We start from the raw sequence: 57411 nt of genomic DNA, 5'->3' as shown, positions 1-57411 counted from the left end.
GTGCAGCCGGTGGCGACCAGCATCAGGATGATCAGGGCCGCGGGGGCCCCGAGGCGCTTGTTCATGGGAAGGCCTCCAAGCCGGCGGGGTGGCCGGGCGGCCGCCTTTCGGATCGGTCAGGCCGGTTCCCATGGGGGCGGGGCACGGGCTCCTCGCATCTACCCACCAGTACGTGCACCGCTCTTCGTGTCACGACCGGGCTCCTCGTGTGGCTGACCTGGAGGTACGTCCCACCGTACGGCTGCAGCCCACGCTCGACCACCGCAGAGGCCGGTACGCCGGGCCGCTCGGACCGCAGCCCGGGGGGTCACGGTGGCAGACGGGCGACGACATCAGTCCTGCGACGAGTTCCTTGGTCCGTGGATGGGATGCGGTGCGGCTCGGCCGGGTGCTCCGTGTCTGTCGCGAGCGGCCTCCGGCTGGTCCGGCAAGATCGCGAGCCGCATCCGGTGCAGTGCCTCGAGGGTGGCCGGCCAGGCCGCGTCGATGTCGTCGAGGAGGTGTGCGGCCGAGGTGGGGGCACCGTGTGCCGCGAGGGTTTCCAGGGCCTGACACAGCCGTGCGATCTGTTCCAGGCCGAAGGTCTGGGTGGTGGATCCGAGGGTGTGCGCGGCTCGGCCGATCCGTTCGGGATCGTGTTCGTGCATGGCTCGGCGGAGTTCGCTGAGCACGTTGGGTGCCTCGTCGATGAACGCGTCGATCAGCCGCGCCGTGTCGCGCGCGCCGAGGGAGTCGATCAGCCCGTCTGCGGCGGTTGAGCCGGTCAGGCCGGTCGCGCCGGTGGCGGACGGGTCGGGGTGTGAGGGCGCGTCCCGCGAGCCGGAGGGGGCGCTGCCCGGCCCGCGTATCCAACGGGCCAGGGTGGTCTGTAGGGCTTTGATGGTGAGGGGTTTGGTGAGGTAGTCGTCCAGGCCGGCCGCGATACAGGCTTCGTGGTCTTCGCGGGTGGCACTGGCAGTCAGCGCGATGATCCGCGGGCGTTGGTCCTCCGGCCATCGGTCATGAATCGCTCGGGAGGCTTCGAGTCCGTTCATGGCAGGCATGGGGACGTCCATGAGGACCACGTCATAGGTTTTGTGGCGCAAGACTTCCAAGGCCTGGGCCCCGTCGCTGGCGAGGTCCACCGCCTCGTAGCCGATCTTTTCGAGCATGCGCAGAGCGAGCTGCTGGTTGACGCGGTTGTCCTCGGCCAGCAGGATCCGCAGCGGCGCCGTGTCGGGGGGCACCGACGGTGTGACCGACCTGATCTGCTCGCTGTGTTCGGCTGCCGCCTCGGGCTGCAGGGCCTGCGCCAAGCTCGTCTGCAGGTGTGTGGATTTGACGGGTTTGGACAGGCAGGCGTGGAACAGGACCCGCTGTTCGGCGGCGAGGTTGGGCCCTCCGAGGGAGGACAGGAGGATCATCGGCAGACTGGGGCGGTGGTGGCGGATCTGCTGGGCGAGAGTGACACCGTCCATGTCAGGCATGTGCATGTCCAGGACCGCGACGTCGAACGGCATTTCGTCGCGGATCCAGGCCAGTGCTTGCCGGTGTGATCCGGTGACGCGAGCGTCCATTCGGAGATTGCCGGCCTGGCGGGCCAGGATCTGGCGATTGGTGGGGTTGTCGTCCACTGCCAGCAGGCGCTTGCCCCGCAAGATCACGGGTGGTGGCGCGTGCGGGCGTCGCTGTGACGGCGGGACTTCCCTTGTTGGGACGGTGAAGTGGAAAGTCGAGCCGTGCCCGTGTGTGGATTTCACCCAGATGGTGCCGCCCATGAGGTCGACCAGCCGTCGGCTGATGGCCAGGCCCAGCCCGGTGCCGCCAAAGCGTCGGGTTGTGGAGGAGTCGGCCTGCTCGAAAGGTTGGAACAGCTGGGCGGTGCGCTCCGCGGGGATACCGGCGCCAGTGTCGCGGACCGCGAAGTGGATGGTGAGCGTCCCGGTGTCACCGGGTGACCGGTTGGCTGGGGATACGGCTTCGTCGTTGTGGGCGCCCTTCCCACGCACGGTCTGGAAGAGCATCTGGAGCAACAACCCGCAGGAACGGCTGAACAAGACATCCGCCGCCGCACCGACGTCGTCGGGATCTTCCCCGACCGGGCCTCCGTCGTCCGACTGGTTGGCGCGGTCCTGGCCGAGCAGAGCGACGAATGGGCCGAGCAACGGCGCTACATCGACTCCGAGATCCTCGGCCGCTGCCGCCTCCACCCGATCGAGGGAGAACCCACCGACGACACCAACCCGACCGCCCTCACCGCATAACCTGCAACCAGATCACCGACTGGCCGTCGATACCACGCCAGCGGACGTGACCGCGGCCCGACGCGGTCGCCAACCTGCTCGGCACACCCTGACGGCCTTTTCCGGCTTCCCGGCGCGACAATGCGAAGCGCTCTACACGACGGTCATTCCGTACTCACTCGGGTCGTCGGCGCGACCCGAGCTGTCGGCGACGGGTTTTCACCGTCGTCGAGAGCGGACGGTCACGCGGTTCAGGCGCCGCCGAGAGCAGCCCCATCCGCATGCCCGATCGCGGCCCTCCACCTCGACCAAGCCGTCCGGGCCAGGGCCGCCGCACGGCTCACCGAAGTCCGAGGACAATGACGGGTTGTGATCCACTCGTTTGCCCCGCGCGTCCGGCACGGCACCAGAAAGTACATCGTGCAGCCTGATGTCAGGCGCCCACGCGACACGAGCGCCCAGGGGTGTTCTTCCTCTCCCCCGATGCCGGGTCTACACCCCGGAGCTGTGCTCCCGGTCGGGCGGCCAGGGGCACATGTCGTGGGTGCGGTGGCCCAACACGCCGCACCCACCTCATAGCGTTTCGCGAGGCCATGAACTGCGATTCGGCTGAAGTATGCGAAGAAATCGGTCGAATCCCACCTTGGGCATGATCTTCCCCGCCTTTCGGCGGGGACGCTTGTCATCTACTCAGGAGTAGCTTTAATTCAGTGCCGCCACGGAAGCAGCGGCCTGACGCGGGCGCCCTGCTGCCCGGCCGGGCCGACGGCGCACGCGACGCGATCGCCACCCACACGAAGGGCGATCGGTCCCGACGAAGGACGGTCGCCGCGGTGGCGCCGGCGCTTGCCCGACCAGGAGGGGACTTCGTGCCACGTATCGCAGCCCGCGCGCCGCAAGAAGTCTTCGAGAGCCATGTCAGGGCACTTCTCGCCGAGGACCTGGACGCCATCGTGGCGAACTTCGCCGAGGACGCGGTGTCCGTCACCCGTACCAGCGTTCGCCACGGACACCGGGGCATTCGCCAGGCCTTCATCCGGCTCTTCCTGGACCTGCCCCACGCGAAATGGCACCTGAAGACCACCACCTTCGCCAAGGATGTGCTCTTCCTGGAGTGGTCCGCCCAATCCGAGGTCAGCCGGGCCCACCGCGGCGTCAACACTCTCGTCTTCGGTGAGGGTTTGATCCGGGCTCAGACGATCCGCTACACGCTCTTGCCGGCCCCTGCCCCGGGTTCACCCCCCATTCGCTCCTGGCCATCTTGATCGGCCGCCTGTTGGATGACAGGCCCGCCCACGCCGCCACCCCCAGACGTGCGCGGTCCGGGGAGGTCCACCCTGGGACTTGCCTGATCATCCTGACGTGGTGCCCGGTGCCGGGTCTGCGCGGGGGTACCGGCTTGTTCGCCGCCGCCGGGGGCTGAACCGCGGGCGTCCCAGGCCAGGACGGTTGAGCGAAGACGATAGGGCGCTCCGGGGTAGGGCTTGGAGGGGGCGGGAGTGGTGGAGAGGTTATTGATGTGGAAGGTCTGATCTGGAGCTGGTCCATGGCCAGCGGCCAGCCAGGCGTGCCAGGTCTCGTTGGCGGGCCGGCGGTTCTCGGGCAGAGCGTCGCGGGCGGCGTTGCCGTCGAGGAGGTCGAGCAGGTCCTCCACACTGGGCAGTGCGGGGACGGCTTGGCCGCAGAGATAAGCGGCGACTTGGTCCAGGTCCCACAGCCGGATGCGAGCGCCGGGCCGCGAGAGGGTGGGCGGCAGGACACCATAGAGCCTGCGGTGGCGGAACATGGTCAGGGAGAGGCCGAGCAGGTTCGCGGCGTCGGCGTCGCCGATCGCGGTACGACCGGCCGGGATGACACCGGGCCGGGAGTTGGCGGGGAAATCCACGATGCTGCTCCTCCTGCGGGTTCGGGGTGCCGCAGCCGCAGGCGGCACGGGTGCGAGGGGGTCGTGTTGAGCCGAAGTACTGACTGGTCGACAAGTTCCGCTACGTGCGGCCCGGCCCCCTCCCCGTGCTTTGGCCATGAGACGGGCGTTGCGTCCGGTATCAACTGTCCTCATGAGGGTGCTGCGACCGGCCTGGAGCTGAATCAGCCCGTCGTCCACGCTGGTGGGGTCCGGTTGACGTCGTATTCGGCAGGCCGCCCCAGGAAAAGCGTGTCGCCCGAGAAGTCGGTGATCCCGCTGAGCCGGATGAGAGCCTCTCGGACGCCCTGACTCGACGTGCTCGGCAAGGAGAGCGCTGAAGGAAAGCCCTCAATCTCGGTGGTGGGCCGTGCCGTCTGGCGGGGGATCCTTAGTGCGGAAGGGCGGGTCCGCGAAGCCTCCTTCGCCTGCGGCGCAGCCGCCTGCGCACATCTGAGTGGTCATTCACCCAGCGGGGATTCCCCCATTGGGTGATCATGGCATGCACAAGCTACTGCCAAGTACACGGCATGACATATCCGTCGAAGGAGGGGGACGCAGCCCCCCGACCGGAGGCTGACTCCTCCGCTGGGCATCAGCCCCGTCAGGACACCGCCGGGCGCTCCGAAGACCGATCGAGCTGCGCGGAGCGCGCCTTCGCGCCCACGGTGCAGGCGACCGAGGGACTGCGGGTCCGTAGGCGTCCGCACGTAGACGTCCGTAATCGACTCCTCCTCGAGGACGCTGTCCTCGTCGCCATAGGTGCCGACGCGTGCTGATCCGTCGACCAGCAGACAACCTCGGCGAACTCATCGATCCCCGGCGCGAGCTCGGGACAACGCAGCTCAGTGCCGGTCAATCGACGGCCGATGCCTGTAAGCACGGCCGTCCGGGCAACTGGCATGAGAACACGGCCGGATACCTTCCCTGCGTACAGTCGGCTTGGGCCCACGCGGCTCCTGAGGAGACCATGGCGATGTCGAAGACAGCGGCTCCGAGCCTGCCAGGACTTGGCCGGACCCTGCGGGGCCGCCCTTCCGACCGTGCGGCGGCCTTTGCGGCTTTGAGGACGCGCAACTTCCGGTGGTATCTCGCGGGACGGCTTGTGTCCGGCATCGGCGACTGGATCCAGCGGATCGCCCAGAGCTGGCTGGTGCTCACCCTCACCGGAAGCACCACGGACGTGGCAGTGACTCTCGCGCTGCAGTTCCTGCCCATCGTCCTGCTGGCAGTAGCCGGTGGAGGGCTGGCGGACCGGATCGACAAGCGCAGGCTACTGTTGGTCTGCGAAGTCTGCCTGGGCTTGCTGGCAGCAACCCTCGCCATGCTGACCCTCTATCGCGTAGTCCAGATCTGGGAAGTGTACGCCTTGGCATTCGGGCTCGGACTGGTGTGCGCTGTCGAGGCACCGGCCCGGAAGGCCTTCGTGCCGGAGCTGGTGGGTGAGGAGCAATTGGCCAGTGCGGTGGGCCTGACGCTGGCCACCTACCAGACGACGCGCCTCGTCGGCCCGGCCGTGGCGGGGCTGCTGACCACAACGGTGGGCATCGGCTGGGCCTTCGCCGCGAACGCTGCCTCCTTTGTCGCGGTGGTGGCCGCCCTGCTCGGCCTGCGTACCGCCGAGCTCCACCCGGCGCCTTCATCGGCAGACCGGCAACGAGCGGGATTTCGCGAGGGACTGCACGATGTCGCCGGCCGGCCTCGGCTGGTTCGGGTTCTGCTGCTGGCGGCGGCCGTGGGAACGTTCGGCTACAACTTCTCCGTCGTGCTCCCCGGTTTCGCCTACCACGTCTTTCATTCCGGCCTGCAGTGGTACGGCCTGATGAACACCGCTCTCGCCGCGGGGGCTCTCGCAGGCTCGGTGCTGATCGCACGACGCAGACACCGCACACTGGACCCTCCCGTTGCCGCTGTGGCCGTTTTCTGCATCCTGGAAATGACCACAGCGCTGGCTCCTTCCCCCTGGGTATTCGTGTGCCTCCTGGCGGCGCTGGGCCTTGCTGGAGGGACGATCTACCCCTCGTGCACCACGGCAGCGCTTACCCTCAGCGACCCGGCGATGCGCGGGCGCGTCATGGCTCTGCTCACGCTCGGCTGGGAAGGTACCTACCCCGCTTCTGCCCTGGTGACGGGCCTGGTCTGTGCACACATGGGTGCTCGGGCAGCGATGGTCCTGTGTGGGCTGATTCCCCTGCTCGTCGCGACCGCGATCATCACTCACCTCCGCCACGGGCGCGGCCGTGGGAGTAGGTTCCGGGCGGCCAAGGTCGCGCCGTGAACGTCACCCGGCTTCACTGCTGGGTGGGATCACCTTGATTCTCATCACCTGTGCCAGCACAGCCTGTGCGGCTCCTGACAGCAGGAGCATGATCTCGAGTCCGAGCACCAGATAGACCAGGGCGCTGGCAATCTTGACGTTCTGCGGACTGTCGGTGACGAAGGGTGTGAGCGCGACGAGGATCGCAACGAGAGCAGTGATCGATTCGAAGAACATCAGAGGCCGGGGCACTGCCTTCAGCAAGAGCGTCAGCACAGCAGCGGCGGCCACGGTGGCGAGAGCCAAGCACAGTGCCAGGTAGCCCCCGGTCACATGCGCCGAGGCTTGTTGCCGGCCGTCGAAGACGGGGATATGCAGCACGCCCCGAACAAAGAGCGTTGCTATCAGGGCTGTCAGGAACGTCACGACGGATGCAGACGCGCAGCCGGCCCACAGGTGTCCCCAGAGGATGGGGCCGTAGGGCAGATTTTTGTTGGGCGCGAGATATCCCGGCAGGCTCCACGAGCTGTACTGTCTGGCAGGCCGAACGTAGTGCTCATCCTGCACCGATACGACTCTCCGCCTCCCAGACGTGTGAGGGCGTGCGGTGACGGATTCATGACTCACCGCGCAGGGCGATTGGAATACCTGCATCGCGCCTACCCACCGGGCGCGCAATACGCCTGCACAGAGCGAAAGCCCATCCCAAAGGGGAGGAAATACTGCCCTGACGGGAAGAGCTCGTTACCTTCAGCGAGCGGCGCAAGGGCCGCTGTGGGCCGACTGTGGCCTCCGAGTTTCCTTCTATTCGTGAGCGAGCACGAGGCGGAACGGTGCTTTGCCGCTGCGCATGAGCTCGATCGCGTTGTTGATTTCCGCGATCGGCATGGTCTCCGTCTCGGCCCAGATGCGGTGACGTGAAGAGAACTCGAGCATCTCTGCCGAGACAGCCCGGCCCCCTGCGGCGCTGCCGACGAAGGCGTACTGACCCAGGATGAGCAGGCCGGCGGGTACATTGATGGGCCCCAGTGAAGCGCCGACGATGCAGATCTTGCCGTCCGGCCGCAGGAGGCTGAGGTAATCGAGCCAGTTCAGGTCCACGTCGACCGTGGAAAGGATGAAGTCGAGCGAACCAGCAGCCTTACGCATCTGCTCGGGATCCGAGCTGACGACGAAGTGATGTGCACCGAAGCGGCGCGCTGCGTCGTTCTTGCTGGCGCTGCTGGAGATCGCGGTGACCTCGCTGCCGCGCGCGGCGGCGAATTTAAGTGCCAGGTGTCCGAGTCCGCCGATACCGATGACGCCAACGTGCGAGTTCGCGCTGGTGTGTTGTCGGAGGGGCGCATACGACGTCACGCCGGCGCAAAGGAGCGGTGCGGCATTCTCGGGCGCCAGCGAGTCCGGGATCGGGAAGGCATAGGGGGCCGGCACCTGCACCACGCTGGCGAAACCGCCGCGACGTCCGCCGCCGATGGTGAACTCCATCTTCCGGCACAGGTTGTCCCGGCCGTCCGCGCAGTACTGGCAACTGAGACACGTGCTGCAGATTGGCCCGACTCCCACACGCTGTCCTGCTTGGAGATGCGTGATGGCTGAGCCGACCGCGCTGACCATGCCGATGATTTCATGTCCGGCAACGAGAGGATAGGGAACCGTGCCAGAGCGATTGTCGATCTGATCGAGGTCACTGCGGCAGAGGCCGCAATGGCTCACTTGGATCTGCACATCGTTGGGATGGAGCGGACCGAGTTCGTACTCCGTGGGCTGCAGCGGTTGCTTGGGGCCCACCGCGGCGTAGGCACGGACGTGGACAGTCATGCGCGGCCTCCTGGTGACGGTCGAGAGTCATGGAGCACCATCATGCACAGGAGGTTCGGGCAACATCGCCCTGAAACCGGCCGTGTTCCCGGAAACCTGTTCAACCGACTCCTGTGGCCGGTCGCACGGCCTGGAGCGGCACGGGGGAAGCCGGAGCCGGGGTCAGTGACCGCCAGGGCCGCACCGCCGGGGCTCTCCGCGACCGTGGCGCCCGCGCGGGCTTCTCAGAACTTTGAACCATCGGGCAAGAAACCCTTCCCGGACAATCGCCTGTCAGCTCCCGCGACATGGGGAGTGGTGCGACAAAATGGCCGTTTGGGTACTGCTTGCAGGCCCCACGTGATTCAACAAATAGGCGTGCAGAGTCTCTTCGATGCCCCACAGCCCAGCTGGACGGTGATGCATGGTGTTCCAGGACAGCCAACAGGAATCGATGATCATTAATCAGATCCGCGACGAGTGGCTAGATCTTGAACGTGACACAGAAGCTTTTCTTGCGACTTTCTCGAATTGCGGCAATACTCTGATTCCGGCGCCTGCGGCACTTTTGAGAATGAAGCCAGCAGAAACGTTGGCTGCGGCCGGGCCCGAGGCCTCCTACTTCTGGGCATATTTCGATGCGATGGAAAGGTATTTCTACGGCCTCGAGGTCGACGGCGATACGACCCTGAAAAAGTCCTCCCTTGCCTTCGAGGCCTATGTACTCGGCTTCTGGAAGGAGCTGGGCGCACTCAGGAGGGACGTCGAAGCTGCCAACAGTCAATTTTCCGACTATGTCACTTACATTCAAGACGGCCAGGAAGGCCCGTCGGAGATAAGTCCGTACGCGGAACCCTTCAGAGAAGGTATCAATGTTCTGCTGGAAAGGCTCACGGACATCTATAATCTCACTTTGCGGCTGAGCAAGTGGGTGTCGAAGGAGTACGAGCTGTATCTCACGGCGGCGAAGTCCCGTTCCGAATCTGCCATGGGGGCGGCCGGGGAAGCATCGGAAGAACTTGTGAGGCTGCGCAGTCAGGCCGAAGCCATGGGCTACGGGGACATCACTGTCCTTTCCGATCCGAATACGGGGCGTTATTTCTACGCTCAGGACGGAGCCGAGGGCGAGAGAGCTGTCTGGATAGCTTCTCAGAACGCGATGCTGGGCATGGGGCTCCTTTATCATGGAACGAACTACGCTGCGATTCGGAAGATTCAGGAGGAGGGCCTCAGGCCCTCTGGCGACAGCTCTGCATACGGGGCGGGTGTCTATTTGACTCCCAATGCGGAGATTGCAGCAAAATTTTCTTCCCGGACCGATGTTTTTACTTCCGCCTTGGATCGGGCGGGAGGCTCCGGTGGCGAGGGTCCGGTGGCGGTCAGCAAATGGAACAACGACCATGCCGTTCTCGTGCTCGGCCAGATTACCGGGCAAACATGGGAGCACCTCGTGGCCGATGTTCCGGCGGGGGCGAGTGGGATTCCCACGGACGTACATAATCCGGAATACTGGAATAGCTGGGCGCGCCAGAACGGCTACAGTGCGATGTATGTAAAAGAACCGAACTATCTCATTGTATTCAATGAAGAGGCGATAGAAACCTTCGGAATCCTTGACAAGAAGGATGAGCTCCACGCGGACAAATCCGGATGGACTGCCAAGGTCAAGGCCTTGAAGGAAGAGCCATTCAGTCCAATCCCGCCCACGGGGAACGTGTATCCGGCGCAAAACCCGTTCGGCTCGATTCCGGACGAACCCGCTGGATCCGGCAGGCTCACCATGAAGGACGCCTACAAGGGCGAGCAAAGAAGTTCAAAGACACCCAAGATACAGGAAATGACTGGCGACGAAAAGTCCAGGAACCGGGTCTCGACATACTATTGCGACGAATTGACCGCAGAGCTCCTCGAGGTCGAGCCCAATGAAGGAAGGATCGTCAGGAGCAAGGACCAGCCGAACAAGATACCTCATCCGGGGTCCTACATCTGGGTGATGTCCAGCGACGAGAAAGTCTACCTGATCAACAAGCGAAAAGTCATAATCACCACATACAAGGACGGCAAGAGATCTTCAGAGGAGCGAGAGCTGGCTTCGGACGGGAACGCCCTTCTTGACCTTGTAAATGAATTGAGAAACTCTGGGGTGGACTGGTACGTGCAAACGATGCACCACTCCTCGCCGGTAAGGGCCAGGAACGTCGAAGCGGGTGGACACATCAGTATCGGGGACGACGGAGTAATTCTCAGCCTCACACACACGACTGGGCACTTCCGGGCGACGAGTGAAGACCTGTACCGCGCTTCGGCCAAACTTCAGGACCGAGGCTACAAGATATCGGACGTGCCGAATATCCAGGTGACTCAGTACACCGGCCCCATGGGCGATGCAGCCAGGGAGCCCGTGAATCTGACTGGCGCTCAGTTCCTCTCCGCGGGTAGCTACGGGCACCCCTTGGGCGAGGCACCGGGCATGACGCCAAGCCCGGAAGCGGAAGGTGGCAGTTCCTTCGCAATCCATGCACACGAGAAATTGACAGACGATCTGGAGGTATGGCAGAAGGCAACTCCGGAGGAAAGGAAGAGGATCAGAAGCGGGAAGCGGATGCACTCCATCGACGACATCAGTCTGCCCTCCGATCCCGGCGCTGGCGACGAGGGGCACGGCAAGGACGACGAGCAGGAATACAGGAACGTCCACCTTGTCAGGAAGGCACATGACGAGATCGAGCTGACCGTGGCGGCGGAGGAAGATCCGAATAAAGTCTCTGCGATGCGAAAGGAATTTTGGGGGAAGTTCTTCGGCAGGTACGGCGATGCTTTCGTCGAAATCTCCACGGATTCCTATACCGGCCAGCTCTTCAGCTGCAGAGACAAAGCTACGAACATCGTAGTAAATCTCCTCGAGTAGACATGCAAGGGCTGATTCAAAGTCCTGGTGATCATGTGGTTCTGCAGGTCGGTGGGGTGGGTCCTGGGCTGGCAGGGCCGTGTCGGAAGCAGCGAAACTCCGGTTGGGCAGGTGACCGCCAAGTCGCCTGTGCCAACCTGAAGTTTCGATGTGCCGGCAGTTTGCCGCCCCCTGCTCTGCACCCGTGCGTCGACTCGCATGGGGCACTGGTCTGGTGGATCGACTCTCATCGCTGCCGGATCCGCGTGACCGGCGCGGCCAGCGTCACCCGCTGGTGAGCGTGCTGCTGGTCGCGGCCTCGGCGGTGCTCGCCGGGGCGCGTTCCTTCCGGGCGATCGGACAGGGGGCCGCCGCAGCCCCACAGCACACCCTGTCCCGGCTCGGCGCGGGCCGTCGGCGTTCTCGGCGTGTGCCTCGCGTCCAGTACCTCGACGATCCGCCGGGTCATCGGCACCGTCTGCCCAGGTGGCCCGGCAGACCTCACCCGGCGGCGACCCGCTCGCGGCGGACACCCTCGCGGTCGACGGCAACAGCAGCCGCGGCTCGCGGCACGGTGATCCGCCCGCCGCCCACCTGCTCGCCGCGATGACCGGCACCGAGCGAACCGTGACGCGGTTACGGATGCCGGACAAGACGAACAAGATCACCCGCTTCGCGGCTCTCCTCGTGCCGTTCGACCTGGAAGGGGGTCGTCGTGACCGCGGATACGCTGCACACCCAGCGCACGCACGCCCGGTTCCTGGTCGAGGAGAAAAAGGCCCATCACGTGCTCGTGGTCAAGGCCCACCAGCCCGCTGTGCACCGCACGCTGCGGCAACCACCCTGGAGGGACGTCACCGCCCGGCACCACCGGCGCGGCACCGGGCACGATCGCCGCGAGACCCGGGTGACCCGCATGCTCACCGTCACCGACCTCGGCCTGGACCTCCCCCACGCCGCCCAGGCCGCGAAGATCACCCGCCACCGCGCCGACCTCAAAGACCGGGAAACGAACCCGGCAGACCCTCTACGCGCTCACCGACCTGCCCCACCAGCAGGCCTCACCGCAGCGGATCGGAGAGCTGGCCCGTTCGCAACGGACCACCGAGAACCGACTCCACTTCGTCCGCGACACCGCCTTCGGCGAGGACGCCTCCAAGATCCGCACCGGCCACGGCCCCGAGAACACGGCCACCCTGCACAACCTCGCGATCCACACCCCCCGCGACCACGACCACACCAGCATCGCCGCCGGCCCCCACCACGTCTCCCACGAGCCCTTCACCCGCCCGCTCGACCTCCTCAACATCCCGTGACCAGCCCAGACGCAAGATCACCAGGACTTTGAATCAGCCCCGAGTAGACATGGCCACGAGTTGTCAGCGGGCAGCCGAAGTTGCCCGGTCGGCTGCGTGCGGGGCTAAGCCGGTGGTTCGGCGGGATGGGACGGTGACCGCCTGTGCCACCCGTGTCCTCCGCGGGTCGGTGACGCACCCTCGTACCGGCCGGGAGCAGCCTTGACCACCACATCCACCGTCCGCCCGAGGCCCGGCGGGTTCCATGCCCTGCGGGTCCGCAGCTTCCGATGTTTCTTCCTCGGGCAGACCGTGTCCAACGCGGGCACGTGGATGCAGCGGATCGCCCAGAGCTGGCTGGTGCTCACCCTCACCGGAAGCCCGGTCGCCGTCGGGCTCTCCGGAACACTCCAGGGGCTGCCGATGCTGCTGCTCGGCCTGTACGGAGGCACGCTCGTAGACCGTTTCCCCATCCGTCGGGTCCTGATCGTGACCCAGTCGACCATGGGCGTCCTGGCAGCGACCCTGGCCGCGCTCACACTCACCAGTACCGTGCGGATCTGGCACGTCTACGTGCTGGCTGGTCTCCTGGGAGCCGTACAGGCCTTCGACACCCCTGCCCGGCAAGCATTGGTTCTCGAGCTCGTGCCGGACGCAGACGCCCACAGCGCTGTGGGCCTGAGCCAAGCCAGCTGGCACGCCAGTCGGCTGGTGGGACCTGCGGCGGCCGGGGCTCTGATCGCCGCTGCGGGCAGCGGTGAGGCGTTTGCCCTCAATGCGGCCTCCTTCGGCGCCGTCGTTGCGGGCCTGCTGCTCATCCGTCCTCAGGACTTGCACGCACGCACCCGATCACGGCGTTCCCCGGGGCAGGTGCGCGAGGGTCTCCGCTACGTCCGCAGTAGATCCGACCTGGCCCGGACCGTGATCCTGGCCGGGTTCGTCGGCTGGTTCGGCTACAACTTCCCCGTCGTGCTGACCTCCTTCTCCTCCGATGTCTTCCATGTCGGGCCGGGCTGGTACGGGCTTTTCAGCGCCGGCACGGGTGCGGGATCTCTACTCGGGGCCCTGGTCGCCGCGCATCGCCCGCATGCCGGGATCCGGATGCTGGCGGTGACCGCAGGCCTGTTCGGCGTCAGCGAAGCAGTGGGCGCCCTCGCCCCCGGAACGGTGTCATTCGCACTGATGCTGGCCCTTGTCGGCGCCCTGGGCACCGTCTTCTACGTCACCAGCAGCGCGGCCGCCCAACTCGCCGCGCTGCCCGAGATGAGGGGCCGGGTCATGGGCGTCTACACCGTCGCGTTCACGGCTCCGCTCGGCGGTCCCCTGGTCGGCTGGTTCATCACCCAGGTGGGACCGCGCGTCAGCATGGCCGCCTTCGGCCTGGTCCCGGCCGCAGCAGCCGCAGCGCTCATCGCCTTCCGGGCCCGCGGCCCGGGTCTGCGCACCGAAGAAGGGCGCGAGGCGACGCGTCCACGGGACGACCGTCATGCCGTCGGCAGCGGCGTGCCGCCGCGGACAGTGGCCCGGAAGGCGAGCGGGGTCTGGCCCGCCCGCTGGTGGAAGTACTTGTTGAAGTTGGTGGCGCTGGGGAAGCCGAGCCGCACGGCGATCTGGGTCGCGCTCTGGTCACTGTGGGCCAGCAGTCGCTTGGCCTCCAGCATCACGCGGCGGTCGATGAACTCCTTGGCACCGGCACCGACGCTGGAGCGTGTGGCGCGCGAAAGAGTGCGCGGCGAGTAGCCGAGAGCCCGTGCGTAGTCCTCGACCCGTCGACTCCGTGCGAAACCGCGCTCGACGGCGTCCTGGAACCGCAGATAGGCCGGGTCCGGGGGTACGGGGGCACTGCCGCCGACAACGTTGGTGAGACGTGTGAGCCGGAGTACGAGAACCGCGAGCAGGTGCCGCATGACGGCGACGCGGATGTCCCCGGAGACAGGTTCCAGGTCCTGGAACTCCAGGCGGAAGTGTTCGAGGGCGAACCGTACAGCCTGGGCGTCGCCAGCGACGGGGGCATAGAGGACCGGCGCGTACGGGTCATCCACGCGGGCCGCCGTGACGGTGGCCGGGTCGAGGAATCCTGGCTGGAACAGCACGAGATGCCCTTCGGCCCGGCTGATGTCCCCCCATTGGTGCACCTGTCCGGGGTGAACCCACAGCCACTTCCCGGCTTCCAGGACGTACCCGGTGAAGTCGACCGTGTGGTGCAGGCGGCCACTCGTGAGAGTGAGCAGATGGTGAAAGTCCGGGCGCTGGGGTGCGGCAAGCCGCTCGGGACGCACCCGGGCGCGCAGATCCGCCAGGGAGATCACCTCAGCGCCGGCGGGCGTCCCCGGCCGGGCCGCGAACACGACCTCGGGAATCTTTTCCTGGGCGGCGCGTCTGGTATTGACCATCGTGACGTGTCAGCGTACCTTCCCGGCGCCCGACTTGCCTTCGCCGAAATGAGCGCAACCGGCGAGACAACCGATCACGTCTGCCTCCGCGTCGTTTCGGCCGCTGATACCGCGCCTCGCTGGAGCAGGCGGCGGGGTGACGGCTTCGCGAACGCGCTCGCGGTACCGATTGTCCGGCTACCGTCACCGCAGAAGGTGTCGGGCACTCTCTGCGTGACCGGGGGCGCTCCCATCACGACGTAGCCAGGCGGCGCTGGGACGGTCGGCAGGTCACAGAAGCCGGCGCGTTCATAGAACTGGCGCGCGCGATGCGCACTGGCCAACCTCGTCAGTCCGATCCACTGATCGGAAGCTGTTGAAAGAAGCTCGGCGAGGAGTCTGGTCCCGATCTTCTGGCGCCACAGGCCAGGAACGACGTGGATCTCCAACAACCAGAATGGCGCGCCATAGGCGGCCCAGTTCCTGTTCGCGGCAAGGGCATCCGTCATCCGCGCGGCCCAGGACCACCTGGTGTCGAAAGGGGCCCCGAACGCGAAGCCGACGAGCCGGTCGACGTTGAAGGCACCCACCGAGCGGATGCCGGGCTCGTCGGTGTGCGACGCGATCATGCCACGCCGAGCGGCCGTCTCGTGCAGAGGGAATCCGTTCGCCTGGGCTTGGACGTCGGTGAACTCGTCCACCCAGTCCCCCAGCGCCAGCGGGACGAGCACGGCGGATGGGCGCGCCGAGGACGGCGTGCGCTCTGCCTGAGGTGCCAACTGCTCCTCCTCCTTGCCGGTCCGACGCGCCGGAAAACCTGGCTTCCGCTCCGCTCCTTCGATCCGCGGACTGCGTCGCACAGCGAGCCTGCCGCAACGGACTTGGCACCGAGCCGCACCGTCGGGTGATGCGGAAGGCCGGATTCGATGCGCGAAGGGGCAGGGCCGGAGACCACCGGGGAACCGGCTCCCCTTCATTCGCGACATCGCGTCCGGCGAGGACACCTCCCAGATCCGCAATATGCAAGATCATCGGAACTCGCATCAGCCCCGGGCCGTCATCCCCGGCTCGCACGACGGCAGGGCCCGATCCTTCGTTCGAGCCAACGGACCCCGCCACCCCTGCGGTCCAGCCGGGGAGGGAACGCATCCTTGGCTCGGAGCCGCGCAGCGGCGGAGGACGCTGTGTTGTCAGTGGCGTGTCCTAGCGTGATCACATCACGCGAGAGGGGGGTGGGCCGGGTGATCCGTGCGTACAAGTTCCTCTTGCGGCTCTACCTTCCTTTTGGGTTCGTCCCAGCCATTCGTAGGGTTGTGGCGCACAGGGGAACCGGGTGTGGCTTTCATGCGGCTGCCGTCCGTGGCTCTGTGGGCTTGGCCGCCCGGTTCCCCACGACGACTCGGCCGCGGATTGGGAAGTGCGAGAAGGTCGCTGTGTAGAGCAATGCCGGCGAGGTCGTCCGTGGTGCGCAAGGCAAGTACGACCTGATGGAGAGCGATGAGCCGGATTTGGGCGGGGACCGACTGCGGCAAGACCCACCACCACACGCTGGTTCTGTGGGCTTGATCCGGTTTGACGGACACTCCTGATCAGGGGCTTCGGCCCCGGAAGGATGATGTCCATCATGGAGAGCATGGGGAAGAAGAAGCCGAGGCCCAGGCGCTCGTTCACGCCGGAGTTCAAGGCCGAGATCGTCGACCTGTGCCAGCGCGGCGACCGGTCCGTCGGTCAGGTCGCGAAGGACTTCGACCTGACCGAGACCGCGGTGCGCGACTGGATCCGCCAGGCCGAGGTCAACGCCGGTCAACGGGACGGCTTGACCAGCGACGAACGCGAGGAACTGGCCCGGCTGCGGCGGGAGAACCGCCGCCTGCGCGAGGACGTCGAGGTTCTCAAGCGGGCCACGGCTTTCTTCGCGAAGGAGACCCGGTGACGGTCCACCCGTTCATCGAGGCGGAGAAGCAGGCAGGTCACAACGTCAAACGAGCGTGTGAACTGCTCCAGGTCTCCCGTGCCGCCTTCTACGCCCGCCGCAACGGCGAGCCCGGTCCCCGCGCCGTCCGCGACACCGAGCTGACCTCGAAGATCACGGACATCCACGCGGACTCCAGGGGAAGCTACGGAGCCCCACGCGTCCACGCGCAGCTCCAGCAGAGCGGCGACCGGTGCGGACGCCGCCGGGTCGCCAGGCTGATGCGCCAGGCAGGCCTTGAGGGTCGACACCGCCGCCGGCGCCACCGCACCACGATCCCGGACCCGCAGGCGGCCTCCCGGCCGGACCTGGTCCTGCGCGATTTCCAGCCCGACCCGACGGCCCTGGACGCGCGCTGGTGCGGCGACATCACGTACATCGCGACCGAGGAGGGCTGGCTCTACCTGGCCACGGTCATCGACATCGCCTCGCGTCGCGTTGTCGGCTGGGCCACCGCCGACCATCTGCGGACCGAACTGGTCGCAGACGCCCTGCGAGCGGCCTGCAGGACCCGCCGCCCATCGGCTCCGGTGATCTTCCACACGGACCGCGGCTGCCAATACACGAGTCACGAATTCGCCGCCCTAGCAAGAGACTTCGGCGTCCGCCTGTCGGTTGGCCGGACCGGGCAGTGCTGGGACAACGCGCTCGCGGAGTCGTTCTTCGCCACCCTGAAGCGGGAGCTGATCGGCGACCGCACGTGGCCGAGCCGGGCGGCTGTCCGCTCCGCGATCTTCGAGTGGATCGAGGGCTGGTACAACATACGCAGGCTGCACAGCAGCCTCGGCTACCGCACTCCCGCCGGCTACGAGAACGTCCTGGCGGCCTGACCGCCACACCGAAGGTGTCCGTCAAAGCGGAGCAAGCTCACTGGACGTGGAGGGCAACGCGCGGCTGTCGCGGCGGGTGGCCAGTGACGAGCCGGAGCTGATCCGGCTGATCGCGGACGTGCTGGCCATCGCTGACGGCCGCGAGGTGACCTGGGCGATGGACATGACCGGCGGCGAGCCCGGGCTGCTGATCAACCTGTTGGTCAACCACGGGCAGGAGCTCGTCTACATCTCCGGCGTCGCGGTTAACCGTGCCACCGACAGCTACCGCGGCCAGGGGAAGACCGATGCCCGCGACGCGCGGGTGATCGCGGACCAGGCCAGGATGCGCCGCGACCTGCAGCCCGTCCGTCTCGATGGCGAGGCCGTCATCGAACTGCGGCTGCTGACCGAGCGCCGGGCGGACCTCGTCGCCGACCGCACTCGTGTCACCAACCGGCTTCGGTCCCTGCTGAACAGCATGTTCCCCGCCGTGGAACGGGCCTTGGACCTCGGCAATGCCGGGCCGCTGCGACTGCTCGCGGGCTACCAGACCCCGGCGGCGATCCGACGCGCCGGCTCCAAGCGGCTGGCGACGTGGCTGCGCAACCGGAAGGTATACGGTGCCGAGGCCTTGGCTGCGAAGGCCGTCGAGGCCGCCGAGCGGCAGCACAGGGCCGTGGCCGGGGAGAAGGCCATCGGCAAGATGGTCCACACCCTGGCCGAGGAGGTGATGGCCCTCAACGAGAAGATCGCCGGGACCGACAAGCTCATCGAGGGGACGGTTTCGCGAGCACGAGCTCGCCGAAGTGATCACCTCCGTGCCCGGTATCGGGGCGATCCTCGGCGCGGAGTTCCTCGCCGCCGTCGGCGGAAGCCTGGACGCCTTCCCCACCCCGGACCGGCTTGCCGCGTACGCCGGCGTCTGCCCGGCCCCGAGGGACTCGGGCAAGGTCAGCGGTAACCTCCACCGGCCACAGCGCTACCACCGGCGCCTGCAGCGCGTCTTCTACATGTCCGCGCTCACCAGCGTCCGATGCGACCCCAACTCCCGTGCCTTCTACGACCGCAAGAGAGCCGAGGGCAAGCGGCACGTCCAAGCAGTCCTCGCCCTTGCACGCCGCCGCGTCAACGTCCTGTGGGCTCTGATCCGTGACAGACGGTGCTACCAAGTCACACCTCCCGTAACCGCTGCGGCTTGACTTCAGCATTGGGAAGCCCACCGTGGGCCAGACGCAGGCACTCGGCGAGATGCTGCGTGATCACTGCTCGCTCTGCAACGGCGCGTTGCAGGAGCGCCGCGACGCCTACCGGCATGTCTCCAAGACGAGCATCAAGTACGGTGACCAGTCCGGGCAGCTCAAGGAGATCCGGGTGTTCGACCCGGAGCGGCAGGGCCGCTGGTCGTTCTCGTCCCAGCAGGCGACGCTGCGGCGTCTGGACAAGGCGTTCGCGGCGTTCTTCCGCCGCGTCCACGCTGGCGAGACGCCCGGCTGCCCGCGGTTCCGGGGTGTGGCCTGGTTCGACACGGTGGACTTCCCCAGGGACGGCGACGGCTGTGCCGCTGGGATGCCACCCCGCACGACCCCGTCACCCGCGTGCGCCTGCAAGGCGTGGGCTGCGTGAAGGTCAACCAGCACCGCCCGGTGGTCGGAGACCGTCAGCGTCAGGCGCGAGGGCAAGCGCTGGTACGTCATCCTCACCGCCGAACAGGCACAGCCCGAACCACTGCCCACAACGGGCTCCGTGGTCGGCATCGACCTCGGGACAGCCAACTTCCTCTCCGACCCGGGCGGCGGGTTCGTGCCCAACCCCCGCCACGCCCGCACCGCCGCCGAGCGACTCGAAGCCGCACAGCAGGCCCTGGCCCGGTTCCCGTGTGTGCGCCGCGACAAGCGCACTGGCAACCACCACAAGGCCGTCACCAAGGTCGCGGACCTGCACCGCAAGGTCCGCCGTCAGCGCCTTGACCACGCCCACAAGACCGCCCTCGACCTGATTCGTGCGCACGACTTCATCGCGCACGAAGACCTGGGGATCCGCAACATGCTCGCGGCCCCCGCGCCCCAACCCGACCCCGACCGGCCGGGCACCTTCCTGCCCAACGGCACAGCGGCCAAGACCGGACTGAACAAGTCGATCAACGATGCCGGATGGGGGGTGTTCCTCACGATCCTCACCAGCAAGGCCGAAAGCGGGCCGGACAGTGATCACCGTGGACCCCCGCAACACCTCCCGCACCTGCCCCGCATGCGGGCACATCACGAAGGAGAACCGGCCCACCCAGGAAACCTTCCACTGCACCAGGTGCAGCCACACCGCGCACGCAGACACCGTGGCAGCCATCAACGTTCTACGGGCCGGGCTGGCCCGTCACAACGCCCACCCGGGCCAGCGAGAAGCCCCCGGACTTATCCGGGGGAGGAGTCACAGCCTTCTCGACCAGCAACGTCGGCCGCGTGGGGATGGCAAGGCCACCCGCCAGTGGTCACCGGCCTGCGTCACGCTGCGGCCAGGGTCGTGTACGTCGCGGTCGCGGGGATGGGAAACTGGGCCCAGACGAGTGTGTGATGGGTGTCCTGGTCACAACCCCAGGAGTCCGTGAGCATTTCAACGATCGGCAGACCGCGGCCGTGTTCCGCGTCGTCACCCGGAAGGCTGGGGGCGGAGGCGACAGGGCCAATTCCTGAGTCGGTGACCTCAATGCGGAGCATCCGGCGACCGGCAGCGGCCACGGCGCGGACCGCCAGACACACGGCCTGGCCAAGCCGAATCGCATTGCTGACCAGCTCGGAGACAACCAGAACGGCGTCGTCGGCGAGTTGGTCCAGCTGCCAAGCGGCGAGCTGGTCGGCCACCAGGCGCCGGGCTCGGGCCGGGGCCTGCGCGTCGGGCGTCAGGATCCAGGCCGGCACCGAGCCGCCTTGGCTCCGATCTTGGGGGGAGGTGATGCCGTGAACGGCCATCGTGATCGACCGCCTAGTCCTCAGCCGCAGCGAGTGCGATCAGAATGTCGCGGCGGGTGTAGCTGTGCGGGTACCGCAGCCGGGGGTCGTGTGTGGTCTCGTCGCGCAGCTTGCCGTTCTCGCTGACGTAGCATCGCTGCTGCGGGAACCGGTCCACGGGTGCCTCTGCACGGTTGGCCAAGGGAGCAGCGAAGCGCCGTGCGGGGGTGGGCCCGGCCCAGGGCAGCCACTGCGTCGTGCTGTACTCGAACACTGCCTCGGCGTACATGGAGATCACTTCCCGGTTGTTGCCCGCCTCGGTCGGTTCGCCGCTGCGGGACCGCCACCTGCTTCCTTGTTCTCCACCCTGCTCCCCTGTCCCGACCCGTACATCAGGCAGACTCCCTAGTCCCGCGCCGGGGGCAGAGACTAGGGATTCACGGCAGCCACCCTCATGATCCCGAGACGTAGGCCCCGCTCGCCCGTCGTGGCGGCTACCCGTCAATTCCAGCGCCTTTTGACCCGCACCCGGCGGAAGACAGACGGCGACGAGACACTGCACACAGTGATCGCCGTGCCCGGGTCTGGCGAGCGATTCGGCGATTGACCCACGCGAACGTCGGCTCTACGTCAGCCCTCGGGCTGACCCACCTCCGGCCTGGACTGGGCACAACGGGTGAACGACAAGCGTTCGAGGCTCATGTCGTGAGCCGGAGCTTCACGGCGGGCGACCGTGGAGTGCTTCCGTGACTCCTTCCCCACCTAAGCCCGGGATACCCTGCAAGATCGGGGATGGACAGACGTGGGTCCGTCAGGTGGGTGGTCACCTGGCGGACCCGAGACGGCAGTGGCGTGGATTGCCACGCCGGCTCTCACCGGCCCCCGCAGGCGTTCATCCCGTCCGGCGGCCAGGATGTTCCGGGCCGTCGAGGTCACGGTCACACGGGACACCGCACGCCCCGCCGACGATGCCGACGCGGCGACCGTACCGGGCCGTCGCCCTCCCGTCGAGCATGCGGCGGAGGGTGGACCATCCGGCCCCGTGCACGGACAAAAGGTCCGGGCAATCCGCGCTCCTCGGGTACGGGAGTCCCGTCCGGAGAGAGTCGTTGTACACCGCCCGGGCACAACCGGACGTGCGGGCTGGCGCCGAGCACTGACCTGCCGTCAGGTAGATGCGGTCCGCGGCCTCGCGGCCCCGAGCCAAGAACCCGTTCCCTCCCCGGCTGAAGCCAGGCACATCCTGGGAGAGAACCGGTGAGGCAGCTCCGGGCTGGGACGAGGGCGGGGCTCCGCCACCGATCAGACCGCCGACCGGATCACCCCGCTGGGCCAGCGCACGGAGTCGGTCGGCTTCCACAGACTCATCAGCGGTGGCTCGTCGTCGTTCTCATTGCTGTCCGGCAGCGAGAGTGTGACCGTCCGGCCCTCGTCGGTCCCGATACGCACGGTGGTCGCCAGGGGGACAGCCGGTGCGGTGGGCTCGAGTTCTGCGAGGCGTAGCCGCAGGTAGGCCGTGAGCCGGGTGCGGGATTCCGCCTCGAACGCTTCCAGGTGGGTGATCTGCTCCTGCAGTTTCTGGCGGCGGGTTTCGAGCTCCTCCATGGTGGCTGTGAAGTGCTGCCTGCCCTCCTCGTCCAGAGCCTGGGCACGTTCCCGAGCGGCGCGTTCGAAGTCCATCGCCTGAGCGCGGGCCTTGGAGGTGATCTCTTCCGCCTCGGCCTGCGCTTCGCTGGTCAGTCGCTGGGCCGTCTCCTCGGCGAGCGTGAGGATGCGGAGCGAAGCCGTCGTCGGATCCGCTGCGGCATGCTGCGCGTTGAGGGTCTCGGCCTGGGTACGCAGAGTGGCGTTCTCGTGGATCAGTCGGGTCATGTCGTTGCCGACCCTGTCCAGGAAGGATCGGACCTCGTCCTCGGAATAACCACCGCGCCGGCGCATGGTGGTGAACGTCTGCTGACGGACGAGCTCGGGTGTCAGTGCCATGATCTTCTCGCCTCGGTGTCGGTGTTTGGTCGGTCGACGTTCCGGCTCTGGACGGTCTTCACGGCGGTGATCCGTGGTTGAGCGGCACAGTTCCGTACGCAGCCTCTCGTCGTCTGCGACGAGGGTGCGGCGCGGAAGGCACACGAGCGAGGCGATCCGTGCTACCGGGCGGGCAGGGGAGCCTGCCCGCCCGGCTGCCCTATGGGGTGACCACGTGGTCTCCCTGCAGGGAGACCGCGGGGTGACCACGTGGGCGGGCCGACCGGGCGCGCGGCATCAGACGCTGAGGACCTGGCCCGGGAGGATATAGTTGGGGTTGCCACCGACCACACCCTGGTTCCGCTCCCACAGAGCGCGCCAACCGCCCTTGAGATGGAGGTTCTGGGCGATGTTGGTGAGCGTGTCGCCACTTTGCACGGTGTACGAATGCGAAGAGGCGGAGGTGGAGGAGACCGAAGCTGCCGTGGACGACGAGGCCGATCGAGCGGCGTTGTCGCTCGGAGTCGTCTGGGAGGTCTGAGAGGCCTGGGAGGTCTGGGAAGTCTGGGTCACGTCGGAGGCCGAACTTGCCGGCGGCATCGCCGCGGAGCCGTTGGCCTCGGTGAGCCCCGCCTCGACGGAGCAGACCGGCCAGGCGCCGGGGCCCTGTCCTGCGAGCACCGCTTGCGCGACCGTGATCTGCTGGTCCTTGGTGGCCATGTCGGCACGCGGCGCAAAGGCGGTACCGCCGTACGCGTCCCAGGTGCTCTGGGTGAACTGCAGTCCCCCGTAGAAGCCGTTCCCCGTATTAATCTGCCAGTTGTTGGTGCTCTCGCAGGTGGCCACACGATCCCAGACGCTCTGAGAGGAGTCCGCATGAGCGGACACAGCTCCGATCATGGGCAGGACGCAGGCGGGACTGGCCAGTATCAGGCTCCCGATGAGCTTCTTGTGACGGTTGACGAACATTTTGCTCCTCTCTGCGCTTCCCTCGGTCGACTGTCTGAACTGAGCGAGTGCGCAGACGGTTGTACGGCGAACAGCGTGATGGCCAGGGCGATGCGGGGTGCGCACCTCGAAGAGCCGAAGCGGGTACGGGCCTGACTGTTCCGGATGGATTAACCCGGACGATAGGCAGGCGGTTCGGCGCGAGCCAAGTGCCGTCCCAGGCGCGGTAAGTACCGGCACCGACCATGCGGGCAACCGCTGCGCGATCAGGGATCCCCCGCACCAACTCCCTTCCGTTTGAGGCCGGTTGGTTCTGTGCGCAGCCGTGTGGCCGGCCTCGTTGCGAGCCGCGGAGACCGCTTGCCGAAGGGCGGCATCGCCTGAAAGGGCACCGGTCGGTGGATGTTCGTCACAGGGCGGCGGGATCGGCGCGTCCCTCCGGCCTGCCCCGGTGGGCGGATCTGTCTCGTTGCAGCAGTTCTGCCGATGCGAGCCGGAACAGCGCGGGCCGCTATGAACGCATGAGGCCCCATCGATCCCACCTTGTCCGGGCAGAGCTCGCCGGAGTGCCGGAGACGATGCTCTGAACGCTGTACCTGCGCGCCCATGAGGCCGCGCCCCGGGACGGTGCTCGACGATCCGCGCGCCCTCAAGCTGTACCGGCGGATCGACTTTCCCTTCGAAGAGCGCTTCGGTCAGGCGCACCCCCTACTGGCCCAGTTGATCCCGCTACGAGCCGCCGCGTTCGACGATGTGGTCCGGTGCTTTCTCCAGGATCTTCCCAACGGAACGGTGGTCGCCCTGGGGGAGGGGCTTGAGACAGGTTTCTGGCGGGTCGGGCGGATGCAGTGGCTCCCTGTCGACCTTGACGCGTCCATGCGGCTGCGCGAGACGCTCGTGCCCTCCGACGAGCGGCGTAAGGTCCTCTCCTGCGACGCGCGCGATCCACGGTGGGTCGCAGCGGTCCCGCCCGGGGCTCCCGTGCTCGTCACGGCTCAGGGTCTGCTGATGTATCTGGCGGCCGCGGGAGGTCCGCGAAGTGATCGCTCTGGGTGCGCAGAGCTTCCCGGGCGGAAGCTTCGTCTTCGACGCGGTCCCGGCTGGTTCGCCGCCGCGACGCGCCGCATGCGGAAGCAGGACCGTGCCTGCGGCTACCGCCTTCCCGAGAAGTGGTGGTCGATGAACGCGAACCAGCGACCCTGCTGCGCTCGGCGTACCCTGCCGTCGCCGGAGTGCAGCGCGTGTCCCTACCGCACCGACCGGGGCTGCTCTGGGGGAGGCTTGTGCCGACCCTGGACGCGATCGCGCGGGACCTGTCCCCGTCGATGACACTGCTCCACTTTGCCGGCAAGCACCAACCGTAGCTGGACCTTTGCGTCGTCGTCTCGGGCGTGCCCGAGCAGCTCCCGCACGCACGCCGGGCGACGGTTGGGCTGCACCCCTGGTGCGGGCGCATGCCCGGGCGGCGGGAGGGCCGGCTCAGTGGCGTGCCGTCGACGCAGGCGAGCGCCCATCTGTCCGACGGTGATCACGGTCTCATCGCGGGGAGGGCTTGGTGCCGATGCTGTCAGCGTGAACCGGAACCGAACGTTTTGTGACTGCCGGGCCAGGGAATCCGCCCTGCCGGCTGTTCTCTCGTGCACGATCCACGTGAGGGGCCCAGCGGACTCTGGTTGCGAAACCGTGAGCGCGCGAGAAGCGAGGCCCCCCTGTGCCCGAGCTGCAACCGACTCTCCAGCCGCTCTGGCTCCCCGGGACCGTCGACGCCGACGAGCGGTCGACGGAAGTGCTGTCGGTCTACGAAGGTCTCTTCTGCGACGGTACCCGGAAGCTGCACACCGACGTCGTGGTCGGCCTGCACGGTTCGAGCCAGCAGCACCGGGTGCTGAGCATCCACCAGGAGGTGCGCCGTCAGAACACGGTGCAACGTATGCGGGACGACACCTGTTATCGCCTGCTTACCGAAGCGAGCATCCCGGTGGGTTCACTGGGGCGCGGGGCCGGTCAGACCGTTGCCGCAGATGCGTTCACGGACCGAGAATTGAGCGCCACCGCACGGCATGTCGGGCGTGCCGACGTCGTTCTCTCCCTCGACGAGCAGCCCCTCGCCTTGCTGAATGCTGCCTCACTGGCGGGCACGCCGGTCATCGTCTGCCTGCACCGCACGGATCCTCACAGCGACGCCGGGGCCCTCGCCCACCTGCAGGAGGCCATCTCCTCGGGCCGTCTCGCAGCTGGCATCTGCTGCGCCGAAGCCACCAAGGCCGCCTACATGGAGGCTGGCATCCCGGGCAGCCTGCTGCACGTCATACCCAACGGTGTCCGCCCGCAGCTCTTCCGGCCCGATCCAGAGCGCCGGGCCGTTGTCCGCCGTGAGTTGGGTATCCCACCCGAGGCTCCCCTGATCGTCCTCGCGGCCCGCTACGATCCGGTCAAGAACGTGCCGTTGTTCCTGCGCGCCGCGCGACTGCACCTGGGCCACGCGCCGGAGGCCCACGCCGTGATGTGCGGCGCGGGGATGGGCCCGGCCAATGCCGACCTGCACGACGAGATGGCCACAGCATTCGCGGACCGACCCGACCTGCTGCGCCGTCTGCACCCGATCGGCCTGCGGACCGACATGCACCACGTCTACGCCGCTTGCGATGTCGTGGCCCTCACCTCCACCAGCGAGGCCGCTCCCCTGGCCCTGATCGAGGGCATGATGTGCGGCGCCGTTCCGGTCACCACCGACGTCGGCGACAGCGCATCCATCGTCGAGGGCTACGGTCTGGTCACACCGTCCGAGCCACAGGCCATCGACGCGGCCTGGGCAGAGGCCGTGTCCCTGCGCGCGCGGGCCGCAGGTGTTGCTCCCCCGCACATCCGTGACCGCTTCAGTCAGTCGCGCATGCTGTCCTCGTACCGCGCACTGATCGACCGTGTCGTCCACGAATCGCCGGTGCTGCGGCCACGAACAGGCATGCAACCAGATGCGGTCCCGGGACGTGGGCTTCCTGTCCGCACGTCGTGAGGAGGTCCTCGCGTGCTCAGCCGATTCGGCGGGCGGCCTCGAGGATCTGCTTGGTGACGGCCTCCGGGTGGGAAACCATGGCCACGTGGCTGGAGTCGACCTCGGCCACGGTGGCGCCGATCCGCTCGGCCATGAAGCGCTGGGCCTCCGGGTTAAGGGTCAGATCCCCGGTGGAGACGACGTACCAGGACGGAAGCTCACGCCATGCGGGGGCGTCCGTGAAGACGGCCTCGAACAGCGCGCCGTTGGCGGGCTTCTGGACTGCAGCCATGATCGCGACCTTGTCCGCGTCGACGTCGCCCGCGAAGATGGATGCGAACCGGTCCCGATCCAAAGAGATGTAGCCGGCCGCATCGGGTCGCATGGTCTCGCCCAGCCCCAGGTCGGGGTACTGCTGCAGGATGGAGCCGACTGCCTCGTTCTGTTCGGGGGCGAGGGCGGCGACGTAGACCAGCGCCTTGGCGTTGGCCGCGCGGCTGGCAGCGCCGGTGATCACACCGCCGCCGTACGAGTGGCCGGCCAAAACGGCCGGCCCGTCCTGCGCCGCGACGACGCGGGCGGTGTAGGCGATGTCCTCCTCGAAGGAAGCCAGTTGGAGTTGCACTGCGGTGACGCGGTGACCTTCGCGCTCGAGGAGCGGGATCACTCGGTCCCAGCTGGAGCCGTCGGCCCAGAGCCCGTGCACGAGGACGATGTTGGTCATGATCATGCCTGTTCTGTTTCGCGTGGCGAATGAGGGGGTGCTCGACCTCACAAAAGGACATTTGGAGCATAACGGCAAAATCTGGCAGACGCTCAGACGCGCCGGGTCATCCACCGGGTCGCGCGAGCCCTCGGAGAGCTCCGGACTCCCACGCCTTGATCACCCCGTGCGTTGGAGGGAGAGCGCTGTCTTTCCGGCGGTCTCGAGCGCGGCGGCCACGCGCGGTGGATCTGCGGCATCAGCCCGCGAAGACCGTCGGGGGACTGAGCGGCTCGATCAGGACCGTCCCCGGCTTGGGCGCTGCATCGAGGATGCCCGGCGGGATGACCCCCGGGACAACTACGACAAAGGTGGCCGGTATCGCCACCAGAGGCGAGATGGCAAGGGGACCTTCTGGAGACATGACGCGGCTGGTCACCAGCCCAGGGTCGTCCAGAACAATCATCCCGAGACCCGGCGTGGCGGACGGCAGTTCGTACTCCTTGTCGGGGATGGCCAGCTGCGCTACGAGTGCCGACACCGCCAGGGCCGGCGCCCCATTGACCAGCACCGTGGATACGCCCACGACCGGGAACGGCGCGACCAAGGACGGAAGGAACAGCGGGGTCACGAGCGCTTCCGTGAGGATGGGTCCGGGCATGATTCCCCTTCCTGAGGCCCTCTCTCGAGTCTCCACCCGCCCGCCCGCTCGGGCGCGCCAGCGCCACGGAACAAGATCGCGACTCCCCCGTTGCCGAAGCCGGACGCGACCCGAAGGCAATGTCTCCGCAACTCGCGGCGCGGCGGCGGCCGCGGGATGCACCCAGAACCTGCCGCCAGTCACAGGGACGCCCGCTGTGACCTCTGCACCTGCCTCATAGATAAGCCAGACAATTATTGCCTAATCAATGATTGCCTGGGCATAATGCTGTCTGCATCAAAGCCGTCGAAGATCCCGGAGCCCGCGTGCTATCAGCCACGATCCGCGATTCTGGCGCCCAGGCAACCCGCGTGGAGCGCCGCCGCCGTCGCGCCATCGCACTGGTGGCCCTGTCGGCACTGGCCCTGGCCCCATGGACGGTACAGCTGGGACTCACGCTGCCGTCTTCCCACCGCGTCCACGCCTGGCGCGCCGCCTGGGTGGGCTTCGACGTGCTGTTGCTGGGCGCCCTGAGCACCACTGCCGTGCTGGCCTGGCGCAGCAGCCGCGCGGTGGTTCTGCCGGCGATGGCGTCGGCGACGCTGCTGGCCTGCGATGCCTGGTTCGACGTGGCACTCGACTTCGGCACACCGGAGGTCTGGGGGGCGGTGGCATCTGCAGCGTTCGTCGAGCTGCCGCTGGCGGGCTATATCTTCCTCCGCACGTACCGGCGCCTCCAGGCGACCGGCCATGCCGGCGGTGAGCATTGTGAACGTCGCTGAACTGGGCATCCGGCGCTCAGCCGGTCGGTGCTCCAAGCAGGCCCCAGCACGCCCCCTCGGCGGTCTCCCGCTGACCCTGGGGGAGGTCGTTGATCTTCGCTGGGTACAGGTAGGCACCCCAGTGGAAGAACGCCCCATTGACCAGGGAAAGGAGCTGTCCAGGGTCGCCGGGGCGGATCCTGCCGCCTTCCTGGCCGCGCTGGATGAAGTCCGTGCCAAGGACATGCATCTCCTGCCGCAGCGCAAGGTTGCCCTCGTCGAGGAAGGCGGCGTTGTCCTGCGACATGGACTTGAAGGCAGCGGGGCGCTCACTGGCGAAATCCGCGTAGCACTGCCAGAACCGGGCGAACTCGGCACGGACGGACGGGTGGCGCGCGGAGTGGACCCGCTTGAGCCGCGCGAGCATGTCGACGGCCGCTTCCTGGTAGGCGGCGTTGCCGAGCTGCTCCTTGCCGGGGAAGTACCGGTAGATACTGCCGACTCCGGCCTGTGCCAGTTCGGCAATCAGGGGTATCTGCGTGCCGGCGTAGGTGCGCATGCAGAAGGCACCGTAGGCCGCGTCGAGGATGCGCTGGCGGAGTTCTGGCTTCCCTGGCACAGGAATGAATTTTCCCTCTCCAGAATTCTGCCTCAACTCGGTGGCCCGCCGGACGTGGCGCCCTCGCCGAGCGCCCTGGGCTCGAGCCCCCTTTTCCTGGGAGTCACAGACGGCGATCCGCCGTGTGCGCATTCACTCCGAGGGCCGGGACCGGCAGGTTGACAGCTGCGCCAGCCGGAGGGAATATTCATTCCGCCCCGAGGTGCTTCCACGGTGCCGAAGGGCCGGTTTGTCCATCAGCGTGAACGAAGGGTGGTTTCCATGGGTAACTGGACGGTTGAGGTCCGGAACAAGCTGGCGGTGCTGACGTTCGGGCGGCTGCCCGACAACCAGATGGACCTGGACTCCCTGGACGAGCTGGCCGGGCATCTGGAGGACCTCGCCGGGCGCACCGACCAGGTGAGCGTGGTGATGCTCAAGAGTTCCGTGGACGGGATCTTCATCAAGCACGCGGACCTGGACATCCTGCGCCGTGCCGCGGCCGGGACGTTGACGCCCGAGCAGGGCAGCGCCTGGCCGCGCGCGCTGGGCCTGCTGGAATCGATCCCCCAGCCGGTGGTCGCCGCGATCGACGGACAGGCCTGGGGCGGCGGCCTGGAGACCGCGCTCGCCTCCACGCTGCGGATCGCCTCGACCCGCTCGCACTTCTCCCAGCCCGAGATCCGCTACGGCATCATCCCCGGCGGCGGCGGCACCCAGCGCCTGCCCCGCCTTATCGGCAAGGGACCCGCCGCCGACCTGATCCTCACCGGCCGCGTCATCGGCACCGACGAAGCCCACCACCTCGGCATCCTCAACGCCGTCCTGCCCGCAGAAGGCTTCGCCCAACTCGCCGAGGACTGGACCGCCCAGCTCACCCGCAACCCTGCCCCCGCCCTGTTCGCCGCCAAACGCGCCGTCCTCGACGGCCTCGCCCTCCCCCTCAACGACGGCCTCACCCTCGAACGCGACCTCTTCCGCCAGGTCATCCCCACCAGCGCCTTCGCCAACCTCTGACACACTCACAAGGAGAACCCCCGTGTTCCAGCGCATTCTGCTCGCTCTCGATTCCAGCCCGGCACGCCGTCGCACCCTCGACACCGCGGCGTCGCTCGCCTCGCTGTCCGGCGGCACCGTCCACGTCCTGCACGTCGACGCCTCGGTCGCCGCCGGGGTGGCTGTCCTCCCGCTGGAAGAGGATGCAGCGGCGCACGGGGTCCTTGCGGAGGCGCTGAACACGCTGCGCGACGCCGGTGTACCAGCGGAGGGCGAACTGCTCCAGGGCCTGACCATCGAGATCCCCGGTCTTATCTCCGCCGCGGTCGACCGCCTCGGCGCGGATCTCCTCGTCCTGGGGCCGCACCACCGCGGCGCCTTCGCCGGACTGCTCAACCCGCGTGTCTCCGACGCGGTCAATCACGCCGTCCGTATCCCTCTCCTTCTCGTTCCCGACGCCGACCAGGCGGCCTGAACCGCCCGCGGGCGCCGTCCGGCACCTCGGCGTGCCGTGGGGGCGTCCGCGAGAAGCGCCTCACCTTTGAAAGGCCCCTGCACATGAGCCTCTCCTCCGTAACCGCTGTCCCCCGGTCGGCGGGCACCACGGCCTCCCCCGGCCAGCGTGGCAGTGCCGTGCTGATAGCGGCCCTGGGTCTCGCGGCGATGGTCGTCTCCATGGCCCAGACCCAGGTCGTCCCGATCCTGTCGCTGCTCGGCCGGGACCTGCACGCCAGCAGCGCCGGCGTCGGCTGGGTGACCACCGCCACGCTGCTCTCCGCCGCCGTCTTCACCCCGCTGCTGGGCCGCGTCGGCGACCAGTACGGCAAGAAGAAGACCCTGGTCGCCGTCCTCGCCGTGATGGTCGCCGGCTCGCTGCTCGCCGCGCTCACGACTTCACTGACCCTGCTGATCATCGGCCGGGTGCTGCAGGGCTCCGCCACCGCGATCTTCCCGCTCGCTCTGTCGATCATCCGCGACCAGGTCCCGTCCGAGAAGCTGCCCGGCGCCATGGCACTGGTCAGCAGCACCCTCGCGTTCGGCTCCGGACTGTCACTTGTGATCACTGGCCTGCTCACCCAGGGCTCGAACCCGAACTACCACTCGGTCTTCTGGGTCTCCACCGGCCTCTCCCTCCTTGCCTTGGTGGCGGTCGTCCTGCTCGTCCCCAAACACGGCCAGGCGGCCGGCGGCCGGATCGACTACCTCGGCACGCTGACCCTGGCCGGCACCCTGGTCCTGCTGCTGCTCGGCATCTCCCAGGGCCACGACTGGGGCTGGATCTCCGGCAAGACGCTCGGCAGCTTCGCCGGCTCGGCCCTCGTCGCCGTGTTGTGGGTACTGGTCGAACGCAAGGTCGACGCGCCGCTGGTGGACCTTCGCATGTTCACCCAACGCCAGGTCGCCCTCACCAACCTGGCCGGCCTGCTCATCGGCTTCGCCATGTTCGCCCAGTTCATCGGCATCTCCTACTTGGTCCAGACGCCGCATCAGCTGGCCGGCTACGGCTTCACCGCCTCCGTGCTGCGCGCCTCGGTCGAGTACCTGCTGCCCGGCTCGCTGATCGCCCTGATTGCCGCTCCCACCGGCGGCATGCTGGTCCGCAGGACCGGTGCGGTCACCACTCTCACCTTCGGCGGCGTTATCGGTGTCGCGGGCTTCGCCTGGTTGGCCTTCGACCACGGCAGCAGTGCCGGCGTGATCCTGGCGGGCCTGCTCACGGGCACCTCGATCGCCTTCGGCTACGCGGCCATGCCCGCCCTGATCGCGGCCAGCGTCCCGATCCACCAGACCGGCATCGCCAACGGCATCAACTCCATATCGCGCTCCATCGGAAGCTCCGTCGCCTCGGCGGTGGTGGTCTCCCTGCTGGCTTCCAAACCCATCCAGCACCTGCCGGCAGGAGTCCCGCCGCTCCCCCAGCAGAGCCAGTTCACCCTCACCTTCGTCATCGGTATGGGCGCACTCCTGCTCACCCTCCCCCTCGCGCAACTCGGCCTTGCCCGCCACCGCAGGCAGCACAGCGACGGGTGACCTTGACCCAGCCACCGCCAGGGCCGCCAGGGCATGCCCGGGCGGCCCTGGCCAGACGAGTTCATCTCGAAAAGCCGCTCGTCGCCCGGCCGTGTTGGCGGGCGGTGTCTGGCACGGCCACACCACGGGCGGTAAACCGCGCAGGAGGACGGCCACGGGCGCACCGCCTAGGAGGAAGCCGTGCCGACCCGCGCAACCCATGTCTGCCAAGGGCGAGTGGATCGGCGCGGCCCTGCTCTTCGCTGTGCTGATGCTCGTCTTCCTCACCCTGTGGGGGCCCAACTGCCGCAAGTTCGCGCATAGTCATGGCCTCGCAACCACGGACCGTGCAAGCTCAGACACAGCACCCTCCCCATCGAGAGAGGCACAGCCATGGCACTGCGCAAGCTCGGCCAGGACCCCGACTCGCCCGACAGCAAGTCGCCCACGGTCTACGAAGACACCGAGACCGGGAACTACATCCTGCAGGGCTGGAAGGTCACCGACGAGGAGCGTCTCGCGCAGCTCGACCTCCCCGGGCATGAGACGGTGATCGAGTTCCCCAAGCGCATGATGCAGTTCTTCCCGGAGGTCAACGGTGGCAGTGCCGACGCTTGAGGCCCTCCTGCGGGGCGCCGAGCACTCCGCCGTCCACCTGGAGATGCGCGACGGCTACATGCTCGACGACCCGCGGTTCGCCGCCTGGAAAGCCGGACACCGGCACGACCCAGACGACCGGGCTTCGTGGTGGCGTCCCTGGCTGCAGACCATCGCGGACACCACGGCGCGCGGCGTCGTGGTGCGCCGCGCCCGGATCGTTTCCGAGCCGGTCAGCGAGTACATCCGCTTCGAGTACGACATCACGTTCACCAACACCGCCGCCGGCGAACAGGTGAGCTGGCTGCCGCGCCGAGAAGCAACCGACCTCTGCTTGCCGGGCAACGACTTCTGGGTGATCGACGACCGCGTCGCGATGATCCATCACTTCAGCGGCGACGGTGACTTCGTCAGCGAGGACGTCACGGCCACGCCGGCCGTGGTGAAGTTGTGCGCGGACGCGTTCGAGGCCGTGTGGGCGCGCGCCTACCCGCACGAGCACTACCGCCCGCACTGAACTGCCGCCCGTGTCGCCGACGTCCCCCTCGTCCAACGTCGAAGAGGCCAAGAAGGCCCTCGGCCAGCGTCTGCGCGAACTCCGGCTCGACGCCGGGCTGACCGCGCGGGCGCTGGCCGCGTTGTGCGGCTGGCACGAGTCGAAGTCGTCGCGCCTGGAGCACGGCAAGATGGCGCCCTCCGACGAGGACCTGCGCGCTTGGACGCGGCACTGCGGGGTCCCCGAGCAGGCGGCCGGGCTGATCGCCACAGCCCGCGCGGTCGACAGCATGTATGTCGAGTGGCAGCGAATGGAGCGCGCTGGGCTTAAGCAGGCCCAGGAGTCGGTGCTGCCGCTCTTCGAGCGCACCCGCCGGTTCCGCGCCTACCAGTCGTGGGTCATCCCCGGACTCCTGCAAACGTCCGCCTACACCCGCGCGGTGCTCGAGACCATCGTGGCGCTCCGCGGCGTCCAGGACGACGTGACAGAGGCCGTCGCGGTCCGCCTGGACCGTCAGCGCGTCCTTCACTCCGGTAACCACCGGTTCGCGGTCCTGGTCGAGGAGTGGGTGTTGCGGACGGTCATCGGGAACCCCGACATCATGGGCGCGCAGCTCGGCCGCCTCATCGAGGTGGCGCTGCTGCCGTCGGTGAGCCTGGGCATCATCCCCATGGGTGTGCCGCGCGGGGCTGGCTGGCCAGTCGAATCATTCACGGTCTACGACGACACCCAGGTCAACGTCGAGCTCGTCTCTGCGCACCTGACGGTGACCCAGCCCGCCGAGGTCGGCATGTACGTCGAGACGTTCGCCGCCTTGTCACACCTTGCGGTGTACGGGGGCAACGCCCGCCGACTGATCGGTGCGGCGATTCAGGCTCTCGGATGAGCGCGTGCAAGTCGCCGCAAGTTCGTTGAGGCTGCATTCCGGCCGTTCCTACCGTCGGTGACATGACCGCTGCCGCATCCTCCACGGCGGGCGATTCGCCGGCCCGCCCCGCTACGCCTGGCCCGCTCCCTCGCGCCTACTCCACGCCGGAGTGCCGGACCGGCGGAACCCGCTGGCCTGACCTCCACCAGCTCTGCAGCGCACCGGGCTATCGCGACAGGGTCCTCGGGTGGGTCGCGATCGCGTGTGCATGTTTCTGCCACGAGCAGGCGGCGCCGTGACCACCGCCCAGGAAGAGCCGGTGCCCGCTGCCCGCCCGGACGAAGCCGTCGACCGGTCGACCTGGGAGAGGCTGCGCCGCGCCGCGAGACTCGGCTTCCTGCAACCAGAGGGCGCGTGCCTGGTCGACGAGCTCCACGAGCTGTACCCGGCCTGGCGCGAGGAGTGGTCCAGGTGAGCCGGGTCGTGTCACAAGGTGACACCGGGCCGACTGAGGCTATCCGCGCCCTGCCCTGGCCGCCGACGCCGTACTCGGCCGCCTCCGACTGGTGCCCGAACTGCGACTTCCCGCTCGACCGCACGGAGCACCACGGCCGCTGCCTCGGCTACATCGTCGGCACTGACGACATGGCGCTGTGCTTCTGCCCGTGCACCGAGGATCGGCACGTCGCAGCCGCAATGAGGCAGCCCGATGCCTTCTACGACCGGCCCCGCTGGTGGCAGGACCTGGCACCGAACCACATCCACGAGAGCTGGAAACAGCGTTCCTGGTGAAGCTGCCCGCCGGGTGCACCGCCCCCAGGCGACCCCGGACGGGATGCTGTCGGCCCCGTTGTGGAGGCTGAGCGGGCCCCGATCCTCCGGACTGAGCATCGGGGCCTCACGGCGTCTACAGGGGCGACCCGGCGCTAGAAGCAGCGCCCGTACTGCCCTCGAAAGAGGTCCGGCAGATCTCGCACAGCTGCTCGGCACCGATCGCGCCGTCGGTCATGTCGGTGATCGGTCGCGTCGCCGCGATGGACGACAACAACTGGTGGCACAGCGCCCATCTATCCGCATCCGGGACGACATGCCAGCGGATCCCGGATTCGGCCCCGTACTCGGCCTTCAAATCGACCATGACACCAGTCCATCACGTATCCGGCGGGTACGCCGCCGAGCTCCGCCATGGCAAAAGGCCGAACCCGGATGCGATCACCAGGAGCCCCCCACAGGCTGGGCGGCATGAGCGAACCACACCCGGAAGGTGCCGGACATCCGGCGCACGTTGTCGTGCACCCCGTGGAGGCCGACCCCATGACCGGCCCGTACCGGCGCGTCGACATCCTCGCCGAGCACGTCGGCAAGGCGTATGAACTGGCGGATGTCATGGAGTTCATGCGCCGCGCCGGCCTGGACGAGGACGCCATCGACGAGCCCGGATTGATCGAGTGGCGCGGCGGCGGCCCGGACGAATGGGAATGAGCGGTCTTGGCGGGACCCCGGCCACAACCCTGGCCGGGGCCTCGGTGTCCCTGGGGGTGAGGAGGACCTCCAGCGGCTACCCAATCGGGCGACCGTAAACGTGTTGAGCTGGCGTGTTTGTCGCGTCGGCGTTCGGCAAGACGCTGGGCGCCGCTGGCCTTTCTCCGACCCGACGCCGACGGCGGTGCCCCAGGCTGGGAGGCTGCGGGGCACCTTGAACGTCTAGGAGTGCCCCATGCCCCGCTATCAGCTCCGCGCCGACCACGTCCGCCCCGGCGAGCACGAGGTGCCGCACTGGCACGTCGCCCGGGTCGGTGCCGTGTTCGCACTGTGCACCAGACTCCTGGACCCGGTCACACCGGTGTTGCCGATCGAGGAGGCGGAGTACGTTCCGGTCGAGCGCCGCTGCGCCCGCTGCTGGGACCGTGCCTTCCCCGACGAGGCCGACGGGGACAAGGTCTCGGTGATGCCGCCGGCCTGGATGTGACCAAGGGGGACCGCCCCGCTTCGGGAGTGCGGGGCGGTCTCGGGGCCGTGAGGTCCCGTCTTCCTCCGATCGGAGGGAAAGCGGCGCTGAGGCCGCGTTGTCCACCCTGCTTCCGGCAGACACCGGCAGCAACTGGGAGGGCAGTTGTTGGCACGGCGTAAGTCCGGGGCTCCGCCCCGTGCCGCGAGGGGGAGCCCCGGAGGGGCCCGATGTCGGGGTCGGGCCACGGGGCGGACGGCCGCCCTGGGGGTACGACGGCGTCCTGCATTCACGGTGCGCCGGGGGGTGAACTCCGAGGAGGAGGCGCGCCGAACGCATCCAGGTGAACCGGTGGACCGTCCCGCCTGCGGAGGACGCGGGGCGGTCCGGTGTCTCCGCCGGGTCGCGGGGAATGACATCTGCGCGGCAGGGCGGCGGCGGAAGCGGGCCCAATCCGGCCTCTGAGGCCGTCCGCTTCACTACTACCGTCCGCCGGACGGCGAAGACCGGCAACCGTTCAGGAGCGGCAGCACGGAGCCCCGCGCGTGATGGAACGCCCGGGGCCCGGTTGCACGGCCCCGCCCCGCCCGGGATGTTGGCCGTGCGAAGTGCTAACGAGCGACGTCGCCGGACGTTGCGCGGTTTATCCACAGCTTGTGCACGAAAGTCTGCATAGCGAGCATTTCGGACAGCTCTGGTGACCTGGGCCGACGCGAACGACGAGAGGACCCCGGCTCGTCCCGGGCCCCTCACTCGTTCAGCCTAGCGGTGGTTTGTTGACGTCGGGTCAATGCTGCGGTAGATGAACAGTACGGGGTTGCTGTTCGGGGGAGGCCGTGGTGACGAAACGGCTGCCGTGTCCACCGGCTCCTATCTGGCCGGGCTGCTGCTGCCGCGGGACCGGAACAAGACCCTGCCCTGCCTGGCCGGGGCCGAGCCGGTGGCCGGCGCCCAGCACGCGGCCGTCCAGCGGCTGCAGTTCTTCCTGTCCGACTCGACCTGGGACCTGGAGAAGATCAACACCCGACGCCTGGAACTGCTGCTCGCCGGGCCGGCCACGGCACCGCATCCGGGCGGGGTGCTAGTCATCGACGACTCCGGCGACCGCAAGGCCGGCAGCGCGACCGCGCACGTCGGCAAGCAGTACCTGGGGTCGGTGGGGAAGATCGACCGCGGAGTGGTCACAGTCACCACGTGCTGGGCCGACGAACGCGTCTACTACCCCGTCCACGCGTGCCCCTACACCCCGGCCCACCACTATCCCGGCGGCAGAACCGACCCCGCCTTCCGCACGAAGCTGCAGATCGCGGCCGACCTCGCGCGCCAGGCCCGCGACGTCGGGGTGGTGTTCCGCGCCATCGCGGCGGACTGCGCCTACGGCGACCAGGACAACTTCCGCCACGAGCTGCACCAGGCCAACCTCCCCTACGTGTCGCGCTCAAGCCCCGCCGCGGCACCTGGGCCTACGGAGCCGATGCCCACACCCCCATCGACGCCGCCAAGCGGCTGGACTGGCACGGCCCCGACCGCCCCGGCGCCTGGACCCCGGTGGAGCAGACCTTCCGCGACGGGCACACCGAGACCTGGTGGGCCGCCGACGCCCGGCTGGGCCGGTGGGGGCCCGACGGAAACGTCCGCCTGGTCGTGGCCACCACCGACCCGGCCACACTGCCCGCGCAGTCCACCTGGTACCTGGCCACCGACCTGCCCCGGCCCGGCAGCCCGCGCGAGGCGGACAGCCCCGAACCGGCCGCCGATCTGGCAGAGGTCGTCCGGATCTACGGCATCAGGCACTGGATCGAGCAGAACTACAAGCAGGTCAAGGACGAACTCGGGTGGGCCGACTTCCAGGTCCGCTCCGACACCGCGATCCGCCGCCACCAGACCCTGGTCACCTGCGCGTTCTCCTTCTGCTGGGACACCTGGTTCGCCGGACCTCTCTCTAGTGTCTGCGCGGCGCGAGCGGGGTTCGCGCCGCGCAGGGGTGTGTGGGCCTCAGGCGGGGAAGACGATCTCGCCGGCCTTGAGGCTGAAGTTGACCTTGTGCCCGTCGACGGGCAGGTTGCAGCCGTACGTCTCGCTGCAGGCGGCATAGCTGACTGCTATGGTCGCCGTTCCCTGGCCGCCGGTCGCGCGGATGGGGATCGTGGTGGTGAGGGGCCCGTCCGGGTAGACGGGCAGTGGCTTCGCGACGCCCGGGATGGTCAGCTGGTGCAGTGGTGCGGAGGTTGTGAGCTTTCCGGTCGACTTGACCGCGCCGGTCACGGTCGCCGACGTCGGCCGGCCCACGCCGTCGACGCCGTCGGCCGGGAGCGTCACGCTGTAGAGGTGATACGTCGCGCGCTGCGGCTTGAACGCGACGGTGAGCACGCCCTGCTTTCCGTCCCAGCTGCTGACGGTGAGCGTCACGTCCACGCCACCGGCCGAGAAGTGGTCCGAGGCGCGGCCGGTGGTGGTGGGCGCCGTCGACGCCGGTTGCGATGCAGAAGCAACCGGCGTCGACGCCTGCGACGCTGACGCGCCGGAGGTCGGGTGGGGCGAGCAGGCGGTCGTGGTCGCCAGGCCGGCGGCCAGCAGAAGGGCGAACGTGCCCAGGCGGGCCGTACGGTGTAGCGTGCGGGGGCTCACTTGGACCACTCCTTCAGCCAGTTGAGCAGGCCGGTCTCGGTCAGGGTCGGGTGCCCGGTCTTGTTCGTGTCGACGAGCATGGTGTCGTTGGCCCTGACCACAATCAGAACCGGGAGGCCGTAGCTCGGGCCCTTGTCGTACTGGCCCAGCAGCGCCATGTTGGTGCGGTCGTTATTGCTGATGTCTATCTTGACCAGGTGGTAATGGGCGTTGAGCTCGGCCTGGACCGAGGGCAGGCTGTACAGCGACAGGACGGTGCGGCAAGCCGGGCACCAGGTCGCGCCGAAGTCCAACAGGACGTTCCTGCCGTCCGCCTTCGCCTGGGCGAAGGCGTCGCGCACCGCTTGAGGCGCGTTGGCGGGGGTGCCGGCTGAGCCGCTCATGCTGCCCGATCCGCCGCCGGAGCCGCTGTGCGAACCAGCACCGGGCTTCGTGGAGGGCTTGGCCTTGGCCGAGGAGGATACGGCGGCAGCGGCCGAGGCGTGGCTAGGAGCGGAGGCGGTGACGGACGGCTGCATGGTCCCCGGGTCCGAAGAGGCCGTCGTGCTCGACGAGGCGGGGGTGTCCGTCCGGCTGTGGTCGGTGGTGCTGCCGGTCGGCCCGCAGGCCGTCAGCGCGAGCGCGGCGGCCGCGGCCGTGAGTGCCACCCACGTCCTACGGGACTGCTGCCTGGGGTTGGTCCGCATCGAGTTGCGGAGGCTCATGTCACCTCAAAGTTGTCAGGAGGCCCGCAGCGGGCGGGCGCATCGGGAGTGTCAGTACTGGTGAGAGATGGCTGCTGGAGCAGCCGGTGGGCCGGGGCGGGAGCGGCGAGCAGGGGCGTCGCCGCTGGGGGGCCGCATGGTTCCTGCTGTGCTCGGCTCAGTTGGAGAAGTCCTGTGTGAGCCAGATCGTGCCGGATCTGTCCCGCATCACGGCGATGCCGATGTGCTTGAACTGGCTGCTCAGGATGTTCCGGCGGTGACCGTCGTTCGGCGGCTTCTCGTCCAGCATGGCCTGGGTCAGCTGAACCGCCATGGCTGCCTCGGCAGCGGCAGCGGTCGAGACCGGGCCGCCCTGGCCGATGTTCTCTCCGCAGGCGGTCCAGGCGACGCCCGCGGCAGTCTCTCGCGCCCCGAGTGCGGACTCGCCGGCACACTGGTGCGACAGTCCACAGCCGGCGGCCATGGTCCTGTCATGGGCCGCGGCGCTCTTGTTGAGCTGAGTCGTCAGCGTGTATGGGGCGAGGCCCTGAGTCGCACGCGCACGGTTGATCAGAGCCAGGACCTGGGTGACCGCACTCCCTCCGGCAACCGATCCGCCGCCCGTGGACGCCGGGGGCTGGGAGCCCTGGGTACCGCCGCCGTGGGAGGCGCCGCCGGGGGTGGAGCTGGGCTTCCCCGTCGAGACGGGCTTACCTGTGGACGTGGGCCTGCCCTCCGACGACGGCGTCGCACCCGTGGCGCCGGAGCCGGAACCCGTCGACGGCGTGGCCGACGCGGCAGTGCCGGCTATTGGCCCGGTCGTCCCAGCGCTCGTCGGCGCGGGACCGTGTGGCTGACATGCAGTCAGGCCGGTGGCCAGCACGGCGGCCAGAGTCACCGCCCCGGCGGTCCGGGTCGCGCGGGCACGGGAAGGCCGGGGAGCGGTTGAGGCGGTGTGGCGGCGGAGCGGGGTCATACCCACGGCATCGACGTTCTTGCGCGAGCGCCGTGGATTGGGCGTGAGCCTAGGGAATCGGGATGCAGGAAAGGCCGCAAAAGCATGTACTTTCGCAGGCCCTAAGAAACGGCTCATGCGCCGCGAAGCGAAACCCCGGCCGACAGGGCGTCTACCTGCCCAGCCGCGCATTCGGCCCGGCATTCCATGGCGAGGTGCCCGCTCAGCCTGCGTGGCTGCTGTTGACTGCCATAAGAAAGCATGAAGGGGCGACGACCGACGATTTCCGACAGCCTCTTCTGCCTATCCTCCTGGGGAGGCACTCGCCGAGCGTCGGAATCGAGCAGGGACAGTTGCAACACCTCGTACTACACATCGGCGGCCACTACATGCTGCTCGAGCCGGACCGGCGTTACGTCATCGGACGCGACCCCTTCTGTGACCTGCCGCTCGGGGACACCAGGGTGTCCTGGCACCACGCCACCATCGGTTTCAACGGCTCCTACTGGGGGCTGGAGGACCCCGGTTCCACGAACGGCACCTTCGCCCAAGGAATCCGGTCCTGGCACGTCCACCTGTATCCCGGCGCCTGGGTGACCCTGGGCAATCCCCACGACGGCCCCCGCCTCGACTTCGCGATCCCGGCCGGCGTCCCGACCGTGGCGGTGCTCCCCCATGACCCCGCTGCGACTGCTCACGAGCCCGCCGTCCCCACGGCGACGGCGGCACGTCCCTGGGAGGGTCCGCCGGCTGACGTCCCGCCGCAACTCCGTGGCGGACGACCGTCCGGGAGGGCCACCGGGGAAGGCCACCGCCGGACGGTCCACGAACTCTCCCCCGGCACGGGCTCGCTCCGCATCGGCCGCGCGTCGGACAACGACATCGTGCTCGCCGACCGCCGGGTCTCCGCCCATCATGCCGAGCTGCGCCGCCTGCCCGACGGCGGGTGGGAAGTCGCCGATCTGGGCAGCCATGCGGGCACACACCTCAACGGGCGGCCAGTGGGCGTCGAACCGATGGGCCTTCAGGACCGCCTGACGATCGGCCGCTCCTCCTTCGTGCTGGCCGGTGACGCTCTGCAGCACGCGACCGACGAGGGCCTGGCCGCCTTCTCGGCCCATCGGCTGACAGTGGGCGCCAAGCAGAAACACGGCAGAAGAGGGCGACTCAATGACGTCAGCTTCTCCGTGCCCTGCAGGACGCTGACGGCGATCATCGGCCCCTCGGGTTCCGGCAAGTCGACCTTGATGCGAGCCCTGACCGGCTATCACCCCGCCGACCAAGGGAGCGTGGTGTACGAGGGGGTGGACCTGTATCAGGATTTCGCCGAGCTGCGACAGCGCATCGGCGTGGTGCCGCAGTCCGAGATCCTGCACAAGGAATTGACCGTCCGGAAGGCCCTCGCCTATGCGGCCCGGCTGCGCTTTCCGCGCGGCACGCGGCGGGCGGAAAGGACACGCCGGATCGAGCAGGTTCTTCGCGACCTGCGTCTGGACGACCGCGCGGACCACCGCATCGCCCAGCTTTCGGGCGGCCAGCGGAAGCGGGTTTCAGTGGCCCTGGAACTCCTCACCAAGCCGTCGCTGCTCGTCCTCGACGAGCCCACCTCCGGGCTCGACCCGGGCATGGACCGTGAGGTCATGCAGACCCTGCGCGGTCTCGCTGACGACGGGCGAACCGTCCTCGTGGTCACCCACTCGGTGGCCGAACTCTCCATGTGCGATTACCTGCTGGTCATGGCGCCGGGCGGTTCGCTGGCCTACTTCGGCCCGCCGGGGGAGGCTCTGGACTACTTCGGCTATTCGACATGGGCCGATGTCTTCCAGGAGTTCGAGAGCCACCGGGACTTCGACTGGGCGGGACGATACCGCGCCTCCGCCCATTACCGGCTGTACTGCGCAGGCGCGGACACCTCGACGCCCACGGTGCCGGAAGCCTCCTCCCTCCGGCTCAGCCCGGCGCGGCCGCAGCGGTGGAGCTCCCAGCTGAGCACCCTGACCCGCCGCTACCTCTCGGTGATCGCCTCCGACCGGGGCTTCATGGCGTTGTCTCTGTTCCTGCCTCTGGTCCTCGGCGGGGTGTCGACGGTGATCCCCGACTACGGGTGCGGGCTGACTGCCTGCCCCGGTTGGGGCCGCAACGACTTCGCCGGGCTGATCCTCATGGTGGTCGCATTCGGCGCCTGCCTGTCCGGATCAGCCAATTCCGTCCGCGAGCTGATCAAGGAACGCGCGATCTACGAACGCGAACGTGCGGCGGGTCTGTCCCGCTCGGCCTACCTCATGTCGAAGGTCCTCGTGCTCGGCGTCATCAGTCTCGTCCAGGGGGTGCTGATCTCGTACGTCGCGTTCAGCGTCCGCAAGCTGCCCGGCACGGGCCTCGTCCTCGCGAGGCAACCCGCCGTGGAAATGGCCACCGGGGTGGTCCTGCTCGGCTTCGTCTCGATGTTGGTCGGCCTTGCCATCTCGGCTCTGGTCAAAACCGCTGAGAAGACGATGCCGCTGCTGGTCATGTTCGCCGTCGTCCAGATCGTCTTCACTGGCGCGATCTTCCGGCTGAACGGCAGACCCGTCCTGGAGCAGGTCGCCTGGCTGATGCCCGCCCGATGGGGAGTCGCAGCCGCGGGCGATCCCGTGGATCTCGCCCATCTGTCCCCTTTCTTCTCCCAAACCGGGGTCGAGGCGCCGCTCGACGCGTTGTGGGCCCACTCCGCGCCCGTCTTCCTGTTGAACTGCGGAGTTCTGCTCACCTTCTGCGTCGTGTTGACCCTGGTGATCCTGCGGCTCCAGCGCCGTCACGAACCCGAGATCATGCGCCAAGGCTGATCTTGCCTCCGGCAGCGCCTCGAGCCGGAACCCGCACCCCTCCTCCGATCGGGTGACAGAAGTCGCCCTGCCGCGCGCCGCTCGCAGAAGGCATGCAGACGGCGGCAGACTGAAGCTCTGGAACTGTGTACTGCTGCAGGCAGGGCCGAGAACGCGGGCTGCCGCACGGCGAAGGCCGTGCGGCAGCGGCCCATCCGTGCCCGACCGCCGGGCCCGTCATGCAGGCGAGGAGGTCGGCCGTGCCGTTGAGACATACCACCCTGATCACCAGCATCACCTGCTGCGCGCTGATGCTGGCGGGTGCCTGCAGCAGCTCGCACCCCTCAGGGGGGACCGGCTCCGGCAAGCCTGCCGCGACATCGGCGGCAGCGTTCGGTGGCATGGACGCGTTGGTGGCCGCGGCGAAGAAGGAGGGCAAGATCAACGTCATCGCACTGCCCCCCAACTGGGCCAATTACGGCAAGATCATCAATGACTTCCAGAAAAAGTACGGCATCCAGGTCGTGTCGAGTCAGCCCGATGCCTCCAGCCAGCAGGAGATCAACACAGCCAAGCAGCTGGCGGGCACCGACCGTGCGCCCGACGTCTTCGACCTCGGCCAGAACGTGGTGCTGGCCAATACCGGCATGTTCGCCCCATACCAGGTACAGACGTGGCAGGGCATCCCCTCGCAGCTCAAGGACCCGAGTGGGCTGTGGACCAGCGATTACGGCGGCTACATGTCTATCGGCTACGACGCCGCGAAGGTACCCGCACCCACATCAGTGCAGGATCTGCTGAAACCCGCCTACCGGGGCAAGGTCACGCTCGAGGGTGACCCGACCCAGGCCGCCGCCGGCTTCTACGGCGTCGTGGCCGCGTCGTTGGGAAGCGGCGGCTCCCCGGACAACATCGCACCTGGCGTGAATTTCTTCGCCACCCTGCACAAGGAGGGAAACTTCCTGCCGATCACTCCGACTCCCGCGACCATCGAGAGCGGCCAGACGCCGGTCGTGTTCAACTGGGACTACCTGAACGCCGCGACGACCGCCCAGTTCGCCGGCAAGATCGACTGGAAGGTCGTCGTCCCCAAGAACGCAGTCGTCGGCTCGTACTACGCCCAGGCGATCAACAAGAACGCTGTGCACCCGGCCGCAGCCCGACTGTGGCAGGAGTACCTCTTCTCCGACGAGGGCCAGAACAGCTTCCTGGAGGGCTTCGCCCGCCCGGTCCGCGCCGACACGATGCAGAAGGCCGGAACGCTCGATATGGCTGCTCTGGCCAAACTTCCGCCCCGCGCCGGAACTCCGGTCTTCCTGACACCGCAGCAGCTGGCCGCGGCCTCGGAGTACCTCTCGAAGCACTGGGCAAGCGCCATCGGGTGACCCACATGGCAGCCTCAGCTTCTCCCGCCGGGCCCGAAGGAGCCCCGCAGCGCCCAACGCACTCTCTGAGGAGCCGACTGCCCGCCCTCACCGCCTACCTGGGCGTTCTCCCCTTCCTGGCCTACGTCGGCGTCTTTCTGATCTACCCCACCCTGATCGTCGTCGTCGGCTCGTTCGAGGACAACGCTGGACGGCCCTCCCTGGACAACCTCCGCGTCGTGACCCAGGGCGTGTACCGGGAGGCGTTCGTCCGCACTATCGAACTGTCGGCTGCATCCGCGGTGATCGGCATGGTGCTGGGCTCATTGCTGGCGTGGGCGGTCTCCACCGCGAGACCGGACGGTGTGCTGCGCCGGGGGGTGAATTCCGCCTGCGGCGTCCTGGCTCAGTTCGGGGGTGTCACGCTGGCCTTCGCATTCATCGCGACCTTCGGCATCACGGGACTGGTCACGCAGTTCCTCCGGGACAACCTGAACATCGACATCTACTCCGGAGGGGTATGGCTCTACGACATCCCGGGGCTGATCTTCATCTACTCCTACTTCCAGATCCCCCTCATGGTGATCGTCTTCCTTCCCGCCCTGGACGGCCTGCGCCCGCAGTGGCGCGAGGCCGCCGCCAGCCTGGGAGGCACGCCCTGGCACTACTGGCGCCACGTGGCGGGCCCGATCCTGGCCCCCTCCTTCCTGGGCAGCGGGCTCCTGCTGTTCGCCAACGCCTTCTCCGCGTACGCGACCGCCGCCGCCCTGGTGTCCCAGGGGAACCCGATTGTCCCTCTGGAGATCCGGGCTTTCCTTACCAGTGAGGTGGTGCTCGGCCAGGAAAACGTGGGTAAAGCACTCGGCTGCACCATGATCGTGGTGGTGACCGTGGTGATGGGGCTGTACGGACTGCTGCTGCGCCGCGCCTCGCGGTGGCTGCGATGACCGGACCGCCGGACCTGAACCCAGCGCCACTCACCGCAGCCGGAGCCGTGCCCCCGCACGCCGGCAAACGGCGCGGCCTGCCGGGCCGGACACTGCTGCGCTGGGCGATCCTGCTTCCGCTAGGCGCGTTCTTCCTGCTCCCGCTGGCCGCCATGGTGGAATTCAGCACCCGTGAGGAAAACGGCAGACACGACTTCAGAGCCTGGGCCGCGATCGGCGACACCCCCGAACTGATCTCCGCAGCCACCACGTCGCTGTCCCTCGCAGGGCTCACCGTGGCCGGAATGCTGGTGTTGCTGACACCCACACTCGTCTGGGTCCGTCTGCGACTCCCCCGGCTCCAGCGACTCTTGGAGTTCCTGTGCCTGCTGCCGCTGATGATCCCCGCCATCGTCCTGGTCATCGGCATCGCCCCGATCTACACCAGGGTGGCCCAATTGCTGGGCGACTCGCCGCTCACTCTCGCCTTCATCGATATCGTGCTGGTTCTCCCGTTCAGCTACAGGGCCATCGACACGGGCCTGGCCGCGATCGACCTTCGGACGCTGACTGACGCCGCTCGTAGCCTGGGGGCCTCCGGGGTGACGGTGCTGCTGCGGGTTGTGGTTCCCAATATCCGCGGTGGCCTGGTCGGAGCGTCGTTCCTCGCGGTCGCGCTGGTCCTCGGCGAGTTCACCCTTGCCTCGCTGCTGAACTTCACCAACCTGCAGGTCGAGATCAACATGCTCGGCCAGACCGACGCCGAGCTGTCCGTCGCAGTGTCCCTCGCGGCAATTCTGTTCGCCTTCACCCTGCTGCTGGCGATCTCTTTCGCCGGACACCGCACCAAGGAGGGTGTCAGCGATGGGTCACCTTGAGCTCCACGCGATCCACAAGTCGTTCGGCGGGACCAGCGCCTTGGCAGGCCTGGACCTGGCCCTCGCCGAGGGCGAGTTCGTCAGCCTGCTCGGCCCGAGCGGCTGTGGCAAGACCACCACCTTGCGTATCATCGCCGGATTCGAGACCGCCGACAGCGGGCAGGTCGTCCTGAACGGCGCGGACATCACCCGCACAGCGCCGAACAAGCGGGACATGGGCATGGTCTTCCAGAGCTACAGCCTCTTCCCCAACATGACGGCCCTGGGAAACGTCGAATTCGGGCTCCGGGTGCGCGGCCAGCGCCCCTCCCGCCGCCGCGCTCGGGCTCTGGAACTCCTCGAACTTGTGGGGCTAGCAGCCCAGCCCGGACGCTACCCCAACCAGCTCTCCGGCGGCCAGCAACAGCGCGTGGCGCTGGCCCGCGCGCTCGCCGTGGCTCCGAAGATCCTGCTGCTGGACGAGCCGTTGTCCGCGCTCGACGCCAACGTCCGCGTCGCGCTGCGCGAGGAGATCCGCCGCATCCAGACCGAATTGGGGACCACGACCTTGTTCGTGACGCACAATCAGGAAGAGGCCCTCTCCATCTCCGAGCGGGTGGGGGTGATGGCGGCCGGCAGGCTGGAACAGCTGGCAGCCCCCTCGACGATCTATCGAGAACCGGCGACCTCGTTCGTGGCCCAGTTCGTCGGAGCCAACAACTTGTTGCCGGCCGTCACCGAGGGTGCCCACGTGGTGGTGCGAGGGCATCGCATGCCCGTACCCGCAGCCGCCGAGTTCGCCCCCGGCACACCGGTACAGCTGGTCGTCCGCCCCGAGGAGATCACCATCGCCACCACCGAAGGCTCCCCGGACGAGAGCCTGACCGGCACCGTGACCGCCCGCAGCTTCCTCGGCCCGGTGACCCGCCTGAGTGTAAGGCTGGACCCATCGGCTGAGGAACAGACCGTACGGGTGGACATCCCCTCCTGGCCCGCAGACCAGCACGGCACCGGCACCCGGGTGTCACTGCGGCTGGAACCGGACACGCCGCTCGTTTTCCGCGCATAGGCAGACCCCCGGGACGCCTGCCTCGGGTTCAAAGGATTCAGCAGATTCGTCGGAAGGTGACAGCCATGGGCGGAACGTCCCTCACCACTCTGGACCAGACCATCGGCCCCGGCCGGATCCTGCGCCGGGGAACCGCGCTCCCCTACCGGTGGTTGGAGCATCGCGCCGGCGAGCCCCACCTGGTGCGCAACAACCTGGTCGGTCCACGCTGGCAGCCGCCCGCGCCTCCCGACCGCCGACCTTTGCTCTGCTTCGCCCACATGACCGACCTCCAGATCGCGGACGTTCAATCGCCCGCCCGGTTCGAGTTCTTCCAGCGCGAGTTCGGCGATCCGCGATTCGCCGCCCTACTGCCGGTGCAACGCCCGCAGGAGGCGCTGGTCGTGCACGCCGTGGAGGCCCTCGCGCGCACCCTCCGCCAACTGAACGGCGGCCCGGTCACCGGTACCCCGTTGACCATGGCGGTCATCACGGGTGATGCGATCGACAACGCCCAGTGGAACGAGCTCCAAATGTTCCTTGCCCTCATGGACGGCGGCCGTGTCCGGCCGGGATCCGGCGGTCCGTCCTACGAGGGAGTGCAGAGTACCGACTGGCCCGACCAGATCTTCTGGCGGCCCGAGGGGGAAAGTCCCCACGGTGTTGACCTGTGGACCGGGCAGTACGGTTTCCCCTCCTACCCCGGCTTGCTCGACGACGCGCTCACCGAGTTCGACACACCCGGTCTGGGGTTCCCCTGGCTGGGCTGTTACGGCAACCACGAAGCGCTTGTCCAAGGTGTCGGGGCGCAGACCCGGCACGTGCTGGAGTACCTCGTAGGGGGGCGCAAGCCCGTCGACCCGCCCGAGCAGCTGGACCGGGACCGGGCACTGGAGATGTTCATCAGATGCCCGGAAGCCTTCTTGACGGGTCGGCAGTTGCCTGTCACACCGGACGACGCGCGGCGGGGCATCACCCGTGCCGAATTCGTCACAGCGCACTTCGGTGCCGGCCATCCGCATGGGCACGGCTTCACCAGCGACAACATCCGCGACAGCTCGGCCTACTACGCGTATGACGACCCTGCCTCCGGGGTACGCCTGATCTGCCTCGACACGGCCTGCCCACAAGGCGGCGCTGACGGGGTCCTGGACGCGGTACAGGAGCACTGGCTGGAGCAGCGGCTCATCGAGGTGCACTCCCGCTACCGGGCGGGCGACAGTCGCGAGGCACGCAGCTCCCACGAGGACCGGCCGGTCGTCATCCTGTCCCACCACGGTCCCGACACCTTTGCCGACCGCCACGCCCTGCCCGACCGAGCTCAGGAGCCCCGACCCCTGGTCCAGGGAGGGGAGCTGGTCGCACTGCTTCATCGATTCCCGAACGTGGTGGTGTGGCTCAACGGCCACCGGCACATCAACCAGGTCCAGCCGCGGCCTGACCCGGCCGGATATGGAGGTTTCTGGGAGGTGACAACAGGCTCGGTCATGGGCTGGCCGTCCCAGGCACGACTTGTCGAACTGGTCGACAACGGCGACGGGACCCTGTCTGTGGTGTGCACGATGGTCGACCACGACTCTCCGCTCAGCCCGAACCTGGCACAAGGGCGGGCCCGGTTGGCCTCACTCCACCGCGAACTCGCCGCCAACGTGCCGTGGGGCGTACCAGGCACCCCCTTGGCGGGCACGCCGGGTGACCGCAACGTAGACCTCCCGGTGCCGATTCGCAGTAGCACGACCGCGCGGCGCAGCAGCGGCGCCAGGAGCACCTGACGGTGCCGCCAGGGTGGCCCTGTCTCAGAACTGGAGCGACTTGGTCTGGAGGAACTCCTCCAGGCCGTGCCGGCCCAGCTCGCGGCCGACGCCGGAGCCCTTGTAGCCGCCGAACGGGGCCAGCGGGTTGAACCGGCCGCCGTTGATGTCGATCTGTCCGGTGTCCATCCGCCGGGCGAAGGCGACGGCGGTCTCCTCGTCCGCCGCCCAGACGCCGCCGGCCAGGCCGTACTCGGTGCCGTTGGCCAGCTCCAGCGCGTGCTCCTCGTCGCGGTAGGCGAGCAGGCACAGGACCGGTCCGAAGATCTCCTCCTGGGCCACCGTCATCTCCGCGGTGACGTCGGCGAGCACGGTCGGCCGGACGAAGTAGCCCCGCTCGCAGCCCTCCGGCGTCTCGACGCCGCCGGCGACCAGGCGCGCCCCGGCGTCCAGGCCCTGCCGGACGTAGCCGAGCACCCGCTCGCGCTGCTTGGCGTTGACGACAGGACCGACCCGGGTCTCGGCGGCGGTCGGGTCGCCGGGCAGGTACTTGGCGGCGGCCTTCGCGGCGATCGCGACGGCCTCCTCGTACTGGTCCTCGTGGACCAGCAGCCGGGTCCAGGCGCTGCAGGTCTGGCCGGAGTTGGCGAAGACGTTGCCGATGTTGACGTTGACGGCCCGGGCGAGGTCCGCGCCGGGCAGCACGACGTTGGCGGACTTGCCGCCCAGCTCCAGGGCGACCCGCTTGACGCCGCGTCCGGCCTGCTCGGCGATGGAGCGGCCGACGGCGGTGGAGCCGGTGAAGGAGACCAGGTCCACGTCGGGGTGTGCGGCGAGCGCGGCGCCGGCGACCGCGCCGACGCCGGTGACCAGGTTGAACACCCCGGCCGGCAGCCCGGCCTCGTGCACGATCCGGGCGAAGAGCCGCGCGACGAGCGGGGTGTCCTCGGCGGGCTTGAGCACGACGGTGCAGCCCGCGGCCAGCGCGGGGACGACCTTTGCGACGATCTGGTGCAGCGGGTAGTTCCACGGCGTGATCGCGGCGACGACGCCGGCGGGCTCGGCGTAGACGGTGGAGTTGCCGACCCGCTCGGTGAACTCGAAGTTCGCGAGGATGTCCAGGTAGCCGGAGGCCACGCCGAGCGGGAGCCCGGCCTGGACGGCGGTGGCGAAGCCGATGGGCGAGCCGAGCTCGGCGGTGACGGTCTCGGCGATCTCGCCCTGGCGGGCGGCCAGGCCGTCCCTGATCGCGGTGAGATACCCGAGCCGCGTCTCGGGGCTGGTCGCCCCCCACCCCCGCTGGGCGCCGCGCGCGGCGGCGACGGCGGCGTCCACGTCCTCCGCCGTCCCGGCGGGCACGACGGCCAGGATCTCCTCCGTGGCCGGGTTGACCACCTCGATCCCCTCCGCACCGCGGGAGGGCTGCCAGCTGCCGCCGATGTACTGGTCGGTGTAGATCTCCACCGGGTGTCCCTCCGGGCCGTCGTGCGGTCACGCGCCGATGCCGTGATGGGAGAAAGATGGACCTGTTCCGCCAGTCAATGCCTTCGATCGGACGAGTGCAAGTTCCACCGACGTGTCCCACTCCCCTTTCGACGGCACACGCGCTCGCGAGCGAGGATCGGAGAGGCCAAGGACATCAGACGGGGCGAACGGCACGGCGCGCCCGAAACTGAGAGCCGGACACAATATCGTGACTGCCGACAGGCGGGCAGGCCAAGGGGCTGCCGAGAAGAGAGCTGGTATCGAAAATGGAGTCGGCATACTCCGGATTCGTCGGGCGCAGCACCGAACTCACCGCGTTGGCCGAGTGCGCTGTCCAGTGCGCGGCGGGTGTGCCGTGGTTGGTGGTGGTCGAGGGAGAGGCCGGCATCGGAAAGACTGCCCTGGTACGGCAGGCATTGACCGCCATGCAGGAGTTCGAGCAGTGGTGGGCGGGCTGCGATGCAGGTGAGAAGGACTACCGCTTCGGTGTCGTGGGCCAACTGCTGCACCGGGTACCACGGGCGGAACTGCAGGACTACTCCATGTTGCAGCGGGTCGTCGATGCCGCATCCGCGCCCGAGGTGGGGAGCCAGGTGCTGAGACTGCTCGGGACCCTTGAGGAGCGACGACCCATCGTGCTGGTGGTCGACGACATCCAGTGGATCGATGAGGAGTCGATGGCCGTCCTGAGGTTCCTGGTACGGCGCTGGTGGACCGAGCGGATCCTAATCGTGGTGACGAATCGGACCGCGCCCGCAGGGACGGCGCTGGCCAGGGAGCAGGCGGCTGGCGTCACGGGTCCTAAGCGTCTGCTGAAGGGTGTCGAGCATGCCACTGTGCTGTCCCTGGACGGGCTGGGCCGGGAGGAGGTGGAGGCCCTGGCTCGTACGAAGGGTACGGCCGAGCTGAGCGCGCAGGCGGCGGAGCGGCTGATCAGCTTCACCGGCGGCCATCCGCTCTACCTTCAGTCGTTGTTCTCCCAGGCGTCGCCGCGGGCACTGGCCGATCCACGGAGCTCCCTGCCGGTGCCTGGATCCCTCGCCGCGGTTGTGCGCCAGATCCTCGCCGGACTGGGCGAAGACTCCCGCAGCCTGGTGGAGGCATTGGCCGTTCTGAACGCCCAGGTACCCCTCGGGGTGGCCGCGCAAGTCGCGCAGATCCCGGATGCAGCCGCGGCGCTGGGGCCTGCGCTAGCTTTGGGCCTGCTCGAGTGGTGGCCCGACATCCCCAGCACGCCGGTCCGTTTGCGGCACGCCCTGCAACGCGATGCGGTTTACGAGGCGATCCTGCCCACGCGCCGACGCCAACTGCATCGTGCGGCAGCGCCCATGGTGGACGTGGGCGCTTCCTGGGCGCACCGGGTCGCCGCCGCCGATCATGCGGACGCTGCCTTGGCCGATGAGCTGCAGGCCGAGGCCCAGCGGCAGGCGGCCGTGGGCCGGGCTGCCCGCGCCGCCACCCTCTTGCTGTGGTCAGCGGATCTGTCCGAGCAGCTGCCCGTCCGGGAGGGGCGCATCTTGACCGCAGTCACTCAACTGTTGCAGGCCAGTGACTACGAGCGGGGGTTCGCTTTGGAGAGCGCGATCGAGCAGTGCGCGCCGTCGGCGGCGCGCAGCAGCGTCCTGGGCCGGCTCGCGTTCGGGCGGGGTGCCTACGCGATGGCGGAAGACCTGTTGACCACAGCAGTCGCTCAGGCGGGCAGGGCGGGAGACACCAAAACGGCGGCCCTTGCCCTGGCCTGGCTCGGAGGGGTCCATGTCTGGCAGAACCGAGGGGCCGACGCGTTGCCGCCGCTGTGTCAGGCTCTGGAGATCGGCCCTCCCGACCCCCAATTCGTGGGATACGCCGAGTATCTGTGGGTGTTGGCCTCGGAGTGGGTCGACGGGGCTGGCGACACCTTTCGGGGCTTCGAGGCCCGCCACCCGAATCTGCCTGCAGATTCCGAGGCCGTGCCGCTGGAGGACAGTTCCCTGCTGCGAGCCAGAAGTATCGCCCGGGGTGCCATGGGCTACCTGCGCGGTGCCACGGAGGACCTGGTCACGCTGACCGGACGACAGCGTGACGGGCATGTGGCCGATGTACGGGCCACGGACTACTTCATGCTCGCCTCTCACCAGTACTGGTCGGGGCAGTGGGAGGAGGCGCTCATCAGCGCCGAACGGGCGCTTGGTTTGGCAGCCACCAACGGACCGCTGTCGGGTCAGGCGCCCGGGCAGGCGGTGGCCGCCATGGTGGCCGCAGGACAGGGGCGCTGGCAGGCTGCGGAGAGGCACTGTCGGGCGTCAGCGGAGGCGGCGCGTGACAGTGCTGTGTTCGCTGACATCGTCTATCCGGCTTTCGCGACGGCGGTGCTGGCCCAGGCGCGGGGCGAGCGCGAGGGGATGTTCCGGGCGCTGCAGCCGATCCACGACGGTCCCCAGGTGGGGTCCGTGTTCTCCTGGCGGTTGATCTGGATGCCGCTGTTCGCCGAAGGTCAGATCAGCGTCGGTGACGTTGAGGAGGCCGCCCATACGCTGGTGCGGATCAAAGAGCTCGATGTCCCGAGCCTGCGCGTGGGCATCCGGTGGCTGGAAGGACTGGTGGCGGAGGGCCGACGGGACCTGGAGGCGGCGGAGAGCTGCTATCGCGAGGGCATTGCCCTTCCGGCGGCACGGGACGACATGCCGCTGCACCGGGCGTTCATTGAGCACGCCTACGGCCGTTTGCTCGCCGAGAGCGGCCGGAGGGATGTCGCCACAGAACATCTGCGTGCCGCGCGCAGTCGTTACGACGCTCTTGGTGCGGTCCCTTTCTCTCAGCGCCTCGATGACATGCTGGCTGCCGGCGGATCGTCCAGCACGCGGCAGGGCTCGCGGGGGGCGCTGGCCGAACTGACCGACCGCGAGCGCGCGGTCGCGCACCTGGCCGCGCAGGGCCTGACCAACCAGGAGATCGCCAAGGAGCTCTACGTCAGCGCCAAGACCGTGGAGTACCACCTCGGGCACGTCTACACCAAGTTGGACCTCCGCTCGCGTCGACAGTTGCGCACTGTGATGGCCCCGGCCGGCTGACAGGCACGTCCGTCCGGACCCCGGCAGCCCGGGCCGCGATCCCAGTGCCGCACAGATCTGCCATGATCCTTTCGGGTTGGCGGGACCGTCGCATGACAGGTTCAGCCAAATGCCCTCGGGAAGAGCTGCTCCAGGACATGAACCGTCGCCTGGCTGTCGACGTGGTGGAGGCCTCGGATTCCCAGGCGAGCCGCACCGTCGAGGTTCGGCCGGAGATCGTCGATCATCAAGCAGTTCTCCGGTGCAACGCCCAGGCGCTCGCACGCGATCGCGTATATGCGGCTGCCGGGCTTGCGCTCACCGACCTCCCTGGAGACAACCACGACATCGCACAGGGCTGCGAGGTCGACGCCCCGATAGAGTTCGTCGCCGATTGCGTTGGACACCAGCGCCACCGGCACGCCCGCAGCATGCAGGCGGCTCACCGCCTTCACCATGCGCTCGTCCGGCCGGATGTCCGCGTTGATCGCGGCCAGCAGGCCCTCCGCCTCCACGTCGGCCCCACGAGCCCGAAGGGCGGCCGCAAGGCGGTCCTCGAAGCGCGCCTGCGAGAGTCGTCCGCACTCGTGATCGACCAGCGCCTGGTGGACGCCGGCGTCCTCCAACAGCAACGACTCCACCGTGAACGGGTCGCCCACTACGCGCGCTGAGTAGGCCCGAAACGAGACGAAGACGTTGGTGGTGAGCACCCCGGCGAAGTCCGTGAGCACGGCCTTCGGCGGCGCGGCGGGAACGGTAGCAGGCATGACGACGGCTCCTCTGGTTCCAGCGGCGAAGAGGGTGCAGTGCCTGGCGTCGGGCCCTTGCCCCCACATAGTGAGCGTCATTGCCAAGCTGAGCTGCCGCAACCACAGCACCGCCGGCCACGAGTCCGTCTGTCTCCGCACCCAGCACGCCGTCGCACCTGCCTGCGGCCGCGCCACAGCGGCGGTTGCGGGCCTCGGGCAGCGCGGCGCACCGGCGAGCGGGGCCAAGGTCCCCGGCGGCCAGGGCGGCCGCGGCCGCGTCGACGGCTTGGCTGTTGTCGCACAGCACCAGCACCTTGCGGCCGGGGTGCCGTGACAGCAGATGGCGTGCCGCTTCACACAGTGCAATGAGTTCGGCTTCACCGCTGCTGGCGGCATAGGACACCCCCCCATGCATCGCTGCCGTCCGAAGCGGCCCATCCCCAGCCGCAGGTGGCGGAATCCTGACCACCTATCGCTGCGTCCGCGACCGCCCAGACGAGATCCGCATGCAGATCGGTGAGCAGGGCGTAACGGGTGGCGGGATCCGCGTGCGGCCGCTCGGGGGCGCTCTCGAGGGACGCCGTAGCCGCGCGCGATTCGGCGGCGAGGTGGTGATGACACGAAGGGCAGCCGCTGGCGGCATGCATACACACGTGCTCATGCCGGGAGACCAGGGCGGTTATCGTGCAGGCCAGTTCTGGGTCAACCGCTGCGAGCCGGCCGAAGGCCTCGTGGAGCAAGCCGGGCAGGTCGGGGACGAGTGCTCGGCGGCGGGCACAGTGATCGGCGTAGACGCGAGTCAGGTAGCGATGGTGGAGTCGTCGGGCCTGGTAGGCGCGCATGTTGAGTGTGGCCAGATCAGCATAAGCGCCGCCCAATGCTTCCACCGCGGCGCCTCGGGACAGGTAGGGCGTAGCCAGTGCCTTCCGCTCGGCCTGTGCAACAGCGTAGCGGCCCCAAGCCCGGGCCGTCGGGGCCGACGATGCCCAGCGTTCGACAACGGCGTCGTGGGCAAGGTGCGGATTCTCAGCCTCGCGAGCGTCGCGCAGAAGGATGTCAACGAACTTGCGATCGGGAACAGCGAGGAGTTCCGCAATCTCGTCCGGGACGGCAGAGGGGCGTGGCTGAGCACCGTCGCGTGTAGCGAACAGGGCTGGGCCGTTCCACCACTGCCACACCTCATGCGCTGGCATCCTGAAGACGTCGGGATCGATTCGGCGGTCCAGGAGGATCGAGTCGACGGTGTCTCGGTACCGGTTCGGGTCCATGGCGCGCCACACGCGCTCCGGGAGCGGAACGTCGATCTTCCGAATCACGCGCGGGGTTGGCGGGTCGGAGCGGCCGTTCTCCTCCGTAGTTGCGAGGGAGACTACCCGCTTGCGGCGACCTTGGCATGTGCAAGTTCGGCGGTCGAGAGTGCGGCTGTCCTACGGTCGGCGGCGATGTTCAGAGCCTCCACGGCCGCAGTCCCCTGCGAATGGCCGAGGCTCTGGAAAGCGGCGGGCGGTGAGGGCACACCGTCCGCCCCGCTGACTAGCTGCGCCGTCACGCTCCTGCCTCCCTCGCCGTTGCCGTTGCCCGGGAGCGGCCCTCGTACTGTGGCGTGGCGCCGGAGTGCCGACGTGAGGCGCAACGATTCTACCTGCCATCCAAATGCACGCCTCCGCGCACTCACTGCCTCAAGGGACCGGTGCTGGGGCAACAAGGCCAGTTCGCTCGGCCGAGGTGGGGTATCCGGGAGAGCCGCCCTTGGTACCTGCCGGTTCGGGGCGACCGACTGCATTCAGGTACCGGTGCTGCCAAGAGAAGCAGCAGCGGGAGTCGCCTATGCGCAGCACGGCCAAGCGGAGTGATCGTGCGGGATCACGGTGAATCCTTCTGCCTCTGACTGGTCCTGCCCGGTCGCGTCGACTCGTGGGGCTGGTATGTGCCCGTTGCGATGGTCTGCGGGGCAAGTGGGGTGCTGTGTTTCGACTGCAAGCTGAGGCTCATTGACCACCGCTTGCGGCAGCGTGGCCTCGTCGTTCGGGCGAGCGGTTCGCGAGGACGCCGGGAGCCGCGCCGAGGACACGCCCGTGGACATGCTTCCGCTTTCTGCTCCGCCGTCAACTTCTCGTCTGCTTCCGCCCGCCCCGCGTCACCTGCGGGAGGCCGAGATCCTGGTGGACCATCTGACCCAGACGCCCTGGTCGCTGAAGAGGAACCGGTACCGGCATTACCGCCGCTTCGACGGCGAACCGGACACGGTGCGTTGGGGGTTCCCGGGACGGCCGGATACGTACTACGCCCTTTCCCAGTGCGGCAGCTTCCTCACTCGCGTGCTGGAACGGGTGTACGGAGCGGCCGTCGGCGGTTGGGCGACCCGAGAGTTCCTCCTCGAGCACGTTTTCGATCCAATGGACCTGGACCGGCCTCGCGTCTGCCCGAACGCACGCGAGATGCGGCGCGCCTTCACCCGGGATGTCCCTCACCTGCGGCCGGTCCAGCGACCGGCCGACTTGCAGCCGGGCGATCTGGTCGCTATGGACTACCGTGATCCCAACTCGCCGTACACCGGGCATGTCGTGATGGTCCGCCGACACCACGGAATCGTTCAGGAGAGCCGGACCACGGGCTTCGGAACTCCCACGATCGCCCACCTGCTGGAGATCGTGGACTGTACCTCGAGCCCGCACGGCAGCCCCGGGAATGACGCCGTTCTCTTCCAGGCCTACCCCGACAGCCGTGTCTCCTTCCGGGTCGGCGCGGCCGGAGAGCCGCTGGATGTGGATCACCACGACGGCGTCGGGTACGGCTACATGGTCGTCTACGCGGACATCGACACCGGCGGCTTCGCCGGCTACCGGCGCAGCCTCGACGCCCCTGAGGCCAAGTCGGCCGGCGCCCAACCGATCGCCGCAGCCAGGCCAACCCCATGACGGCTACCCAGGATGCGGGCTCACCGCAGGGGCCTTGACCGCGGGATGCCGGACACGGGTTGTGAAGCCTGTGTCAGCGTAGTTGACGTTGTGTTGGAGCGCGTTCTCGTAGGCGATGGCACCGTGCTGTCCGAGACGGGAGTGGCGGGCGGTCTTGGAGCGGTGCAGGACCGGAGGTCTCCCCGGGTTCTGCGTTCGTCCGGTGCTTGTTCTCGCTCTGTTCTGGATCACGACGT

The 57411-nt window shown here is 68.3% G+C and carries 52 protein-coding genes and 4 pseudogenes (1 of these 56 running past the window's edge); 33 read left to right on the top strand and 23 right to left on the bottom strand.

The window, feature by feature from the left end; all coding sequences use genetic code 11:
* Positions 1 to 65: the start of an ABC transporter substrate-binding protein gene (locus BS83_RS02295; RefSeq protein ID WP_037600002.1), read on the bottom strand. Its footprint begins 1240 nt before the window's first position; 65 of the gene's 1305 nt are visible here — the first part of the coding sequence; the start codon lies at positions 63 to 65; its stop codon lies off the left edge, out of view.
* Between the two features lie 267 nt (positions 66 to 332).
* Positions 333 to 2003 carry a response regulator gene (locus BS83_RS02290; protein WP_157596792.1) on the bottom strand — a complete coding sequence of 557 codons (1671 nt, stop codon included), beginning with the start codon at positions 2001 to 2003 and terminating at the stop codon, positions 333 to 335.
* Here BS83_RS02290 and BS83_RS02285 point away from each other — a divergent pair.
* Together BS83_RS02285 and BS83_RS02280 are read left to right on the top strand one after the other, a co-directional pair.
* A pseudogene (locus BS83_RS02285) lies at positions 1978 to 2243 on the top strand (transposase); the annotation flags it as partial. The gene BS83_RS02290 and the pseudogene BS83_RS02285 overlap by 26 nt on opposite strands.
* A gap of 848 nt (positions 2244 to 3091) precedes the next feature.
* Positions 3092 to 3487, top strand: coding sequence for a nuclear transport factor 2 family protein (locus BS83_RS02280; RefSeq protein WP_051942461.1), 396 nt, complete (start codon positions 3092 to 3094; stop codon positions 3485 to 3487).
* Here the strand turns inward: BS83_RS02280 and BS83_RS44935 are convergent.
* Positions 3427 to 4107 (bottom strand): hypothetical protein, encoded by a 681-nt coding sequence (locus BS83_RS44935; RefSeq protein ID WP_157596790.1) that lies wholly within the window; start codon positions 4105 to 4107, stop codon positions 3427 to 3429. The two genes, BS83_RS02280 and BS83_RS44935, sit on opposite strands and share 61 nt — an antisense overlap.
* Positions 4108 to 4897: 790 nt before the next feature.
* On the opposite strand from BS83_RS44935, the gene BS83_RS02275 reads away from it, so the two are divergent.
* Positions 4898 to 6403: an MFS transporter gene (locus BS83_RS02275; protein WP_157596788.1), complete on the top strand. Its 1506-nt coding sequence runs from the start codon at positions 4898 to 4900 to the stop codon at positions 6401 to 6403.
* 3 nt (positions 6404 to 6406) lie between these two features.
* Here BS83_RS02275 and BS83_RS02270 read toward each other — a convergent pair whose 3' ends face one another.
* A complete protein-coding gene (locus BS83_RS02270) occupies positions 6407 to 6949 on the bottom strand; it encodes a hypothetical protein (RefSeq protein ID WP_157596786.1) in 543 nt (180 codons plus the stop codon).
* 237 nt (positions 6950 to 7186) lie between these two features.
* On the bottom strand, positions 7187 to 8200 hold the full coding sequence (locus tag BS83_RS02265; protein ID WP_037600000.1) for an NAD(P)-dependent alcohol dehydrogenase: 1014 nt from the start codon (positions 8198 to 8200) through the stop codon (positions 7187 to 7189).
* A gap of 403 nt (positions 8201 to 8603) precedes the next feature.
* Between BS83_RS02265 and BS83_RS02260 the strand changes: the two genes are divergently transcribed.
* On the top strand, positions 8604 to 11087 hold the full coding sequence (locus BS83_RS02260) for a poly(ADP-ribose) polymerase family protein (protein WP_157596784.1): 2484 nt from the start codon (positions 8604 to 8606) through the stop codon (positions 11085 to 11087).
* A 148-nt stretch (positions 11088 to 11235) separates the two neighbouring features.
* Positions 11236 to 11676, top strand: a complete 441-nt coding sequence (locus BS83_RS44930) for a transposase family protein (protein WP_157596782.1) — start codon at positions 11236 to 11238, stop codon at positions 11674 to 11676.
* A gap of 451 nt (positions 11677 to 12127) precedes the next feature.
* Here the strand turns inward: BS83_RS44930 and BS83_RS44925 are convergent, their stop codons facing one another.
* Entirely contained in the window at positions 12128 to 12403 is a 276-nt protein-coding gene (locus BS83_RS44925; RefSeq protein ID WP_157596780.1) for a hypothetical protein, read from the bottom strand.
* A gap of 180 nt (positions 12404 to 12583) precedes the next feature.
* Between BS83_RS44925 and BS83_RS47090 the strand changes: the two are divergent.
* A pseudogene (locus BS83_RS47090) lies at positions 12584 to 13768 on the top strand (MFS transporter); the annotation flags it as partial.
* Between the two features lie 77 nt (positions 13769 to 13845).
* Here BS83_RS47090 and BS83_RS48505 read toward each other — a convergent pair.
* The gene (locus tag BS83_RS48505; protein WP_332262305.1) at positions 13846 to 14268 is read right to left on the bottom strand and encodes a helix-turn-helix transcriptional regulator; all 423 of its coding nucleotides are present in this window, start codon (positions 14266 to 14268) and stop codon (positions 13846 to 13848) included.
* 560 nt (positions 14269 to 14828) lie between these two features.
* Positions 14829 to 15512, bottom strand: coding sequence for a GNAT family N-acetyltransferase (locus BS83_RS41240; RefSeq protein WP_051942450.1), 684 nt, complete (start codon positions 15510 to 15512; stop codon positions 14829 to 14831).
* 845 nt (positions 15513 to 16357) lie between these two features.
* On the opposite strand from BS83_RS41240, the gene BS83_RS02235 reads away from it, so the two are divergent.
* The 4 genes and pseudogenes from BS83_RS02235 to BS83_RS02220 all read left to right on the top strand — a co-directional run.
* Positions 16358 to 16666, top strand: coding sequence for a transposase (locus tag BS83_RS02235; RefSeq protein WP_037600517.1), 309 nt, complete (start codon positions 16358 to 16360; stop codon positions 16664 to 16666).
* Positions 16663 to 17535, top strand: coding sequence for an IS3 family transposase (locus BS83_RS02230; RefSeq protein WP_037599992.1), 873 nt, complete (start codon positions 16663 to 16665; stop codon positions 17533 to 17535). The genes BS83_RS02235 and BS83_RS02230 overlap by 4 nt, the downstream gene beginning before the upstream one ends.
* Positions 17536 to 17575: 40 nt before the next feature.
* Positions 17576 to 18716, top strand: a pseudogene (locus BS83_RS02225) (IS110 family RNA-guided transposase).
* Positions 18717 to 18765: 49 nt separating this feature from the next.
* Positions 18766 to 19882 (top strand): annotated as a pseudogene (locus BS83_RS02220) (RNA-guided endonuclease InsQ/TnpB family protein); the annotation flags it as partial.
* Positions 19883 to 20015: 133 nt separating this feature from the next.
* Here BS83_RS02220 and BS83_RS02215 read toward each other — a convergent pair.
* The 5 genes from BS83_RS02215 to BS83_RS48185 form a co-directional block, all read right to left on the bottom strand.
* A complete protein-coding gene (locus tag BS83_RS02215; protein WP_198035101.1) occupies positions 20016 to 20429 on the bottom strand; it encodes an ATP-binding protein in 414 nt (137 codons plus the stop codon).
* A 64-nt stretch (positions 20430 to 20493) separates the two neighbouring features.
* Entirely contained in the window at positions 20494 to 20748 is a 255-nt protein-coding gene (locus BS83_RS02210) for a hypothetical protein (protein ID WP_037599991.1), read from the bottom strand.
* A gap of 603 nt (positions 20749 to 21351) precedes the next feature.
* On the bottom strand, positions 21352 to 21699 hold the full coding sequence (locus BS83_RS48720) for a helix-turn-helix domain-containing protein (protein ID WP_408640950.1): 348 nt from the start codon (positions 21697 to 21699) through the stop codon (positions 21352 to 21354).
* 62 nt (positions 21700 to 21761) lie between these two features.
* Positions 21762 to 22586 carry a DivIVA domain-containing protein gene (locus BS83_RS02205; RefSeq protein ID WP_157596773.1) on the bottom strand — a complete coding sequence of 275 codons (825 nt, stop codon included), beginning with the start codon at positions 22584 to 22586 and terminating at the stop codon, positions 21762 to 21764.
* 132 nt (positions 22587 to 22718) lie between these two features.
* Positions 22719 to 23390 carry a LysM peptidoglycan-binding domain-containing protein gene (locus tag BS83_RS48185; protein ID WP_037599988.1) on the bottom strand — a complete coding sequence of 224 codons (672 nt, stop codon included), beginning with the start codon at positions 23388 to 23390 and terminating at the stop codon, positions 22719 to 22721.
* A gap of 585 nt (positions 23391 to 23975) precedes the next feature.
* Between BS83_RS48185 and BS83_RS48715 the strand changes: the two genes are divergently transcribed.
* Complete coding sequence (locus BS83_RS48715) at positions 23976 to 24698, top strand: class I SAM-dependent methyltransferase (RefSeq protein WP_157596771.1); 723 nt, start codon at positions 23976 to 23978, stop codon at positions 24696 to 24698.
* Positions 24699 to 25080: 382 nt separating this feature from the next.
* Entirely contained in the window at positions 25081 to 26382 is a 1302-nt protein-coding gene (locus BS83_RS02190) for a glycosyltransferase (RefSeq protein ID WP_232247994.1), read from the top strand.
* 16 nt (positions 26383 to 26398) lie between these two features.
* Here BS83_RS02190 and BS83_RS02185 read toward each other — a convergent pair whose 3' ends face one another.
* Both BS83_RS02185 and BS83_RS02180 read right to left on the bottom strand, forming a co-directional pair.
* A complete protein-coding gene (locus BS83_RS02185) occupies positions 26399 to 27085 on the bottom strand; it encodes an alpha/beta fold hydrolase (protein ID WP_198035098.1) in 687 nt (228 codons plus the stop codon).
* A gap of 238 nt (positions 27086 to 27323) precedes the next feature.
* The gene (locus tag BS83_RS02180; protein WP_037599982.1) at positions 27324 to 27725 is read right to left on the bottom strand and encodes a hypothetical protein; all 402 of its coding nucleotides are present in this window, start codon (positions 27723 to 27725) and stop codon (positions 27324 to 27326) included.
* A 350-nt stretch (positions 27726 to 28075) separates the two neighbouring features.
* Between BS83_RS02180 and BS83_RS02175 the strand changes: the two genes are divergently transcribed.
* Entirely contained in the window at positions 28076 to 28486 is a 411-nt protein-coding gene (locus BS83_RS02175) for a hypothetical protein (protein WP_063774069.1), read from the top strand.
* 16 nt (positions 28487 to 28502) lie between these two features.
* Here the strand turns inward: BS83_RS02175 and BS83_RS02170 are convergent, their stop codons facing one another.
* Entirely contained in the window at positions 28503 to 29216 is a 714-nt protein-coding gene (locus BS83_RS02170; protein ID WP_084713041.1) for a TetR/AcrR family transcriptional regulator, read from the bottom strand.
* 129 nt (positions 29217 to 29345) lie between these two features.
* On the opposite strand from BS83_RS02170, the gene BS83_RS02165 reads away from it, so the two are divergent.
* The 8 genes from BS83_RS02165 to BS83_RS02130 all read left to right on the top strand — a co-directional run bounded on the left by BS83_RS02165 (position 29346) and on the right by BS83_RS02130 (position 34822).
* Entirely contained in the window at positions 29346 to 30080 is a 735-nt protein-coding gene (locus BS83_RS02165; RefSeq protein ID WP_037599978.1) for an enoyl-CoA hydratase/isomerase family protein, read from the top strand.
* Positions 30081 to 30102: 22 nt separating this feature from the next.
* Positions 30103 to 30534: a universal stress protein gene (locus BS83_RS02160; protein ID WP_037599976.1), complete on the top strand. Its 432-nt coding sequence runs from the start codon at positions 30103 to 30105 to the stop codon at positions 30532 to 30534.
* Between the two features lie 83 nt (positions 30535 to 30617).
* The gene (locus tag BS83_RS02155; protein ID WP_051942447.1) at positions 30618 to 32090 is read left to right on the top strand and encodes an MFS transporter; all 1473 of its coding nucleotides are present in this window, start codon (positions 30618 to 30620) and stop codon (positions 32088 to 32090) included.
* A 372-nt stretch (positions 32091 to 32462) separates the two neighbouring features.
* The gene (locus tag BS83_RS02150) at positions 32463 to 32687 is read left to right on the top strand and encodes a hypothetical protein (RefSeq protein WP_037599975.1); all 225 of its coding nucleotides are present in this window, start codon (positions 32463 to 32465) and stop codon (positions 32685 to 32687) included.
* A 43-nt stretch (positions 32688 to 32730) separates the two neighbouring features.
* A complete protein-coding gene (locus BS83_RS02145; protein WP_232248012.1) occupies positions 32731 to 33183 on the top strand; it encodes a DUF6879 family protein in 453 nt (150 codons plus the stop codon).
* 10 nt (positions 33184 to 33193) lie between these two features.
* A complete protein-coding gene (locus tag BS83_RS02140; RefSeq protein WP_037599971.1) occupies positions 33194 to 34048 on the top strand; it encodes a helix-turn-helix domain-containing protein in 855 nt (284 codons plus the stop codon).
* Positions 34049 to 34325: 277 nt separating this feature from the next.
* Positions 34326 to 34505, top strand: coding sequence for a hypothetical protein (locus BS83_RS02135; protein WP_037599969.1), 180 nt, complete (start codon positions 34326 to 34328; stop codon positions 34503 to 34505).
* Between the two features lie 8 nt (positions 34506 to 34513).
* Complete coding sequence (locus tag BS83_RS02130; RefSeq protein WP_157596769.1) at positions 34514 to 34822, top strand: hypothetical protein; 309 nt, start codon at positions 34514 to 34516, stop codon at positions 34820 to 34822.
* A gap of 115 nt (positions 34823 to 34937) precedes the next feature.
* Here the strand turns inward: BS83_RS02130 and BS83_RS02125 are convergent, their stop codons facing one another.
* Positions 34938 to 35168 carry a hypothetical protein gene (locus BS83_RS02125; RefSeq protein ID WP_037599965.1) on the bottom strand — a complete coding sequence of 77 codons (231 nt, stop codon included), beginning with the start codon at positions 35166 to 35168 and terminating at the stop codon, positions 34938 to 34940.
* A 104-nt stretch (positions 35169 to 35272) separates the two neighbouring features.
* Between BS83_RS02125 and BS83_RS02120 the strand changes: the two genes are divergently transcribed.
* The 3 genes from BS83_RS02120 (at position 35273) to BS83_RS43295 (ending at position 38073) form a co-directional block, all read left to right on the top strand.
* Positions 35273 to 35512 (top strand): hypothetical protein, encoded by a 240-nt coding sequence (locus tag BS83_RS02120; protein ID WP_051942445.1) that lies wholly within the window; start codon positions 35273 to 35275, stop codon positions 35510 to 35512.
* Positions 35513 to 35747: 235 nt separating this feature from the next.
* On the top strand, positions 35748 to 35999 hold the full coding sequence (locus BS83_RS02115) for a hypothetical protein (RefSeq protein ID WP_037599961.1): 252 nt from the start codon (positions 35748 to 35750) through the stop codon (positions 35997 to 35999).
* 781 nt (positions 36000 to 36780) lie between these two features.
* Entirely contained in the window at positions 36781 to 38073 is a 1293-nt protein-coding gene (locus BS83_RS43295) for an IS701 family transposase (protein WP_084713040.1), read from the top strand.
* Here BS83_RS43295 and BS83_RS02105 read toward each other — a convergent pair.
* From BS83_RS02105 to BS83_RS43285, 3 genes are all read right to left on the bottom strand, one after another.
* Positions 37974 to 38606, bottom strand: a complete 633-nt coding sequence (locus BS83_RS02105; RefSeq protein WP_037599957.1) for a hypothetical protein — start codon at positions 38604 to 38606, stop codon at positions 37974 to 37976. The two genes, BS83_RS43295 and BS83_RS02105, sit on opposite strands and share 100 nt — an antisense overlap.
* Entirely contained in the window at positions 38603 to 39310 is a 708-nt protein-coding gene (locus BS83_RS41235; protein ID WP_157596767.1) for a thioredoxin family protein, read from the bottom strand. The genes BS83_RS02105 and BS83_RS41235 overlap by 4 nt, the downstream gene beginning before the upstream one ends.
* A 157-nt stretch (positions 39311 to 39467) precedes the next feature.
* Positions 39468 to 40265, bottom strand: coding sequence for a CAP domain-containing protein (locus BS83_RS43285; protein WP_232248011.1), 798 nt, complete (start codon positions 40263 to 40265; stop codon positions 39468 to 39470).
* Positions 40266 to 40327: 62 nt separating this feature from the next.
* Between BS83_RS43285 and BS83_RS02085 the strand changes: the two genes are divergently transcribed.
* The 6 genes from BS83_RS02085 (at position 40328) to BS83_RS02060 (ending at position 49015) form a co-directional block, all read left to right on the top strand.
* Positions 40328 to 43069 (top strand): ATP-binding cassette domain-containing protein, encoded by a 2742-nt coding sequence (locus BS83_RS02085; RefSeq protein WP_408640949.1) that lies wholly within the window; start codon positions 40328 to 40330, stop codon positions 43067 to 43069.
* A 218-nt stretch (positions 43070 to 43287) separates the two neighbouring features.
* Positions 43288 to 44433, top strand: a complete 1146-nt coding sequence (locus BS83_RS02080) for an ABC transporter substrate-binding protein (protein ID WP_084713036.1) — start codon at positions 43288 to 43290, stop codon at positions 44431 to 44433.
* A 5-nt stretch (positions 44434 to 44438) separates the two neighbouring features.
* A complete protein-coding gene (locus BS83_RS02075; protein ID WP_063774079.1) occupies positions 44439 to 45359 on the top strand; it encodes an ABC transporter permease in 921 nt (306 codons plus the stop codon).
* Positions 45356 to 46216 carry an ABC transporter permease gene (locus tag BS83_RS02070; RefSeq protein WP_084713035.1) on the top strand — a complete coding sequence of 287 codons (861 nt, stop codon included), beginning with the start codon at positions 45356 to 45358 and terminating at the stop codon, positions 46214 to 46216. Before BS83_RS02075 ends, BS83_RS02070 begins: the two co-directional genes overlap by 4 nt.
* On the top strand, positions 46203 to 47264 hold the full coding sequence (locus tag BS83_RS02065) for an ABC transporter ATP-binding protein (RefSeq protein ID WP_051942439.1): 1062 nt from the start codon (positions 46203 to 46205) through the stop codon (positions 47262 to 47264). Before BS83_RS02070 ends, BS83_RS02065 begins: the two co-directional genes overlap by 14 nt.
* 65 nt (positions 47265 to 47329) lie before the next feature.
* Positions 47330 to 49015, top strand: a complete 1686-nt coding sequence (locus BS83_RS02060; protein WP_037599950.1) for a TIGR03767 family metallophosphoesterase — start codon at positions 47330 to 47332, stop codon at positions 49013 to 49015.
* 24 nt (positions 49016 to 49039) lie between these two features.
* On the opposite strand, the gene BS83_RS02055 is transcribed toward BS83_RS02060, so the two are convergent.
* Positions 49040 to 50458, bottom strand: coding sequence for an aldehyde dehydrogenase family protein (locus BS83_RS02055; RefSeq protein ID WP_037599949.1), 1419 nt, complete (start codon positions 50456 to 50458; stop codon positions 49040 to 49042).
* Positions 50459 to 50745: 287 nt separating this feature from the next.
* Between BS83_RS02055 and BS83_RS02050 the strand changes: the two genes are divergently transcribed.
* Positions 50746 to 53529 (top strand): ATP-binding protein, encoded by a 2784-nt coding sequence (locus tag BS83_RS02050; RefSeq protein ID WP_037599947.1) that lies wholly within the window; start codon positions 50746 to 50748, stop codon positions 53527 to 53529.
* Positions 53530 to 53630: 101 nt separating this feature from the next.
* On the opposite strand, the gene BS83_RS02045 is transcribed toward BS83_RS02050, so the two are convergent.
* On the bottom strand, positions 53631 to 54275 hold the full coding sequence (locus BS83_RS02045; RefSeq protein ID WP_037600490.1) for an HAD family hydrolase: 645 nt from the start codon (positions 54273 to 54275) through the stop codon (positions 53631 to 53633).
* A gap of 70 nt (positions 54276 to 54345) precedes the next feature.
* Here BS83_RS02045 and BS83_RS44915 point away from each other — a divergent pair, with 70 nt between their 5' ends.
* On the top strand, positions 54346 to 54591 hold the full coding sequence (locus BS83_RS44915; protein WP_157596763.1) for a hypothetical protein: 246 nt from the start codon (positions 54346 to 54348) through the stop codon (positions 54589 to 54591).
* A 43-nt stretch (positions 54592 to 54634) separates the two neighbouring features.
* On the opposite strand, the gene BS83_RS02040 is transcribed toward BS83_RS44915, so the two are convergent.
* Positions 54635 to 55573: a hypothetical protein gene (locus BS83_RS02040; RefSeq protein ID WP_037599944.1), complete on the bottom strand. Its 939-nt coding sequence runs from the start codon at positions 55571 to 55573 to the stop codon at positions 54635 to 54637.
* Positions 55574 to 56332: 759 nt separating this feature from the next.
* Between BS83_RS02040 and BS83_RS02035 the strand changes: the two genes are divergently transcribed.
* Positions 56333 to 57175: a hypothetical protein gene (locus tag BS83_RS02035; RefSeq protein WP_198035096.1), complete on the top strand. Its 843-nt coding sequence runs from the start codon at positions 56333 to 56335 to the stop codon at positions 57173 to 57175.
* The last annotated feature ends 236 nt before the right edge of the window (positions 57176 to 57411 follow it).

This window comes from Streptacidiphilus rugosus AM-16, from assembly GCF_000744655.1.
Classification (GTDB): domain Bacteria; phylum Actinomycetota; class Actinomycetes; order Streptomycetales; family Streptomycetaceae; genus Streptacidiphilus; species Streptacidiphilus rugosus.
The sequence above is the reverse complement of the archived record's forward strand: the minus strand, read 5'-3'. Positions and strand labels throughout refer to the sequence as shown.

Excerpts from the sequence above, each read along its gene's own strand:
- BS83_RS02290 (WP_157596792.1), bottom strand. The coding sequence starts at position 2,003 with ATGCTCTTCCAGACCGTGCGTGGGAAGGGCGCCCACAACGACGAAGCC.
- BS83_RS02265 (WP_037600000.1), bottom strand. The coding sequence starts at position 8,200 with ATGACTGTCCACGTCCGTGCCTACGCCGCGGTGGGCCCCAAGCAACCG.
- BS83_RS02260 (WP_157596784.1), top strand. The coding sequence starts at position 8,604 with ATGGTGTTCCAGGACAGCCAACAGGAATCGATGATCATTAATCAGATC.
- BS83_RS44930 (WP_157596782.1), top strand. The coding sequence starts at position 11,236 with ATGTGCCGGCAGTTTGCCGCCCCCTGCTCTGCACCCGTGCGTCGACTC.
- BS83_RS48505 (WP_332262305.1), bottom strand. The coding sequence starts at position 14,268 with ATGCGGCACCTGCTCGCGGTTCTCGTACTCCGGCTCACACGTCTCACC.
- BS83_RS02235 (WP_037600517.1), top strand. The coding sequence starts at position 16,358 with ATGGAGAGCATGGGGAAGAAGAAGCCGAGGCCCAGGCGCTCGTTCACG.
- BS83_RS02210 (WP_037599991.1), bottom strand. The coding sequence starts at position 20,748 with ATGTACGCCGAGGCAGTGTTCGAGTACAGCACGACGCAGTGGCTGCCC.
- BS83_RS48185 (WP_037599988.1), bottom strand. The coding sequence starts at position 23,390 with ATGTTCGTCAACCGTCACAAGAAGCTCATCGGGAGCCTGATACTGGCC.
- BS83_RS48715 (WP_157596771.1), top strand. The coding sequence starts at position 23,976 with ATGAGGCCGCGCCCCGGGACGGTGCTCGACGATCCGCGCGCCCTCAAG.
- BS83_RS02185 (WP_198035098.1), bottom strand. The coding sequence starts at position 27,085 with ATGACCAACATCGTCCTCGTGCACGGGCTCTGGGCCGACGGCTCCAGC.
- BS83_RS02180 (WP_037599982.1), bottom strand. The coding sequence starts at position 27,725 with ATGCCCGGACCCATCCTCACGGAAGCGCTCGTGACCCCGCTGTTCCTT.
- BS83_RS02170 (WP_084713041.1), bottom strand. The coding sequence starts at position 29,216 with ATGCGCACACGGCGGATCGCCGTCTGTGACTCCCAGGAAAAGGGGGCT.
- BS83_RS02165 (WP_037599978.1), top strand. The coding sequence starts at position 29,346 with ATGGGTAACTGGACGGTTGAGGTCCGGAACAAGCTGGCGGTGCTGACG.
- BS83_RS02155 (WP_051942447.1), top strand. The coding sequence starts at position 30,618 with ATGAGCCTCTCCTCCGTAACCGCTGTCCCCCGGTCGGCGGGCACCACG.
- BS83_RS02150 (WP_037599975.1), top strand. The coding sequence starts at position 32,463 with ATGGCACTGCGCAAGCTCGGCCAGGACCCCGACTCGCCCGACAGCAAG.
- BS83_RS02145 (WP_232248012.1), top strand. The coding sequence starts at position 32,731 with ATGCGCGACGGCTACATGCTCGACGACCCGCGGTTCGCCGCCTGGAAA.
- BS83_RS02125 (WP_037599965.1), bottom strand. The coding sequence starts at position 35,168 with ATGGTCGATTTGAAGGCCGAGTACGGGGCCGAATCCGGGATCCGCTGG.
- BS83_RS02120 (WP_051942445.1), top strand. The coding sequence starts at position 35,273 with ATGAGCGAACCACACCCGGAAGGTGCCGGACATCCGGCGCACGTTGTC.
- BS83_RS02115 (WP_037599961.1), top strand. The coding sequence starts at position 35,748 with ATGCCCCGCTATCAGCTCCGCGCCGACCACGTCCGCCCCGGCGAGCAC.
- BS83_RS43295 (WP_084713040.1), top strand. The coding sequence starts at position 36,781 with ATGAACAGTACGGGGTTGCTGTTCGGGGGAGGCCGTGGTGACGAAACG.
- BS83_RS41235 (WP_157596767.1), bottom strand. The coding sequence starts at position 39,310 with ATGAGCCTCCGCAACTCGATGCGGACCAACCCCAGGCAGCAGTCCCGT.
- BS83_RS43285 (WP_232248011.1), bottom strand. The coding sequence starts at position 40,265 with ATGACCCCGCTCCGCCGCCACACCGCCTCAACCGCTCCCCGGCCTTCC.
- BS83_RS02085 (WP_408640949.1), top strand. The coding sequence starts at position 40,328 with ATGCAGGAAAGGCCGCAAAAGCATGTACTTTCGCAGGCCCTAAGAAAC.
- BS83_RS02080 (WP_084713036.1), top strand. The coding sequence starts at position 43,288 with ATGCAGGCGAGGAGGTCGGCCGTGCCGTTGAGACATACCACCCTGATC.
- BS83_RS02075 (WP_063774079.1), top strand. The coding sequence starts at position 44,439 with ATGGCAGCCTCAGCTTCTCCCGCCGGGCCCGAAGGAGCCCCGCAGCGC.
- BS83_RS02070 (WP_084713035.1), top strand. The coding sequence starts at position 45,356 with ATGACCGGACCGCCGGACCTGAACCCAGCGCCACTCACCGCAGCCGGA.
- BS83_RS02065 (WP_051942439.1), top strand. The coding sequence starts at position 46,203 with ATGGGTCACCTTGAGCTCCACGCGATCCACAAGTCGTTCGGCGGGACC.
- BS83_RS02060 (WP_037599950.1), top strand. The coding sequence starts at position 47,330 with ATGGGCGGAACGTCCCTCACCACTCTGGACCAGACCATCGGCCCCGGC.
- BS83_RS02050 (WP_037599947.1), top strand. The coding sequence starts at position 50,746 with ATGGAGTCGGCATACTCCGGATTCGTCGGGCGCAGCACCGAACTCACC.
- BS83_RS02045 (WP_037600490.1), bottom strand. The coding sequence starts at position 54,275 with ATGCCTGCTACCGTTCCCGCCGCGCCGCCGAAGGCCGTGCTCACGGAC.